We start from the raw sequence: 57,671 nt of genomic DNA, 5'->3' as shown, positions 1-57,671 counted from the left end.
GCCAGCTTATGAAGTAACAGAGCTATATAGGCGCAGATGGGATATAGAAGTGTTCTTTAAATTTATAAAGCAAAATCTTGGATATAAGCACTTTTTAAGCCATACTATGAATGGCATGAAGGTGTATATTTACATGATTATTATTACGGCTTTGTTATTTCTTGTTTATAAAATCAAAAATAATCTACATGGGTTCAAAATAGCATTACTGCAATTCACATTGGATCTAAATGACTCTTTTATACGTTCGATTGTTTTACTGTCGGGAGGTAATTTACATGCCGTTGATCATCTCATATCACGTTATTTTTGATACTTTCAACACTTATGGGATAAATGGCTGGAAAGAGAGTTAAAACACATTAATTTGGGAGATAAAAGGCTTAATAAAAGGCTTATAAAAACAAGTTATTGCATAGAGGGTAAGGCATCTGGTTCAATTAATCAAAGCTGTAGTGGGTGGAAAGAAGCTAAGGGTGCATATAGATTATTTAGCAATGAAAAGCTTGAAGATAAGGAAATTTATTCTTCCCATTATAAAGAAACTAAGGAAAGAATAAAAGGAAACCAGTTGGTCTTTTCAGTTCAAGATACAAGTTATTTGGATTTTGACTCTCATATAAAGACCTTACTATTACCCACAAATAAAAACATAGTATTGTATTTACTCAAATAATTTAATTTTATTAACCTGAAAGCTTATTAGATTAAAATTATTAAACTAAGAGTTATAATTTTAGCAACTAAAAGCTGTAAATTGCACCATATAAACAGTTATTTCAAGCAAAAGTTATGCCATTAAGAGCTATGCAACAAACATTTATATTTGTGGGTAAAAGTAAGTATAAAGACCAAGAGACTAGGCAGTATTTCTAAAGCTTATACAAAGCATAAAATGGGTTTACTGTTGCATAGTGCCTTAATAGTCAGCAGAGACGGATTACCTTTAGGTCTATCTTCCCAACAATGTTGGGCGCGTTCTATTAGGGAAGAAGAAACGGCACAAGAAAAAGCAAACAGAAAATACCGTACCTCCATAGAAGAAAAAGAAAGTTATAAGTGGATAACAGCTCTTAAAGAAACTATAAACAACCTTCCTCCAAATGTACAACTTGTTACCCTTGGTGATAGGGAAGCAGACATCTTCAAATTTTTATGGGTGGCTGAGACGTTAGGTAGTTTTTATGTAATCCGCAATCGAGCTAATAGAAGATTTATCTGTACTGAAGTCGGAAAAACAGATTTGCAAACACGCATCACTCAACTGCCAGTAAAAAAGAAAATTTCTCTAGAAGTTACTAAAGGTGGAAACCAGAGATCAAGGAAAGCTAATATTGAAGTTAAGTATATGAAAGGCTATATACCTATCAGATCTTCTTCCATTTATGGGTCAAAAGATACAATACATAAAATAAGTGATAAAATCCCTGTATATGTGGTAAGTGCAAAAGAAACAAATCCTCCTGATGGATTGGAAGCTATCGACTGGACTCTACTAACTAATGTACCGATTAATAATACTTTAGATGCCATAGAAAAGATAAATTGGTATAAGCTAAGGTGGAAAATTGAAGAGTATTTTAGGATTTTAAAATCAGGATGTAAGATAGAAAGCTCCCGCTTAGCTACAAAAGAAAGATTACAGAAGTTAATTGCTATAAAAAGTATAATCGCGTTTAAAATTTTATATTTGACAAAAGTGGCTTTATCAAATCCCATGGAAATTTGTACTAAAATTTTAAGCAACGAAGAGTGGAAGGTCCTTTACATGCGTGAGTATCGGGTAGCAACATTACCCGAAGAACCTCCAAACATAAAACAAGCTATTATTTGGTTAGGAAAATTGGGTGATTTATGAATAGAAAAAGTGATAATTTACCAGGGTCTATGACTCTATGGCGGGGCTATGAAAACCTTAAGGAGAGCATTGTTATGCTTCACATCATAACCTCTCAAAATTGTGGGTAAAAGTAAGCTCTAAATGGATGTTCTTTTTTCTCTTTTATGTAAGAATTTTGAAAGTCTTTACAGTTAAGGATTGCTTCTCTATGTTTTTTTATGTCATTAATTGCGCTGATTATCGACTTATCTATTTTCTTTAAATTTTCTTCCCGTTCTTCTCTTTTAATTATACTTTTGGATTCATTTTTTATCTGGTTCATTTTGTCATACAGGTTTCTGCATCCTTTGTAAGATGCCATTGGTTGTAACATTCCTTCTTTTACACCTTTATTGTAAAAATTCTTCAACTCATCACTTGATAGTATTGTTATAGCATCTTCCCTTTTACCTTGTGATTTAGGATACTTTTTATTCAATAAACTAACATGATTTAACAAGAAATCTCTAACTAGCCCTTCTTTTTTTACTTCGGATAATCTTTCTAGTGTTTCTATATATTTCAGAGTTTCCGCAAAGAGCTGTCCACCAGAGGGAGCAAATCCTTGAAGTGATTTACTCTGTGCTTTACAAAAATCGGTTTGTAAAAAATCTTCAGCTTGTTTTTTTATTACTGAAAGTTCATTAAAGGCTTTTTCTGGATTGATTTTTCTCAAAATACTAATAGCTTTTCTAATCGCTTTTTCTCTCTTTTTATTATCTTGCTTTTCATTTAATATGAGATGTTCAGTTTTGGTAAAAGCATTACCTTGATCACTCTTTGCAATGTTACAAACGATGTTTTTTACAACTTCTTCGGTTGCTGCATAATCTATTTCTTTTGCAAAACAGTCAACAAATGATTGCCAAACTTTTTTATTAACAAGTTTACTTGTCTTATTTTCAAAATCTTCTATATCTTTGAATCCTAAAATAGTATAGAGATTTTTTTCGATTATTGGTTCGGCATGTTGTTTTGCCACTTTACCTTTTATATTGAATGGAAATTTACTAATCTTAGTTGTACCCACAATGTTACCTCAATATTAACGCTATCTATAAAAGTATAAAGATTTAATATTTAATTTTTAATTAATACTAGCACAGCTAACTACGGGAGCATTATGCTAGCATCAATTAACACTTTAACTTCTAACTTGTCATCAGTAATATTGTTTATATAAAAACTATAATTTTTTATGCCTGAACTTGGGAATATATTGCTATTGCTAGCCTGCTTATTGTCTTTGACATATTTGTTTTTACCGCTTAGTTCTTGTCGGTTTATTACCACTGCCATATTTTTTTGTGTATCAGCGTCAATGGCTATTTTGATCTACTGCCACATTACAAATGATTTTTCACTTGAAAACGTATACTACCACTCACACACAACAAAACCTTTGATCTACAAGATTTGTGGTGTTTGGGGAAACAAAGAAGGGTCCATGTTGCTTTGGACCTTAGTGCTTGTCATGTATTTATTACTAATGGATATTTATATACCTTCTGTCATCCCAGTTTCCCCCTCTGTCATCCCAGTTTCCCCCTCTGTCATCCCAGTGCCCAGACACTGGGATCCAGACAATTTAATTGCAAATGAGTACATCAAATGGCAGTGTAATAAAAACTGGATTCCAGTGTCAAGCACTGGAATGACACCAGAACGAACTAATGGTAGTAAATTAAAAAAAATATCTCTTATCACTCATGGGCTGATTTGCTTTTGTTTTTTGCTGTTCACTTTAATTGAATCCAGCCCCTTCACTAAAATGCCAGGCATTGAAACAGATGGATTGGGTTTTAATCCGATATTGCAGGATATAGGCCTTGCTATTCATCCACCGATATTATATTTGGGGTACCTTGGATTTAGCGTTCCTTTTTCGCTCTCTATAGCTGGATTAATTTTAAATACTGAAGGAAATGTTTGGGCTAAAATTGTCAGGCCTTGGGTACTTATTTCTTGGTCGCTGCTCACTTTGGGCATCAGCTTGGGTAGCTGGTGGGCATATCGCGAACTTGGGTGGGGTGGATTTTGGTTTTGGGATCCAGTGGAAAACGTTTCTTTGATGCCGTGGCTAATTGCAGTAGCGCTGACACATTTGTTGCTCGTGGTACGGAATTTCAATGTTTTAAGGAACTTTGCTATTTTACTTACGCTTACAACTTTTATATTGAGTGTGACTGGAACATTTCTAGTCCGCTCAGGAATACTTACCTCAGTGCACACGTTTGCAGATGACCCAAGATATGGACTATATATATTAGCTCTACTTGGTGTAATTACAGTCAGTAGCTTAGTAATATTTTTAGTATTTACGAGAAAAAATCACACGCCTGCGATGTCATTCCAATGCTTGACACTGGAATCCAGAAAGAAACTTGCTACTCAAGTGACAGAGGGTAGAAGATTCTTTTCACGCTTTACGATGATACTGATGAACAATTTATTATTCATCACTGCCTTTTTCATCGTGTTCGTTGGCACTTTATACCCTACAGTGCTTGAGTATTTAACCGGTGAATTAATTTCAGTTGGAGCACCATATTACAATTCTTTATTTAACTCTATTGCACTAGCTATTCTAGTGCTCACCATGATCGGGCAATACTGCAGTTGGCAGGGAAATAGTCTATTGCCAATATTCCGTGAATATAGATTTTCATTCTGCAGTGCTGCAGCTATTTTGCCGTTTATCTTTCACATGGAGCTAATAATTGTGCTATCAATTACTATCTCCATAGCATTATTAATCTTTGTTTTAGAAGCATACAGTAAAAGAATTCGTTTATTTAAGGTAGCATTTGGTGAATCAATTTTATTAGCAAGAAGAGTTTCTAAGTCCTACTATGCAATGATGCTTGCTCATGCTGGAGTGGCAATTCTAGTGCTTGGTATAGCTTATTCAGTTGGTTGGCAGGAGAAAAAAGAAAATTACTTAAAAATAGGGGATAGCATAACAGTCAATAAATTTAAAGTTACTTTACGCAATATTGAGCTAATAAAAGAAAAAAATTTCCATGCAGTGAGGGGTACAATGGATATCAGGAATTTGCTGAATAATAAGATATTAGGTGAAGTAACTCCTGAATATAGATTTTACCTTGCGGAAGGTCAGAAAAATGTTGAAAGCAGTATCTACCACAATTTGCTTTCTGATATTTATGTTGTAATTGGAGAGATTGATAAGAGTAAGAGCAAAATCGCAGCCAAAGTGCACTATAAACCTGGAATGTCTATAATCTGGCTTGGATCCTTTCTTATCGCTTTTGGTTCGCTCCTTGCTGCTTTTCCTTTTAGTGGACGAGCAAGGATTGTCTAGCTGTCGTGGATTTTATTAACAACGCTCCTAGGTCCAGAGTGCAACGTATGAGAAATTACCGAGCTATAGATACTGATTTGCAAAGGTTAGAACCAAAGAAAGTTATATTTTTTTATTGACAGACCTATATATTACGATATTCACTAAGGGATTAGTGAGTAATGGTTATACAATATGAATGGTGGGGTATCAGGCAAGGAAAAAGTTATACGCACTCCTTTCGATTTTAAGGAGCCTTACAGCGATTGGCGTCAAATTTTTAAACGTCCTAATCAACAGTATAACCCTTCCAACTATGATTCGTCGAGCGAAATAAATGAACACGATATAGAAACTCAAAAGATTGAAGAAGGTGATGGCCATGATTCAGGTATTAGTTCCGATGATGAGGATGACCGGACAACTTATACAGCAGTACAATTAACTAATGATTCTCTTGATAGCCAAAGATATACAGGAATATGCATTCCAACACCAACTGATGGTTGGGTAGGTGAAAATAATCATCAGACTGGTTTATCAGGTGATTTGCCAGACGTGAGTAATAATCCACAAATTTTTGAAAGTACTGATTCAGTACAGCTAGATAATATTGTTTTTAGCAATCTAATTCAGCTTTCCTTGATTAGTCAAGAGCATAATTCTACCTGCAATGATCATGTAATTTGTGATTCAGGTCACAATTCTGACGATGAGGATCAGATTCCAGAGGACTTTCCTTCAAGGAAACGAGTACGATCGATTGAAATTGATCAGTTTGAACCGTTGTACAAGAAGAGGAAAATAGAAGCACAAAATAATCAAAAATATACAGAAAATGTATGTAATCCAACAAATGGTGGTTTGTTAGGTGAAAGTGATAATCCACAAACTTTTGAAAGCGATCCTTTACAGCATGGTAGTAATGGTTTAGGTTATAACTTCAATGGTTATAGTCAAGCAACTTATAGTAAATTAAGTGCTTCAGATCAAGAAGAGGGTCAAGGCTATTCTTTAGGTGGTTCTTGTGAAAATAAAGAAAATTTGACAAAGGGCGCTGGTGGTAGTAATCAGACTTTTGAAGGTGAACAGAAAAGCTCAGAATTTCCGAAAGTTGACAATTGGTCAGATAGTGATGGGAACTCAGAAGATAGTTCGGACTCAAAAAAGGGTTCGTACTATAGTTCAGGTAATCTTGATTCAATGGAGTTAACAGATGATTTGGATTCAGAAAATGATCGGGACCTAGAAGATGATAATCCTTTTCTAAAAGACTCACTTTTTATGAAACTAAAAATGTCGTTAACTCAAAGTAAACAGGATCTGATTGATAAATGCTGTGGGGAGGTGAGAGGTATAACAGAACAAAATGAACAAAAAGATATAAAAAATACTCCAGAAAGTATTAAGTGCATAGTAGCTAAATACTTAGAAAAAGAAGTAATGTTAAATTTAAAATGTAGTTGTTGTAACAAAACTGTAACAAATACAGTATTTGAAGAAATAAAAGATCTTACTAGTGGTAGTCATATAAGTAACAGAAGTAACACTTTTGTATTTGATAACTTTCCCTATCAAAGTAAAGATAAAAACTGTAACAAAGAAAGTAAAGGTCAAAACTGTAACAAAAAAAATGAAGTGTCCGAAGAGGACATTATCAAAAGCATTGTTAGTAATTTATTGTTAGAAGGTGGGAAAGTAAAACGCCATAATTTTTTCGATGGGAATGAGTTTGAGCAGATAGTTACTTGTAATGGATTTGATGATGGTCTTTCTGAGAAATGTAAGGAAATTGAAAGCAAGCTAAAAGGTTTAGCATATGAAAGTATTGTAAACAAAAGCAAGCAGACTCAAAATGTATTAGGAGTAGACAAGGATAATAGATATTTTTGTATAGAATACTTGCAAGATAGTATTGTTGAAGTTGCAGAAATCCTAAACAATGAAAAAGCCAAAGACTTAAATTTAAGAGTTGGCATACTCAAAATTGGAGAAAGTATAGTAAGAGTTGAAAATGTAGAAGAAATAGGGGGAAAAAGAAATTACATGGATGTCTCAAAAGGTGGTATTGAAATGTCTTCTACTACTGAGGTAGGAGAGATAAGTATTTATCTAAGTCCTAGTGAGAAAGGCAGCAATAAAATAAAAGTGGAGATTGATGGGGAAAACAGAGCAAGGCTTAATGAGTTAAAAAATAGGGGAAAAAGTTTAGGGGAAAACTGTCTTTTAGGAGGAAAAAGTGTTGAGGAAGCTATAGAGCATGAAAGTTTTGAAAGATATGGCAGTGTACCTAACACTGCTATGAAGGAACCTAGCTTAGGTTGCGTTGCTAACATAGCAAGGGGGGGATAAGCTTGCAGAGATAAAATGATGGGCCAAATTGGCAGTATTTCGCTTTTGTAATGTACTTCAAAATGGTAGTATGCAAGCTAGATAGAACTTAATTGACAGACAAGAATTAACTGATGGAAAAATTGACATAATCAAACAATCACAGAATAAACTAGTGAATTTTTTGAAAAGTATATAAAATTCAAGTTTAAGTAAATAGCATGGCACTTAGACTCATTCCAGACAACCTCGATATCAAGTTTAGTAAATATAGGGATTTGACTGCATTAATTAGCATTATTCTTATCATCTTTTCAATATTCACTGTTGTGCTGCGTGGAGTGAACTTAGGCATAGACTTTGCAGGCGGAATTTTGATAGAGATAAAATCTTCAGATGAGAATCACTCTATTCTCGATGCATTAAAAGAAAATGGTTTTACAGTGCAGAGTTCAAAAGCGGGTGATAATTTAGTCATGCGTTTTAAAGATGAAGGAGATGAAGATAAAATCAAAAAGATAAAAAGCATACTAGAAGAAAAGCTGGGGAGCTCAATAAGCTATCGTAAAATAGACTATGTTGGCCCACAAATAAGCTCAACACAAATATTTGAAGGAATGTTATCCATGTTGATCGCAATTGTTGGAATATTTTTTTACGTTTGGTTTAGATTTAATTGGCAATGTGGATTCAGTGGAATAACAGCACTGATTCATGACGTGATTTTAACTGTTGGTTTTATTAGCCTAACTGGCATTGAGTTTAATATTTCATCAGTTGCAGCTCTTCTCACTGTCATTGGTTATTCAATCAATAACTCAGTAATTATATACGATCGGATTCGAGAGTATTGCAAGAGTGGTAAAAGTGGGCGGATGAGTGAGATAGTAGATGCAAGTATCAACGCTACATTATTTCGCACTATATTAACCTCGGGTACAACCCTTCTTGCTGCTCTTCCTTTGGCATTAATCTGCACAGATGCAGTGAAAGACTTCAGCTTGATCATTTTTTTTGGTATTTTGATTGGCACTTGTTCTGCAATATTTATTTCTGCTCCTATATTAACCTACAGAGCTTTGATAAGTAGATTGTAGAAGTGTTTAGTCGCGGTATAATATCAACTTATTATCTCTTATAGTGAAATGAAAATACCTTAAAAAGCTCATTCCAAGTAGTGAATGAGACATAGAATGAGTGTTAACGCTTGCCTGTACATCATTAATCAAAAAATTTCCTATTTTAACTTGAGGTATTTGAACCACTCCAGCTTTTATTTGACCTTTCGCAGTTTCATATATTTTAAAATCTCGAACATTTTGTAAGTTAATACCAACATGTAATGCGTCTTTTTGTGATAGAACAATATCGGTTGCTCCAGTATCAAGCAAAAACGTTATATTGCGATCATTGACTTGAGCCTGAATATAAAAGTGTCCATCATATGACTTCGTAAATTCAATACTTCCACTATTCTGACCGCTATTTTGAATTCTTCCTTTATATGGTAAAAAAGTACTGAGAAATCTGTCGCTTAGTTTGTCCCTTTGTGAATCAATAAGCATTGCAGTAGTGGCTATTATTAGCAACCAAATAACTAGATTTTTCACCGCGTTCATATTGTTAAAATTTGAAGCTATTAAAATAAATTTTAAAGATCAGCGTTAAAAGTTATTATTAAAAATAAGTAAATTTCATTGTTTTAGTACAATATTTAGTATACACTTTAAGAAGATATGTTTGATTTAATTTCATGTCAGAAGCAAAAAGTTTAATTTTGGCAGCTATCCTTTCCATGTTAATCATGGTGTCTTGGCGTATTATTTATGATAATTTTTTTAGTACAAACCAAAACCAGCCATTGATTGAACATATCGAATCTTTTAACGACCTTGCTCCTATAATATACCAAAATCGTTCTGAAATTATTAATTCTACTCGAGAACAGAGGGTTAGTTTAACCAATAACATGATTAAAGGATCAATTTCTCTGAAAGGTGCAAGGTTTGATGACTTAATTTTAACTAATTACCACTTAGAACCGAGTTCTTCTTCTCCACAAGTGGTGTTACTGTCACCTGCAGAATCAAAAGATGTATATTTTGCAGAATTTGGGTGGCTCGATCCGAGTAACAAGATTAAAGTTCCAGATTCTAAAGCAGTCTGGCGAGCAGATAAACTTAATCAAAAAGAGGTCAATTTATCTTGGGACAATGAGAATGGCATTTTATTTAGAATGAAAATTAACCTCGACGATAATTACATGTTTAAAGTTGAGCAAGTTGTTGAAAATAATACAAAGGATAATGTAGTTTTGGTTCCTTATGGTAAAATTAACCGTAAACGTGACAATATCAACGAATCTTATTGGATATCCCATGAAGGAGTACTGGGTGCATTTGATAATAAACTAGAGGAGTGGACATATAAGGATATTTCCAAAAAACATTTAATAAAAGCAAGCACGAGTGAAAAAAATTGGTTTGGTTTTGCTGATAAATACTGGCTCACAGCCATCATACCTGAAAAATCTGATAAAATAAATGTAAGCATTAAACATACTAACGCTAATGATATTGATAAATTTCAAGTAGATTTTGTTAAGTCTTATAAGAGTATACTTCCTGGTGCAAGCACTTCTAATGTGAATTATTTTTTTGCTGGAGCAAAAAAGTTGAATTTACTGGATTCTTATAAGGATACTCTCAATATACCTTTGTTTGATAAAGCTGTAGATTTTGGTGTTCTTTACTTTATAACTAAACCAGTGTTTTTACTGCTTGAATACTTTAACTTCGTTTTAAAGAATTTTGGCTTAGCAATATTATTGCTGACTTTAGTAATCAAACTTTTGATGCTTCCCTTATCTAATAGATCATATGTTTCAATGTTCAAGGTGAAAAGCTTGCAGCCTGAGCTAACTCGTGTAAAAGAGTTGTATAAAAATGACAGCTTAAAGCAGCATAAAGAGACAATTGCATTGTTTAAGAGAAACAACGTAAATCCAATGTCGAGCATTTTTCCCATGCTAATACAAATACCGGTATTTTTTGCTCTATATAAAGTATTATTTGTTACTATAGAGATGAGGCATGCTCCTTTTTTTTTATGGATTAAGGATCTTTCAGCTCCTGACCCAACGAACATCTTTACATTATTTGGGTTGTTTAATTATAACTTTCCTATTTCTATAGGCATTTTACCTATAATTTTCGGTGCCACCATGATAATTCAGCAGAAGCTAAGTGAGAAAGATCAAACCAGTAAAGATGATATTCAAGTAAATGTTATGAAGTTTTTACCTTACATTTCTGTCTTTATTTTTTCTTCTTTTCCTGCCGGCCTGGTAATATATTGGATATTTAGTAATATTATAACTCTAATTCAACAGTCATTAATAAAGTTGTTTTTAACAAAAAAAGTGGTAGTAAATGTCGAGAATACTAATAGTTAATTCGATTTATTATACTGAAATAGCGAACCTTTTGCTTGAAGGTGCAATTGATAAATTAAAAGGCAGTAATGCCAGTTACGATGTAGTTGAGGTTCCTGGTACATTTGAGATACCAGCTACAATTCTTTTTGCAGTCAAGAGTGGGCATACTAATTATGATGGTTATTTAGCTCTTGGGTGCGTAATTCGCGGTGAAACCGATCATTATCAATATGTTTGTAAAGGAGTAATTGAAGGCTTAAATGAGGTTGTTATGCATTATGCAATACCCCTTGGTATGGGTGTAATTACCGCTGACAGCAAAGATAAAGCACTAGTTAGAGCTGATAAAAACAAAAAGAACGTTGGTGGCCATGCAGCCTCAACTGTTTTGCGTATGATAGATTTACACAATAAATTAAAATAATGGAGGAAAAACCAGTAGATAAAAAGTGGCGCATAAAAAGAAGCACGGCAAGATTTCTTGCTGTACAAATTGCCTATTCAAATATTTTCGTAGGTTACAACAAAAGCACTTTTAAACTGGAAAATTGTGAGCTTAAGGACTACATAAATAAGTTGAAAAATATATTTGAATGTGAAGAATTTGAACATCAGTTCTTAGAAAACTTGTTATATAAGGTTATAAAAAGCAGTGAAGAATATGATAAAATAATAGAGTCTTATTTACACCCAAGTTGGTCCCTTTCACGGTTAAATCTTATAAGCTTATCTATTTTGCGTGTTGCAATATGTGAGTTAGCTAATTGTGATACGCCAGTTCCAGTTGTCATTAATGAATATACTAACATTGCATCTGATTTACTTGATAAACCAAGCGAAATTGGTTTTATTAATGGGTTATTGGATAAGGCAAAAGATGCAGTTAAATTAAATAAAAATCCTTAGCAATTATAGCCAGCAAGCACAAGGTGTCATCCGAGTAGCTGCTGTATGAACATTGTCTACCAGATCCCAGTGCTTGACACTGGAATGGCTTTGTTGTATCGCTCTTCGGATAGTAGGTAACGTACAATAAATTCATGAAGCTATCTCAAACTTAGCCATGCCTATTTCAGTAAATTTGTTAAGCAAATAACACTTGAGTAGCAGTTCCTTCTCACGATTAATCTCAGATTTGCTCCTAAAACTAAACCCAAATATTCGCTTCAACCTTGAGAAAAATCCTTCAATATACGATCTTTTTCCGTAATTTACTTCTTCTTTCCATCTTTTTATACCATTCTCACCATGTAATTTCATTAACTGAATAGCGGCATTTCTATCAAGCATATAATCCAATTTTGGATGCTCTGCTGCGTTGTTTTTCGGAGGAATTTTCGTTTTTATACCATATTGATTACACAGCTTATAGAGCTTTTCTCTGTCATATGCCCTATCTGCATATAGTACTTTTATGACATACTGAAAATCGACTTCTTTTAGCAAATCACAAGCTCCATAGTGATCAGAGTAGACACCGTTACTGTATTTTACAGCTATGGCTTTTTTGCTGTTTGTATTCAACATTACATGCAATTTTCTTGTCTGTTCATAGCTGCGATACTTTCTATCTTCGCTATTTTCTTTGCTATGACCAGGAGTGTTGTTGTATATACTAATTCCTGTACTGTCTATAGTAATTTCGATATCTTCCATATTATTTTTATCAATTCTGCAATCATTGATCTTAATATTGAGTTTCTTAAACCTTCTTGATGATTGTGAATAGCTGATAACTTGCAAATTTTTCCCAATTTGCTCAAGGTATCCTGCTATAAACCCAACTGTTTGCCTCAGGCCTATTCTAAATAAACAAGTTATTATGTGCACCAAAATTACAACTTTATCGCTATAAATATTGTTGCCACCTGGTATTTTTGGACCATTCTCGTACCACTTTTCTATGGCTTCGTTGATATAATGAAAAATATTTCCTCTTTTTTCTAGAAATTTGTTATATTCGCTATGGTTACTGACCCTCATTTTTTGTGGCATATTTTTTCTTTCAAGGTTAAATGGCTATTTTATAATGAATTTTGTCAGTAGCCACCAGATTTTTTCAGTTGCTATGCAACAAAGCCCACTGGAATCCAGAAAAATTGATTGTGCACTATACAACATTTTCGATCAAAAGCTGGATCCCAGTGTCAAGCACTGGGATGACAAGAAAGGGAGCACTGGGATGACACCATCATAAAGTGAACCAGTGTCAGCTACTTGCATGACACCATTTGTTGTACACTCACTTTTTCTTGATTTTTTAGTTTATCTTGCCTACCTACTTTGCCACTCTGCTGAACGGACAATGGCGTCAACTTAAGGAAAAATATCAGCGATAGTGTATAAAATTTCTCTCTAAATTTTTTATCATTAAATTATCCAAAGAGTGCAATAAACAGCACTTTTGTTTCTGTTTTATTTCAACAAAGAAGTCTAAAATGTGTCCTTTTTAGGTGAAACATGCGTGCGCCAAGCAAAGTGCGTAAAGTCCAGTTGGTGAAAATCCAACCCAGGCAAAGCCTAGCCAGCAGGCTGGAACAAACCACTATGCTGCGTAAGGTAACGAGCGTAGTAAAGCTAGTGGAATGGACAACACAGGGTACAACGAAAGTGAAGGTATTGAGTCCCGAAATTCTCGATGTCATAGAGGTCGACACGTTGCATATAGTGGAAGACAGCAAGAAGGGTAACAATAGGGCAAGTTATCACTCACTCTATCGGGATCTGAGGCCGTATCACGTGTTGAGATGGAGTTTACGTAAACTTGGGAGATCCTTTGTATTCCTATTAAGGTACGTTGGAACAAGTCAACAAAGGCGAGTACTGACGGAAGATATAAAGGAAGTCGGACTGATTGATAGTACTCAGAGTGTGGGAAAGCCACATACAAGGGGAAGCGGTCAGCAATATAGTGACTGGTTTAGGAATTGCTATGCCAATACAACGGAGGTTGGAATAACGTGCAAAGAAAACTAAATCAGATAGCAGTAAGAGCCAGGCAAGATAAACGATTGAAATTTAATCGTTAATTCATCTGATAAACGCAGAGAATCTTGCTGAATGTTATAAAGAGCTAAAGCATAACAAAGCATGCGGTATAGACCTTACTTTTACCCACAAATGTAAAAAGTGAGTAAGCTAAATAATTTAGGATCAAAATGATAGAAACAAGTACAAGCGTGCAATATACAGATGGCTTAGGGGATAAATGGCATAAGTGTTGAAAGTATCAAAAATAACGTGATATGAGATGATCAACGGCATGTAAATTACCTCCCGACAGTAAAACAATCGAACGTATAAAAGAGTCATTTAGATCCAATGTGAATTGCAGTAATGCTATTTTGAACCCATGTAGATTATTTTTGATTTTATAAACAAGAAATAACAAAGCCGTAATAATAATCATGTAAATATACACCTTCATGCCATTCATAGTATGGCTTAAAAAGTGCTTATATCCAAGATTTTGCTTTATAAATTTAAAGAACACTTCTATATCCCATCTGCGCCTATATAGCTCTGTTACTTCATAAGCTGGCATTTCAAACAAGTTTGTCAAAAACCATATTTCATCTCCAATTTTATTTCTGATTTTTATTAGCCGTAGATCATGCTTTTCTGCCACTTTACCTCGTGCACGATAAAGATTAACTATTATATCTTCTAAAATCTCTGATCCATCCGATTTTTGTTCTCTTATAACTTTGTTCCTGCTTATAACATCATGTTTTCTTCCTACTTTAACTCTTGTGATAAATTTGTACTCCTTTTCATCAAATTCGGCAAAAGTTCCAACTTTTCTGATTCCTCTATCAAATAATAAAATATCCTCTTTTTCAACTTTAGCTTCATTAATTGCTCTCACTAATGCTATATCTTCACTACTTTCTTCTTGTCCTTTACAAAATCTTATACTTGTCGGCAATTGATCCTTTAATCCTACACTCACTTTAACTTGACTGTCGTTACTTTTACCGCCTATTTTTAGCCCATCTTTTATGAGATATCCCGATAAATTTATGATCGTCGAATCAAACTTATGTAAGTTATTTAATGTTTTTTGGGGTAATAGCTTTTTAATCTTGCTCATCAAATCAATATATACTCCCTTAAAATATTCTGGATTTATAACTTTTAACCTTTTTGACAAACCACTGTATGTTACTGTACTTTTATCGCTATTCTTATCCATTATACACCTGTTTATTACCATTTCTAGCGCTCTTAGGCTTGTTTTTTGCCCCATTAATATTAACTTCATTAGACCTTTAAATATAATCTTGCCCAACAATTTAGTATTACATTTATCTACTTCACTTAATTTTCCTAGCCTTTCTAAATCCTCATCTTTTATTAAATTTAGTACTCTTTCTATTTGATCCATTATTGCCTCCATTTTCTTGCAATAATAGTTCTTTATGTCTTTTTTGTGTTACTTTCAACACTTATGGGATAAATGGCTGGAAAGAGAGTTAAAACACATTAATTTGGGAGATAAAAGGCTTAATAAAAGGCTTATAAAAACAAGTTATTGCATAGAGGGTAAGGCATCTGGTTCAATTAATCAAAGCTGTAGTGGGTGGAAAGAAGCTAAGGGTGCATATAGATTATTTAGCAATGAAAAGCTTGAAGATAAGGAAATTTATTCTTCCCATTATAAAGAAACTAAGGAAAGAATAAAAGGAAACCAGTTGGTCTTTTCAGTTCAAGATACAAGTTATTTGGATTTTGACTCTCATATAAAGACCAAGAGACTAGGCAGTATTTCTAAAGCTTATACAAAGCATAAAATGGGTTTACTGTTGCATAGTGCCTTAATAGTCAGCAGAGACGGATTACCTTTAGGTCTATCTTCCCAACAATGTTGGGCGCGTTCTATTAGGGAAGAAGAAACGGCACAAGAAAAAGCAAACAGAAAATACCGTACCTCCATAGAAGAAAAAGAAAGTTATAAGTGGATAACAGCTCTTAAAGAAACTATAAACAACCTTCCTCCAAATGTACAACTTGTTACCCTTGGTGATAGGGAAGCAGACATCTTCAAATTTTTATGGGTGGCTGAGACGTTAGGTAGTTTTTATGTAATCCGCAATCGAGCTAATAGAAGATTTATCTGTACTGAAGTCGGAAAAACAGATTTGCAAACACGCATCACTCAACTGCCAGTAAAAAAGAAAATTTCTCTAGAAGTTACTAAAGGTGGAAACCAGAGATCAAGGAAAGCTAATATTGAAGTTAAGTATATGAAAGGCTATATACCTATCAGATCTTCTTCCATTTATGGGTCAAAAGATACAATACATAAAATAAGTGATAAAATCCCTGTATATGTGGTAAGTGCAAAAGAAACAAATCCTCCTGATGGATTGGAAGCTATCGACTGGACTCTACTAACTAATGTACCGATTAATAATACTTTAGATGCCATAGAAAAGATAAATTGGTATAAGCTAAGGTGGAAAATTGAAGAGTATTTTAGGATTTTAAAATCAGGATGTAAGATAGAAAGCTCCCGCTTAGCTACAAAAGAAAGATTACAGAAGTTAATTGCTATAAAAAGTATAATCGCGTTTAAAATTTTATATTTGACAAAAGTGGCTTTATCAAATCCCATGGAAATTTGTACTAAAATTTTAAGCAACGAAGAGTGGAAGGTCCTTTACATGCGTGAGTATCGGGTAGCAACATTACCCGAAGAACCTCCAAACATAAAACAAGCTATTATTTGGTTAGGAAAATTGGGTGATTTATGAATAGAAAAAGTGATAATTTACCAGGGTCTATGACTCTATGGCCTTACTATTACCCACAAATATAAATGTTTGTTGCATAGCTCTTAATGGCATAACTTTTGCTTGAAATAACTGTTTATATGGTGCAATTTACAGCTTTTAGTTGCTAAAATTATAACTCTTAGTTTAATAATTTTAATCTAATAAGCTTTCAGGTTAATAAAATTAAATTATTTGAGTAAATACAATACTATGTTTTTATTTGTGGGTAATAGTAAGCTCTATGGCGGGGCTATGAAAACCTTAAGGAGAGCATTGTTATGCTTCACATCATAACCTCTCAAAATTGTGGGTAAAAGTAAGCTTTTAATAGAGCCTCTGCTATTTGTGTATACCCGTTCTCAGCAGCATAATGCAAAGGAGTTCTTCCTTTTTTATCTCGCGCATTAACATCTGTCCTTCCTTCTTTTAGTAGGATTTCCACCATTTGTACATATCCACACTCAGCAGTATGATGCAAAGGAGTAAATCCACATCCATTTTGTACATTAGTAGCTCCTGCCCTTAACAGAAGCCTTACCATTTCTATCTTATTCCCAAGGTGAACAGCATAATCTAAGGGAGTGAATCCCTTTCGGTCCTGCATGCTAACGTCTGCTTTTTCTGCAAGTAAGATTTCCGCTACTTGTGTATGTCCGTGCTGAGCAGCACAATGCAAAGGAAAGCTGTCATTAATATCAAAACCATTTGCCACCAAATGCTCTGCTAATTTTGCACAATTAAATTTAGCTGCGAATTGTAGTAAATCACCACATGGAAATTTCTTTAGATCAAAATTATTTTTTTCCCACCGTTTAAGAAATTTTTCTATAGTTCCTAAATTTCTTTCATTGGACTTAGCCTCTATTTCAGCTTTTATTTTATCGGCTATATTATCCTTGTTCAGGTTTTGGCTACAATTGACTGCTATTAGTATTTGACCTAACCCCTGCATTTTTTTCTCCAAGATATAAAATTTTATTATGGCATATGAAGTGGATTATGTCAATGAAAACCTAAGAAACTGGTTCTTCTTTTTTTCTATAGCTTTAGGCTTACCTACAATTTGAAAAACAACAAATTCGTCATTCCGCTACTCGTTAGCGCCCTTACTATTACCCACAAATAAAAACATAGTATTGTATTTACTCAAATAATTTAATTTTATTAACCTGAAAGCTTATTAGATTAAAATTATTAAACTAAGAGTTATAATTTTAGCAACTAAAAGCTGTAAATTGCACCATATAAACAGTTATTTCAAGCAAAAGTTATGCCATTAAGAGCTATGCAACAAACATTTATATTTGTGGGTAATAGTAAGGTTAGCGCCGCGGCGCATAAGTGTTGAAAGTAACACAAAAAAGACATAAAGAACTATTATTGCAAGAAAATGGAGGCAATAATGGATCAAATAGAAAGAGTACTAAATTTAATAAAAGATGAGGATTTAGAAAGGCTAGGAAAATTAAGTGAAGTAGATAAATGTAATACTAAATTGTTGGGCAAGATTATATTTAAAGGTCTAATGAAGTTAATATTAATGGGGCAAAAAACAAGCCTAAGAGCGCTAGAAATGGTAATAAACAGGTGTATAATGGATAAGAATAGCGATAAAAGTACAGTAACATACAGTGGTTTGTCAAAAAGGTTAAAAGTTATAAATCCAGAATATTTTAAGGGAGTATATATTGATTTGATGAGCAAGATTAAAAAGCTATTACCCCAAAAAACATCAAATAACTTACATAAGTTTGATTCGACGATCATAAATTTATCGGGATATCTCATAAAAGATGGGCTAAAAATAGGCGGTAAAAGTAACGACAGTCAAGTTAAAGTGAGTGTAGGATTAAAGGATCAATTGCCGACAAGTATAAGATTTTGTAAAGGACAAGAAGAAAGTAGTGAAGATATAGCATTAGTGAGAGCAATTAATGAAGCTAAAGTTGAAAAAGAGGATATTTTATTATTTGATAGAGGAATCAGAAAAGTTGGAACTTTTGCCGAATTTGATGAAAAGGAGTACAAATTTATCACAAGAGTTAAAGTAGGAAGAAAACATGATGTTATAAGCAGGAACAAAGTTATAAGAGAACAAAAATCGGATGGATCAGAGATTTTAGAAGATATAATAGTTAATCTTTATCGTGCACGAGGTAAAGTGGCAGAAAAGCATGATCTACGGCTAATAAAAATCAGAAATAAAATTGGAGATGAAATATGGTTTTTGACAAACTTGTTTGAAATGCCAGCTTATGAAGTAACAGAGCTATATAGGCGCAGATGGGATATAGAAGTGTTCTTTAAATTTATAAAGCAAAATCTTGGATATAAGCACTTTTTAAGCCATACTATGAATGGCATGAAGGTGTATATTTACATGATTATTATTACGGCTTTGTTATTTCTTGTTTATAAAATCAAAAATAATCTACATGGGTTCAAAATAGCATTACTGCAATTCACATTGGATCTAAATGACTCTTTTATACGTTCGATTGTTTTACTGTCGGGAGGTAATTTACATGCCGTTGATCATCTCATATCACGTTATTTTTGATACTTTCAACACTTATGCGCCTCGGCGGTATGATGTAGGGAAACCTTTCTTGGGTTAGCTATAAAGTTAAAATTCGACCAGGGCAGCCGCAATAAGGTAGCAAACGCCATCATGTCTTTAGGAGAGTTTGCTAATGAAAGTTCTTAAGTTGACGCCATTGATCGTACATTTAAGAAGAGAGATGGCACATCAACAGGTGATCATGGTCGCAAGTATGAAGTAAAATTATTAATGCTGTATCTACTTCATGGGTTAAGTAGTAAAATTGACTTTTGGTTAGCATCAAACATAGAAGGTTTTGGAGCCTTTGATGATATTTTTTTTGAGTATAAAGATCAGAAGAACAAATCGAGAATTATCTTGGTTCAAGCTAAGCACTGCAATACACATCGCTCTTCGAAGAATATTACTTTTGAAGATTTGTTTATTGATGGAAATGATAGAAAGCAACAGAAAGAAGATTTCGGGTTAAACAAATATTTTGAATCTCATCCTGAGATTAAGCAAAACCCTGAGTGTAAGAACAGTGATATTACGCTTGTCATTCATACTAATGTCAATGTGAACCTAAAAAAAGGTACAGAGAAGCAAGGAAGCGTAGAAACATTAGAGAAGTATCTGGAAGAGTCAAAGTTAACAAATGATAACACTTTAAATATTTATGAAGGTCAAAAAGGAACGTGCTACAAAATAAAAAATCATACTGAACTGAAAAAATACTTCAGTTGTGGTAGTGACGATGAAATAGAAGATTTTTTACTTAGAATAAGGTTTGTAGTTGATCAACCTAATCATTCAAAATTAGATGATATTATTAAGAAAGAAATAGGGAATATATACAAAATATCAGGGGAAGAAGATATTGATACAGTTTTTGTCCGTGTATATGACAAGGTAGGGAAATGGTGGGCACAACAGGGTAGCAAAGTTTCTTATCTAACAAGAAAAGACGATTATTTTAGGGAAGTTATAGAACATCTTTATAGTCTCAAACCTAGAGAAGATCTATTTGAACGGTGGAACATTCCACCTAAAATAGCTAGTGGAAATTTCATTGAACGAGAATATCTCAATGAAGAAATAGTAAATCATCTAAAGACAAAAAATGAGCCAGTTATATTAACTGCTTTGTACGGGTTAGGTGGAGTAGGTAAAACACAGTCAGTGCTAGATTTTATTCAAAAACATGGGAAAGAATACAAGGCAATATGTTGGTTTAATGCAAAAGATGAAGATCAACTACTCAGTGAATATGTTAATTTAGGAAGAAAATTAAATATTATTCACGATGAAGACAACATTTCTATTGCACAGCGAGCTTATTATGTGAAAAACTGGCTAGAAGATTCTAAACGTGAAGGCTGGTTGTTGATTTATGATAATGTATCAAATTATGAAGTCATTTCTAAGCTCAGACCTACAAAAGGCGGCAAAATAATAGTTACGTCTCGTAATACTGAATGGCCACAAGGGAGTATAGGTGTAGACGTTTTTACTCCCCCAGAATCAGAATTATATGTTAAGAAAATTCTAGGCCAGGTTTCAGAAAGCGATAGGCCAAATATAGGTATATTGGCAGAAAAGTTAGGTAGATTACCTTTGGCATTAGCTCAGGCTTGCGCTTACATCAAAGAAAACAAAATGACTATCTCACGTTACTTAGAAATTTATGCAGAAAGGAAGCTTTATTTATTATCTCATAAAACACTACCTAAGGATTCTAACCATGAGCCTGTGTTTATTACTTGGGATATTACAATGGACGCAATTCGTAATGAGTCTAAACTAGCAAGCAAGTTGTTAGTAGCTTGTGCATATTTAGACAATGATATTCCTAAAGATTTGTTAAGAATATTTCCTGAGATTGTAGAGAACAATTCTGAAGAAAAACCTTTTGAAGAAGTATTAGGTATATTATTGAGATATTCGATGCTAGTGTCCAATGAGCAGAGTAGTAGTGTTTCTATTCACTGTTTAGTACAAGATGTAATTAGGCTAAAGTCAAAGGAAAGTGGAAAAATTAAAAAAGATATAAAAACCGTTTTTCAATTATTAAAAGAAAGCTTCCCTGACGACAGTGACAAATTAGAAGATTATGCTAAGAAACGACAGTTGTTACCACATTTAGAAACGTTCTTATCACATATAGATGATTGGCTAGGAAAAAATCCTTTAGAAAAGCAAACAATAGAGAAGGATTATCTTGTGGATTTGTTAATACGAATGAGTGATGGATATTATTACTTGGGTAATCCTAGAAGACAAAAGGAGTCGCTTGAACGGGTTTTACCTATCTTTAGAAAACATTATGGATCTGATCATTTTATAGTCGCCACGGCACTGACAAACCTCGGTATCGCTTGCGGGGATTTAGGTGATCACAAGAAAAAAAAGACGTTGCTTGAACGGGCTTTACCTATTTCTGAGAAACATTATGGCCCTGACCATTTCGAAGTTGCTGCCATACTGACAAACCTAAGTAGTTCCTACGGGACTTTAGGCAATCATGATAAACAAAAGGAGCTTCTTGAACGGACTTTAACAATTAAAGAGAAACATTATGGCCCTGACCATTTCGAAGTTGCTAGGACACTGGCAAACCTTGGTAACTCTTATAGGGCTTTAGGTACTCCTCAAAAAGCAAAAGAGTTGCTTGAACGGGCTTTACCCGTCCTTAAGAAACACTACAGTCCTGATCATCCTGAAGTTGCTATACCACTTGCAAATCTTGGTATTGCCTATGGTGCGTCAGGTAATCATGAAAAAAAAAGGAGTTGCTTGTGCGGGCTTTAATAATTCAAGAGAAACATTATGGCCCTGATCATTTTATAGTTGCTAAACTACTGACAAACTTAGGTGGCGTTTACATAGTTTTAGGCGATCCCAAGAAAGCAAAAACGCTGCTTGCACGAGCTTTAATAATTCAAGAGAAACATTATAGCTTTGGTCATTCTGGAGTTGTTAAAACACTGATAAATCTAGGTAATGCTTATGGAGATTTAGGTGATCACAAGAAAAAAAAGGAGTTGCTTGAACGGGCTTTACCTATTTCTGAGAAACATTATGGCCCCGATCATTTCACAATTGCTATAGCACTAACAAACCTCGGTATCGCTTATGGGGGTTTGGGTGATCATAAGAAACAAAAGGAATTGCTTGAACGGGCTTTAGCAATTAATGAAAAACGTTATGGCCCTGACCATTTCGAAGTTACTGCCATACTAACAAATCTCGGCACCGCTCATTATGCTTTAGGTGATCCTCAGAAAGCAAAAGAGTTGTTTGAACGGGCTTTAGTTATCTTTAAGAAACATTACGATTCTGACCATTTTGAAATTGTTAAACCACTGGCAAACCTGGGTATCGTTTATGGTACTTTAGGTGATCCTCAAAAGGCAAAAGAGTTGCTTGAACGAGCTTTAGTAATTCAAGAGAAATATTATAAACCTAATCATTTTGAGGTTGCTAGGACACTAGTGAATCTAGGTAATGCTTACAGGAATTTAAGTGATCCTCAGAAGGCAAAAGAGTTGCTTGAACGAGCCTTAGTAATTCAAGAGAAACATTATGGCCCCAATTATTTTGAAGTTGCTATTACACTAACAAACCTTGGTGTCTTTCATGGGGATTTAGATGACTACGAGAAACAGAAGGGGTTACTTGAACGGGCTTTAGCAATTAATGAACAACATTATGGCCCCGACCATTTCGAAGTTGCTAGGACACTAGTGAATCTAGGTAACGCTTACAGGGATTTGGGTAATCCTCAGAAAGCAAAAGAGTTGCTTGAACGAGCCTTAGTAATTCAAGAGAAACATTATGGCCCCGATTATTTTGAAGTCGCTATTACTCTGACAAACCTTGGTATCTCTCATGTGGATTTAGGTGACTATAAAAAACAAAAGGAGTTACTTGAACGGGCTTTAGCAATCAAAAAGAAACATTACAGGCCTGACCATTTTGAAGTTGCTAGAACACTGGCAAACCTCGGTAATTCTTATAGGGTTTTAGGTAATCCCCAGAAGGCAAAAGAGTTGCTTGAACAGGCTCTAGCAATTCGAAAGAAACATTACGGCCTCGACCATTTTGAAGTTGTTAAATTACTGGCAACCCTCGGTATCGTTTATGGCACTTTTGGCGATCATCAGAAAGCAAAAGAGTTGTTTGAACGAGCTTTACCTATTTTTGAGAAACATTATGGCTCTGGTCATGTTCAAGTTGCCAAACTACTGGCAAATCTTGGTATTGCCTATGGCGCTTTGGGCGATCACAAGAAACAAGAGGAATTGCTTGAACAGGCCTTGCCTATTTTTGAGAAACATTATGGCCCTGATCATCCGGAAGTTGCTAAACTGCTGGCAGAACTAGATGACATTTAGGTTTTTAGCAATACTGGATTAACAACAATTCATTTGAGCTACACTTCCAAAACTAATCTATTTGGATCTTCTATATAATTTTTTATTTTAACGAGGAAAGTTACTGCTCCTTTGCCGTCAACTATTCTGTGATCGTAAGAGAGAGCAATGTACATCATAGGTCTGATTTCTACTGCATTACCAACAGCAACTGGCCTGTTTTGTATTGAATGCATTCCAAGTATTCCAGATTGCGGAGGGTTTATTATCGGAGTGGAAAGAAGTGAACCGTATACTCCACCGTTTGAGATGGTAAATGTTGCACCTTCCATTTCTGATACTTGTAATTTACCTTCGCGAGCTTTTTTGCCAAGAGCAACTAAAGTCAACTCAATTTCTGCAAATGACATCTGATCAGCACTCCGAATAACAGGTACAACAAGGCCTTTGTCAGTGCCAACAGCAACACCTATGTCATAGTAATGTTTATATATGATTTCATCGCCTGAGATTTCAGCGTTAATTTCAGCAATTTCTTTCAATGCTTGCACCGCTGCCTTTATAAAAAACGACATAAAACCAAGTTTTATTCCATATTTTTTTTCAAAGGCGTCCTTATATTTTGCTCTTAGATCCATGACATTTTTCATGTCAATTTCATTGAACGTGGTCAGTATTGCAGCAGTATTTTGCGATGCTTTCAAACGAGCGGCAATTACTTGCCTTATTTTACTCATTTTTACTCGTTCCTCTCTTTGCTCTCCACTTACTACACTTTTTGGCAATTCATATTGTTTTATTGCAGGTTGTTCAGCTTTGTTCATATGGCCTATCACATCTGCTTTTGTTATTCTGCCTCCCATGCCAGTTCCTTTGACGCTTTCTGCACTGATTGCATTTTCTTCCATAATTTTACGAGCTGATGGAGCATCTTTTTTAGCAGCACTTTCGCTTTTATCTTCTTTTCTCGCTTCCTCTTTTACTTCTCCCATGGAAAGCTTCGCTAACAATTGATCAGGACTTATTACATCATCTTCTTTTATAAGAAATTCAGTTATTTGCCCTGAAGCTTCTGCAGTTAATTCGAGTGCTGTTTTGTCAGTTTCAATTTCAAAGATCAAGTCATCTACTTTTACTGCTTCTCCAATACCCTTCTTTATTTTTACTATACCTTCTGTAACTGATTCACCACCAAGAGTTTTTGGTGCTCTGATTTCTATAATTTTGCTCATAAAACAACTTCCGTATAAAACTTTCTATAGATTTATACATGAAAAGAGACATGTAATAAACTAATAAATTCATTGAGGCTCTTATCATTTAGAAGTGACAAACGGATAACATATTCCCAAATGTCATTCCAGCACGTGACGCTAGGCCATAAAAATTCCTTGACAAGCTTTGTCAGCCCCCCTATCATGGTACTGAAGCTATTTATTTATCTTCGCAATCCGTGCAGGTTAATGACAAAAAACTTAGGGTATTTGGCGTCTCATGTTTAATTTTTCGCACTACGTGCATCGCATGTCTTTAAAAATTTTTAGGTTTTTACCTATATAAGCCGAAACGCGCTTACAAAGCGTTTAAGACAGCAAAAAACGTCAAATTGACAAGGGAGAATTTGAATGCTAGCTACTACGGGGTTTCTTTGCCTTTTTTCCTGCTTAGTAAATTTCTTAAACACTTGCGATGTAGGTTAGTTGCAAGTTAAAAGCAGCTAAATCGCTCTTAATCAAGCGTTTTAGAATAAAAAAAACGCCGATATTTTAGTACATAGTAAATAGCCAACCACCACGGGGCTTCTTTTGCCTTTTTTTTCGCTTGGTAAATTTTTTAATATTTATAGCTAAACGACAACCGTCATCCCGCTGCTTGTTAGCGGGATCTAGAGATACCGCGAATGAATCGCGGGATGACGGTTAAATAATTCGTCATCCCGCTACGTGTTAGCGGGATCTAGAGATACCGTGACGGTATGACGGTTCGCGGTGGTATGACGATAAGGTTTATACCTTGTCATGCAAGTACTAGAATCCAGTAAGCTTATTTATGCATATAAAAGGTTATTATTTTGTAAAGTCAAAGTTGCTTTTGGTTTTAAGTTAAAGTACAATAAATGCAAAGGTTTATATAAACTGGATCCAAGTAGTTAGCTACTTGAATGACATCAGACAAACAATCGTACACACAATGGCGTCAACTTAAGGAAAAATATCAGCGATAGTGTATAAAATTTCTCTCTAAATTTTTTATCATTAAATTATCCAAAGAGTGCAATAAACAGCACTTTTGTTTCTGTTTTATTTCAACAAAGAAGTCTAAAATGTGTCCTTTTTAGGTGAAACATGCGTGCGCCAAGCAAAGTGCGTAAAGTCCAGTTGGTGAAAATCCAACCCAGGCAAAGCCTAGCCAGCAGGCTGGAACAAACCACTATGCTGCGTAAGGTAACGAGCGTAGTAAAGCTAGTGGAATGGACAACACAGGGTACAACGAAAGTGAAGGTATTGAGTCCCGAAATTCTCGATGTCATAGAGGTCGACACGTTGCATATAGTGGAAGACAGCAAGAAGGGTAACAATAGGGCAAGTTATCACTCACTCTATCGGGATCTGAGGCCGTATCACGTGTTGAGATGGAGTTTACGTAAACTTGGGAGATCCTTTGTATTCCTATTAAGGTACGTTGGAACAAGTCAACAAAGGCGAGTACTGACGGAAGATATAAAGGAAGTCGGACTGATTGATAGTACTCAGAGTGTGGGAAAGCCACATACAAGGGGAAGCGGTCAGCAATATAGTGACTGGTTTAGGAATTGCTATGCCAATACAACGGAGGTTGGAATAACGTGCAAAGAAAACTAAATCAGATAGCAGTAAGAGCCAGGCAAGATAAACGATTGAAATTTAATCGTTAATTCATCTGATAAACGCAGAGAATCTTGCTGAATGTTATAAAGAGCTAAAGCATAACAAAGCATGCGGTATAGACCAGGTGACAGTAGAAGCTTATGGAGAAAATCTTGAAGAGAAGCTCAACACTCTGGTGGATAGTATGAAAAGAAAGCGATATCAACCGCAACCAGTGAAAAGAGTATATATACCAAAAGCTGGAAGCAAAGAGAAACGCGGGCTTGGAGTACCGTCTACAGAAGATAAGTTAGTCCAGATAATGCTGAAGAAGATATTAGAAAATATTTATGAAGCTAACTTTCTGGATAACTCATATGGTTTTCGTCCTGGTAGAAGCTGTCATCAAGCGGTAAATGCACTAAATAAAGCAGTTATGTACAGACCAACTAACTATGTAGTAGAAGTTGATATCAAGAAATTCTTTGATAATGTCCAGCACAAATGGCTAATGAGATGCTTGAGAGAACGGATAACAGACCCAAACATACTGTGGTTAGTAAAACGATTTCTTAAGGCAGGAGTAGTCGAAGCAGGACATTATGAAGCAACTGAACTAGGCACACCTCAGGGGGGAATAGTAAGTCCTATACTAGCTAATATATAGTTGCATTATGTGCTGGATTTGTGGTTTGAAAAGAAATTCAAGCTAAGATCTAAAGGTTATATGGAGCTAGTTAGGTATGCAGACGATCACCTGATTTGCTGCGAAAGAGAAAAAGATGCTAGAGAACTCTTAGAGTCACTGAAACAAAGGCTAGGAAAATTTGGACTGGAAATATCTGAAGACAAAACAAGAATAGTAAAGTTTGGCAAAAAGGAGTGGCAACAAGGAATAAGGGAGAAACGAAAAACGGAAAGTTTCAACTTTCTAGGATTCACCCATTATGGTACAAGGAGTCGTAAAGGTAGAGTAATGGTAGGTCATAAAACCTCGAAAGAAAATCTATCTAGAAAACTTAAAGAAATCAAAGAATGGGTGAAAAAGATCCGAAATAAAGTTCACCTTAAAGATTGGTGGTCAATACTTAAAGCAAAACTAACAGGACACTATAACTACTTCGGAGTTAGCGGAAATTACCGGTGGTTGAATAAATTCTTCTGGCGGGTAATCAAGCTAGCGTATAAATGGATAAACCGACGTAGTCAGAAGAAGAGTATGAATTCAAAGCAATTTATACACTATCTACAAGTTAATCCATTACCAAAACCAAGAATATGCTACTCATTATATACAAAATAGGAAATGCTGTGAATACTACATTGTGGAGCCGTGTGCGGGAAAGCTGCAAGCACGGTTCTGGTGGGGGAGTCATAGCGATAAAACTTAATCAGGAGGATTTAAAACTATGACTTCTACCAAACAAAAAGGAAAAAATTTTATTCTACAAATTAAAAATATAATATACTCGAAAGCTTTTCAGAGAATCCATTGTGTTGAGTTTTACACGAACAAGAAAACTTCCTTTTTCGGCAGTATTTTCTATGATTTTAAAGTTAGTTAAAAAAAGTTTGGGAATAGAATGTGAACTTATGGAGCCATTGACATGTACCCTCAAAGCAAGCTTTTTCTAAAGCAAGATATAAGATTTGCCATACAGGCTTTCAAGAATTTAAGCATCCAAACAGCCTATCAGGATGAACCTGAGTTGGAGAGGCTATAGACTTATTGCAGCAGATGGTTCTGGTATGAGATTACCCAGCTCTGAGGAAATTGTATCCGAGTTTGGCCGCTTTAAACCAAATGGAACAACAGGCACAATGCCACCATTGGCAATTTGTTTGTTGATTTGTGTACTTCGCTGATTTGTAGTGCTCGTCTTGCGGCTTGGAATATAGGTGAACAAACGTTGGCGGAAGAGCAATTACCCGAAGTTATCACTCAAATGCGTTCATTAAATCAAAAGAAATTATTATTTATCTATGATCGTCTTCAGTAAAATTCATTCAGCAGCATTATGATTTGGAAGTAGATTTTATTTTTCGCTTGCAAAAAAGAAATTATAGCAAGCTATGGGAACGAATTGCATCTGGAGAATTAGATTTCGATTTTATATTAGAAAATGAAAAGCTAAAAAATAAAATGAAAGGACAGAAAGTAAGAGTAATAGTGCTGACATTAGCCAACGGAGAAACAGAGGTATTGATTACTTCACTTTTTGACCGAGTAAAATTTACTTTGGAAGATATCAGCAAAGCTTATGTATTAAGGTGGCATATAGAGGAGTGCTATAAACGACTCAAAATAGGTGCAGAGTTAGAGAATTTTTCTGGCGTAAATTTAGAGGCTGTATTACAAGAATTTTGGGCAAACTTAGTCATGTGTAATATATTGTCGCTTCATATGTGTGATGCACAAGGGCCTTGGAATCCAGATCAAATTGCTGAGTATCGTTTAAATTTTTCGGTTTTATTTGGTGTAATGAGGCAGAAACTCTATCAGGTACTTATTGCGCCAAAAAACTTTCAAGCCCTTTTTGATAGAGCAAGTATACGCGCTAAAGTTAAAATCCGACCGGGACGATTGTATAGCCGCGATAAGGTAGATAAGCCCAAACGCCATCATGTCTTTAGGAGAGTTTGCTAATGAAAGTTCTTAAGTTGACGCCATTGGAAGAACAGTTGCATTCCTGCACAATTTATTCTCATGACAAAAACGTCTTAACTTTTTCTCTACTTTTTCTGGGCAAGGTCACTAATTGACATGGTATCTTGTTAAAATATTTTTTGAAAAAATGGATTGAATTATAGGTAGATTTGGCTATTATTTGTAATACATGGGTATTGGATAAAATGTTTGAATTTAGTTCTGTGCTGCTAGCTCGAATTCAGTTTGCCTTCACAATAGGCTTTCACATTATATTTCCTGCTTTCACGATCGGGCTTGCAAGTTTTCTAGCCTTTTTGGAATGGTGTTGGCTTAAGACTGGTGATACACGTTTCCGTGATGTTTATAAATTCTGGATCAAGATTTTTGCCGTTGCTTTTGGCATGGGAGTGGTATCTGGAGTTGTAATGTCATATCAACTTGGTACCAATTGGTCAATTTTTTCTGACCGCATAGCCAATGTTCTCGGCCCTCTATTTTCCTTTGAGGTTTTAACAGCCTTTTTTCTGGAGGCATCTTTTTTGAGTATTATGCTATTTGGATGGAATAGAGTAAGTTCTCGTATGCACTTTGCTTCTACTTGTATTGTTGCAGTGGGAACGCTTATTTCAGCTTTTTGGATTATTGCAGCCAACAGTTGGATGCAAACACCCGCTGGATTCACGATTGGTGAGAATGGTCTACTATATCCAACCAATTGGTTAGAGATTATTTTTAATCCTTCTTTCCCTTATCGCTTTATTCATATGGTAACAGCAGCCTATCTTACAACAGCTTTTGTGGTTGGTGGTGTAGGAGCATTTTATCTTTGGAGAAAACGACATGCTCCTCAAGCAAGAATTATGCTTGGTATGGCAACCATTATGGTAGCTTTAGCTGCACCATTTCAGCTGTTCATGGGGGATAGGCATGGATTAAATACACTAAAGCATCAACCTGCTAAGATTGCTGCAATGGAAGGTATATGGGAAACCGAAAAAGGGGCTGGCTTACTTTTATTTGCTTATCCGGATCAGCAAAATGAAATTAATCACTACGAGATAAAAATTCCTAATCTTGCCAGCTTGATCTTAACACATGATTTTTTAGGAGAAGTAAAAGGATTAAAGGAATGGAAAAAAGAAGATAGACCACCTGTAGTATGGGTATTCTGGTCCTTCCGTATAATGGTTGGAGTTGGAATTTTAATGATCATAATTGGGTTAGTAAGTGTTATACAGTATCTTCGTAGCAAATTATTCCAAAGTTGTTTCTTACATGGATGGTGGATATCAATGATGCCGTCTGGGTTCATAGCGTTACTTGCAGGTTGGTTCACTACTGAAATTGGTCGTCAACCTTACACTGTATATGGAATTATGCGCACAATTGAATCATTTTCACCTGCGATTACCGGTCCTCAGGTTGCATGGTCTTTGATTGCATTTATCGTTATGTATACCCTTATATTTGGAGCAGGCAGTTACTATATCCTGAAACTTATATACAAAGAAATTCCTGTCATTAAAGAAGAAGAGCAATTTTATAAACACGGTATTGGAGCTTCAGTGATTGATGCTGGTACATCTGGAAAGGGCAACAATCATGTTTGATTTTTCTTCCTTAATTAATTTACCCCTAATCTGGGGACTACTAATTGCCATAGCTGTTTTACTGTATATTTTAATGGATGGGTTTGATTTAGGTATTGGTATTTTACTTCCTTTTGCACCGTCAGATAAATGCCGTGATCACATGATAAGTTCAATTGCACCATTTTGGGATGGAAACGAAACATGGTTGGTACTAGGTGGTGGAGGGTTGTTTGCTGCTTTTCCTCTTGCATATTCAATATTAATGCCTGCTTTTTATATTCCAATCATTATTATGCTGCTTGGCCTTATAGTGCGCGGAGTATCCTTTGAGTTTCGTTTTAAGGCAGAAGGAAAATACAGGCGATTATGGGATTATGCCTTTCATTTTGGGTCACTTGGTGCTGCATTTTGCCAAGGCATGATTTTAGGTGCATTTATACATGGTGTAGAAGTAAACGGACGCAACTTTTCTGGTGGCCAATTTGATTGGGCAAGTGCTTTTAGTGTAATGACAGGCATTGCTGTGATATTTGGATATGCACTTTTAGGTTCTACATGGCTCATAATGAAGACAGAAAATATAACACAAGAATGGGCACGCAAGGTTGCTTCTTATACGCTTGGTTTTGTAGGTATTTTCATGGGACTAGTGAGTGTAGTGACACCATTTTTAAATGAACGTATTAAAAACTTTTGGTTTAGCATGCCAAATTTTTATTATTTATTTTCTATTCCATTACTCACATCTTGGCTATTTTTCATGCTGTGGTTTGATCTTCAGAATACTAAACGGGAGTACCGTCCATTCTTTCTCAGTATTGCTATTTTTTTTATGGGATATTTAGGTTTAGGAATTAGTATCTACCCATGGATTATACCTTTTCAATATACCATTCTGGATGCAGCTGCTTCTGGGCCAAGTTTATCTTTAATGCTCATTGTTATAATACCGCTTTTACCAATCATTTTAACTTACACTGGTTATTGCTATTATGTCTTTCGTGGAAAATCAAATTATGAACACACATATTAAGGAGTTAGTGACCTTATGGTTAAAACGTTACCCTTAAATCAAGCAGTCGTTCTGGCAATGGCGTCAACTTAAGAGCCTTCATTAGCAAATCCTCCTATGGATTTTCTGACTTCTTGTCATATAAGTAGCTTGACGCTGACATTCAGTTTTCTTTATAATTTTCTTTGTGAAAGAACAAAAATGCTTATTTGTAACGATAGCTGGCTTACCAAATGCTGGGAAGTCTACATTAATTAACAGCATCATAGGCAAGAAAATTGCAATTGTCACCCCTAAAGTGCAAACAACAAGGACGCAAATAAGGGGTGTTGCAACATGCAACAACACACAAATTGTCTTTACTGACTCCCCAGGAATTTTCTCAGCAGAAACAAAACTTGAAAAAGCTTTAGTCAAATCTGCATGGTCGGCAGTTAAGGATAGTGACATCACTTTGTTGCTTGTTGATGTAAGCAATTATTTGAAAAATATAGAAAGAATTAAGACTATATTTATGCGGCTGCAGCGCACAAAAGGCAGATGCATTTTGGTTATCAATAAAACTGATTTGGTAAAAAGGCCTGAATTAAAGATGGCGCATGAGCATCTGAATTTGCTTTATAAATTTGAAAAGGTTTTTATGATATCAGCATTAAAGAATGATGGACTTTCTGATTTGATGAATTACTTGTCTGAAGTTGCATCGGTGAGCCCCTGGTTTTATGAAGAAGATCAAATAACCGATTCCTCGACAAATTTTTTATCAGCAGAAATTACGAGAGAAAAATTATTCTTGAACTTGCGTGAAGAATTGCCATACTCTACAGCTGTTATAACTGAACAATTTGAGGAAAAAAAAGATAAGAGTTTAGTCATCAAACAGATCATATTTGTGTTGAAAGATAGTCATAAAAAAATAGTGCTAGGAAAAGATGGCAGTAATATAAAAAAAATTAATATCGAAGCGCGTGCTGAACTAGAAAAATTATTTGAGTGCAAGGTACACCTCTTTTTATTTGTGAAAGTGCGACCTTGGATCGACCGTCCGGAGGAGTATATAGGCAATGCTTAATTCTTTATTGGTATTTGATATTGAAACTATACCAGATGTAAATTCCTGCAAAAATTTACTCAATATTAGTGATGATAGTAGTGTAGAAGAGAAGAGGGATGCATTAACAAAATATCATCTTGAAATAACAAACGGGCAAAACTCTTTTCTGCGTCAGCCTTTTCACCTTGTTGTAGTTATTAGTTTTTTACTTTGCAATATAAGCTACCAGAGTGGTTATGAGGTGTTCACACTGCAAGAAATAAGATCTGGAGGCACACTAAATTCCAGTGAAAAGGAGCTAGTGAAAGGATTTTTTAACTACATATCAGAGAAAAAGCCAAGATTAGTTTCGTTCAACGGACGCACTTTTGATATACCAGTGCTGAAGTATCGTGCTATGGTCCATGGCATTCAAGCAGAATATTTTCATAAAGCTGGCGATAAGTGGAATAGTTACAATCAGAGATATAGCAGTGATTGGCATTGTGATTTGCTCGAATCCCTCTCTGATTTTGGAGCTTCTGCGAGAGTAAAAATGAACGAAGTTTGTGCAGCATTTAATCTTCCTGGTAAGATTGGAGTTGATGGGTCACAAGTTATGGACTTATACGATAGCGGCAAGATACAAGAGATTCGAGATTATTGTGAAACAGATGTAATTAACACTTATTTGATTTACTTAAGGTTCATGCATCATCAGGGAAGGATTACTACTGAAAGCTACAACAAAAGTGTGGAAGAGCTACTTTTAGAGTGCGAAAAAAAAGAATACCTAAAGAAATTTAAAGAAGAATGGCAAATAACTTGTGGTGGAAAAATTTTACTTCCATAGAATAAATAGTCGAGTTATAATGCACTAACAAGCGAGCCTCTGTACTAAATTTTGGTTAATATACACGTTGAGCATATTAAGAAAGTTGCTTTTAAGGTATTGCATTTTACTTTTATTTTCGTTATAAGGTTGCTTTAAGTTGAATTTTCAACATTTTTATACTATTTACATTTAAGATATGATTTCGAAATTTTTTGGGGGCACTTCATGAAAAAGTCTATGTATACTAGAACTGCTCTAGTTTCTTTATTAACTTTATGTTCTTTCAGCAGTTTTGCAGCTGACTTTCCTGATGAGAGTATGAAGGAAATAAAAAAGCAAGAGAGCACAAAAACTTCTGGAAAAACAGAAGTTATGAAAACATCAAATAAAAAACTGAAAGAAAAGATGGACAGAATATGTAATGCTGATCCAAGAAAAAAAGCTGAAGAGCTTAAGAAAAAAGAGGAGCTAAGATTAGCAGCCGAGCAGAAGAAAAAAGAGGAGATCAGGCTAGCAAATGAGAAAAAAGCAAAGCTTATAGAGGATTCAAAAGCGAAAGCTCTAAACGCTAAGAATTCTAATATAGAAAAAGGTAAAGTTTCAAAAACTAAGCGTTCTAAAACTAAGAATGCTAAAGTTGAAGCTAAAGATGTAAAGAAGGATATAAAAGTTGTTAACAAAAATACAGAGGAAAAAGGTAAGGCAAGTCCTGTTGTTTCAGTTGGTGGAGTTGATATTATCGATACCAATCAAGGGCAAAGTAATTTAAGAATAACTTTTGGTGGTGTTGTTGATGCTCAAGGTTATGGCAAAGCTGGACCAAGTGGCGCAGATTATAAACGTTATAACGTTATGCCAAACAGATCTACAGAGTATTATAATGCCACTCCAGATATAACAAAAGGAGCAAATCCAATATTCTATGAAGGAATAGGAAATATTGGTGATTACAGCAACGATATGGGTATGATTGCTGATGCAATATTGCACCTCAGAGCAGAAAATAAGAATGAAGATTTAGGTCTTCTTTATGGTGCTGACGTGCAGTTTCATGTCCCAGTGACCGAAGGTAAGGGAGCTTCACAGGGTGTTTATGCTGCAAAAGGCAGAAGTGCGCATGTGTTTGTTAACTCAAAATATGGTGACGTGAAGCTTGGTTACCAATTTGGTCCTGAGGCTCTGATGAGGCTTGATGCAACAAGAATTGCGACTGTTGACGGAGCTGCAGATAGTGACTGGTTCAGAAAAGTGAACTTAGAAGGAAGCGCTGCTAGCTTTCCATTTTATGTAACACCACGTCTTTACACTGAAAGTTTTTCGAGTGAAAGTGAAAAATTCTCTTTCCGTATGGCAGGGAAATATAACAAAGGCGTTATGACTACACTGCCATTTAGAGTTGCTTACTACTCACCAAATTATATGGGCGCAAGATTTGGTATCAGCTACTCACCTCGTTATGATAGTGGTTTGTTTACTGTAAAAGAAACAGTTTCAGAAGATAAAGGCGGTAAGATAGAACATAAGGAAACGATAAAGCATGTCGGCCCAGACTATGAGCACATAGTAAGTGCTGGTGCATCATATGAATATGACTTTGATAAACATAACATAAAAGTTAAAACTTCTGCAGTTGGTGAATATGGCTTTCCAAAGCAACCAAGTAAAGATAAGCATCTTTATAAGGAATTTGTGGAGTATAATGACCTGATGGGTGTTAATTTTGGTGTAAGCGCTGATTATAAGATTAATGAAGATCAAGGCGTAAAGTTTGCTGCCTCTTTTGCATACTTGGGCAAATCTGGTCAACCAAAGGGTATTAAAAAATTAATTGGTGATACCTATACGGAAATTGATAGTAAAGATGCTACTGATGGCAAAAGAGTGGAAGGGCTGAAAGCTCAATTTGGTAAAGATAGTATAGATACCATGTATTGGACTGTAGGAGCTGGGTATCAACATGAGAATATCTACACAAGTTTGACGTATTTTGGCAGCAGAATGAATGACAAAGATATGCTTCATGATGGTGCACTTGGCGTTCAATATGATCTGTCTCCTGCATGCAGTAAGAACAAATTTGTTCCTTACGCAGCTCTCCATTATTTTATGACTAACGAAACAGGTAAGCTGAAAGATGAGTCTGATGCTGATGTACCTTCTAACCAAGGAATTCTCCTTCTTACTGGTGTGAAGTTTTCTTTCTAACCAGCCAGTACACACCACAGTTAACTGTGGTGTATTCTTGTCTGTTAGTGTTTATTTGTCGATCAAATAAACATATGGTGTCCTCTCTCCTGTCATCCCAGTGCGTGACACACAACTGTACGAACATTGTGATTTGAGGACACTCCACCAAGAAGGATGTCATCCCAGTGCCCAGACACTGGGATCCAGCTTTCCATGCAACTTCATCAAAAGCGTTTATTCAGCATAAGATCAGCCACTTTTTATGCTCACCAAATCAGTTTGCTTACTTACAAGCAAAATTTCCTGGATTCCAGTGGGCTTTGTTGCATCACACTTTATGAGATGGTGATTTATGGTAAATTCATGTAACTATCTCAAATTTAGCCATACCAATATCAGTGAATTTATTAAGCAAATAGCATTTGATTAGCAGTTCTTTTTCTCGATTTATCTCAGATTTATTCCTAAAACTAAATCCGAATATTTGCTTTAATCTTGAGAAAAACCCTTCAATATAAGATCTTTTCCCATAATTTACTTCTTTTTTCCATTCTTTCATGCCATCTTCACCGTATAATTTTATTAACCTAATAGCAGCATTCCTGTCAGACATATAATCTATTTCTGGATGTTCTGCCGCATTGTTTATTGGTGGAATTTTTGTCTTTATATCGTATTTGTTACACAACTTATAAAACTTGTGCCTATCACATGCTCTATCTGCATATAGTGCTTTTATGGCATGCTGAAAATCAACTTCTTTTAGCAAATCACAAGCTCCATAGTGATCAGAGTAGACACCGTTACTGTATTTTACAGCTATGGCTTTTTTGTTGTTTATATTCAACATTACGTGCAATTTTCTCGTTTGCTCATAGCCACGATATTTTCTGTCAGTGCTATTTTCCTTGCTGTGACCAGGAGTGTTGTTGTATATACTAATTCCTGTACTGTCTATAGCAATTTCGATATCTTCCATATTATTTTTATCAATTCTGCAATCATTTATCTTAATATTAAGTTTCTTAAACCTTCTTGATGCTTGTGAATAGCTGATAACTGCCAAATCTCTTCCTATTTGTTGCAAATACCCTTTTATAAACCCGACTGTTTGTCTTAAACCAATTCTAAAGAAACTGACGATTATATGCACCAAAATCACAACTTTATCACTATAAATATAGTTGCCGCCCTGCATTTTTGGACAATTCTCGTACCAATTTTCTATGGCGTCATTGATATAACAAAAAATGCTTCCTCTTTCTTGGAGAAATTTGTTATATTCATGGCAGTTACTGACTCTCATTTTTTGTGGCATATTTTTTCTTTCAAGGTTAAATGGCTATTTATAATGAATTTTGTCAGTAACTGCCAGTTCTTTTCACTTGAGCGATGCAACAAAGCCATTCCAGTGTCAAGCACTGGAATGACACCCTATGGTCACCGGAATGACGCTTTATGGCTACTTAGATGATGAGAAAAGAACACACTGCCCTTATTCTACTGGCCGTATAGCTACTTTCAAATTTAATCAATTAAGCAGGAGGCCCCTATGCAAACCACACTAAAAAATCATTTAGCTGGAGAATTACTTACCACTGCTACGTGCTGGAAATTAAAGCTCGCAGGTGGAGAAGTAATGGGATTCACTGACTATGATGAAGACTTAAATATTGATAATATACTCTATAAATCTTCAAGTGGATTTACAGCCAGTAGTATAATATTAAACAGCGATTTAAAGACTGATAATTTGGAAATTGAGGGAATATTAAATAGTGTTGATATCAAAGAAAAAGATGTTTTATCAGGAAAGTACGACTTTGCAAATATTGAGATATTTCTTGTGAATTATAAAGACTTGACCCAGGGAACAATGAATCTACATTCAGGAATTTTTGGTAAAGTGACATTAAGTAGTGGAAGATTTATTGCTGAAATTAGAGGGCTCTCAGCAAAGCTTGAGAGAAGCATAGCAGAATTATACTCTCCTGCATGCAGAGCACAATTTTGCGATGATAAATGTAAAGCCGATACTAAAAAATTTAGTAAAATAAGTACAATCACTAAAGTAATAGATGAAAGAAGATTTGAAGACACGAATTTAACTGAGAGTGATGAATATTATAAGCACGGAGTAGTAAAATTCTTTGGCTCAATAGCGTTTGAAGGTGTAGTAAAAGAATATAAAAATAAAGTAGTTACGTTGTTTACTTCGCCTCCATACCAAATTTTTGCTGGAGATAAATATTCAATACTCGCAGGTTGCGATAAAACATTTCCAACTTGCAGAAGCAAGTTTAACAATACTGTGAATTTTCGTGGTGAACCCTATATACCAGGTTTTTATATTGTTTAGCAGTACAATTTTCAATATTATGAATAAGCATGGAAAGGTGGCTGAGTGGTCTAAAGCACACGCTTGGAAAGCGTGCACATATGAAAATATGTCGGGGGTTCGAATCCCCCCTTTTCCGTATGTTACTTCTAGAATAGTATAAAACCCCCGGTCGCGCACACAACTGTACGAACATTGTAATATGGTACAATGTTACAACTATGCGGTGGTAATTTACGATAAATTCATGTAGCCATTTCAAATTTAGCCATACCAATGTCAGTAAATTGATTAAGCAAATAACACTTGAGTAGCAGTTCCTTCCCACGATTAATTTCAGATTTGTTCCGAAAATTAAACCCGAATGTTTGTTTCAGTCGCGAGAAAAAACTTTCTACATAAGATCTTTTTCCGTAGTTTGTTTGCCTTTTCCACCTCTTCATTCCATCTTCGCTGTATGACTTTATTAGTCTAATTGCAGCATTTCTCTCTGCCATACTTTGGATGCTCTGCTGCATTGTTTTTTTGGAGGAATTTTTGTCTTTATGCCGCATTCATCACACAATTTATAGAGTTTATGTCTGTCATATGCTCTGTCTGCATATAGTGCTTTTATGGCATGCTGAAAATTAACTCCTTTAACGCGAATTCTGGATTAAAGGAGAATAGAAAAGGCAAGAAAACAGGGTAAACTCAGCAGTTATAAAAAAATAGATGAGGTTACCCATGGAAGATATAACAAAACTGTTTTGTTTGGTCGATGATTTTTGCAGAGATATAGAGAAAAATTTTGCAGGTAAACTACTGCCAAATGGTAAAAAACCCACAAGAATAACGGAAATTGAGCACTCCGAAATCATGACAATAATCCTGCTATATCAACAATCTCCGTGTAAAAATTTCAAAACTTTCTACCTACATTACCTAACGTTGCTCTACAAATCAGAGTTTCCAAAGTTGCCTTCATATACCAGGTTTGTTGCTCTAAAGCCTAGGGTTTTGTGGCATTTAGCAATGTTGTTGCATTGGCTTTGTGGACAGTCAGAAAACACTGGAATTTCATATATAGACACAACTCCCATTGCAGTTTGTCATGCAAAAAGAATATCCAAAAACAAAGTTTTTGCTGGAATTGCAAAATTAAGCAAGAGTACTTACGGCTGGTTTTTTGGTTTCAAATTACATATGGTAATCAATGAAAATGGTGAAATTCATGCACTTACGCTAACAAAAGGCAATGTTGATGATAGGATACCTGTGCCAAATCTGACGGGAAAATTAACCGGCCTTTTGTTTGGTGACAAAGGTTATATTGCAAAAGAGCTTTTTCAGAAGCTGTTTGACCGAGGTTTGAAACTTGTTACCAAGGTGAAAAAAGGTATGAAAAATGCATTAATTTCGCTAAATGAGAAGATTTTACTGAGAAAAAGGTCTATCATTGAGACTGTTTTTGGTTACCTAAAAAATAGACTAGAAATTGAACACACTCGCCATAGATCCCCTGTTAATTTTTTGGTTCATATCTTTTCTACTCTCATTTCCTATTCCATCAAATCCAAAAAGCCTTCTATTTCCTATACTTTCTTCCTTCCTTAGTCCAGAATTCGCGTTTTAAGTAAATCGCAAGCTCCATAGTGATCAGACCGTTACTGTATTCTGCAGCTATGGCTTTTTTGCTGTTTATATTCAACATTACATGCAATTTTCTTGTCTGTTCATAGCCACGATATTTTCTGTCAGCGCTATTTTCCTTGCTGTGTGTTGTTATAAATGCTGATGCTTGTGCTATCTATGGCAATTTCGATATCTTCCATATTATTTTTATCAATTCTGCAATCATTGATCTTAATATTAAGTTTTTTTTGAAGCTTGCGAATAGCTGATAACTGCCAAATCTCTTCCTATTTGTTGCAAATATCCTTTTATAAACCCGACTGTTTGTCTTAAGCCAATTCTAAAAAGATTAACGATTATATGCACTAAAATCACAACTTTATCACTATAAATATAGTTGCCGCCCTGCATTTTTGGACTATTTTCATACCAATTTTCGATAGCTTTATCGATGTAACGAAAAATATTTCCTCTTTTTTCTAGAAATTTGTTATATTCATGGCAGTTACTAACTCTCATTTTTTGTGGCATATTTTTCCTTAAGCGGTTAAATGGCTATTTTATAATGAATTTTGTCAGTAGCCACCAGATTTTTTCAGTTGCGATTCAACAGAGCCATCCCAGTGTCAAGCACTGGGATGACAGGAAAAGAGGCTATTTGGATGACATCTTTCTTCTTGGTATAAATTACTTTTATATCTCAATGTTCGTACAGCTATGCACGTTGCCGCATAGTGGATGAGGTGTACTACCTCTAAGAGTATACATTATCTCACATAATAATATAATATTTCGTTCATAAATCAACGTTTTTAACATGCAGCAAGAACATTTCCGTTGTAATTAAGGTTCTTAAGATGTATATTAATGAATCTTGTTTTCAATAAATAATGAAAGTAATAATTGTCATGATAATGTTATTGTGTAGCAGTTACACAATGGCAAGCGAGAGAATAAGTCTAGTGGATAAAAAACTATCTCAAGGATATGTAGCTCCAGTGCTTACAGAAAATAGCGTTATTTTATCAGACAAGCACGGCGCTTTATATTCCTTTGATATTGATAACTCAAAGGCTATGAATTGGAAATTACACCTCTCACACAGAAAAAAAATTAGTAACATGAGCCTATTGCGTCACAGAGGAAACGTTTTCTTTATAGTGGATAACGTTCTACACACAATAGATGCAAAAACCGGCGAGATTCAGTGGGAAAAAGAATTGAGAGCTCCAGTAAGAGGGAAAGCAGCAGTAATAAACAATAAATTGGTAGTATTGACTATTGATAATTATCTGTACGTGTTTGATATAAAAGATGGCAGCTTCGTTTGGACTTATCAAAACGGCATCAATGAGGTTCGAGGTTTGTATTCCATATCGCCAGCAATTTCTAATGATAAAATAATAGCGCCATTTTCAAATGGTGAGTTAATAGCTTTTAATGAAGACGGTAAAAAATTGTGGAGCCAAAAATTGGCTACAAACCTTTTGGATACACAGCTCACAGATGTAACTACTACACCGAGAGTGCTTGGCGATACTTTAATAGCTACAAATAATTCTTATATTTATGGTATTGACGTAAAATCAGGGAATATTTTATGGTCAAAGTCACTGCAAGTAAAAAGTGTATCAGACATTGAATCATATTACAGTCCTCTTATTCCTCCAAAGGAGCAAAAAGAAGGCGGAAGAATTTTTATAGTTACTAAAGACGATAAAATAATTGGCCTGGATATAAAAAATGGAGAAACAGTCTGGGCATCTGATTTAATAGAAAATACGCAATTGTTTGCTCCAATTATGCATGCCCATACACTGCTTACTATTACCCACAAATATAAATGTTTGTTGCATAGCTCTTAATGGCATAACTTTTGCTTGAAATAACTGTTTATATGGTGCAATTTACAGCTTTTAGTTGCTAAAATTATAACTCTTAGTTTAATAATTTTAATCTAATAAGCTTTCAGGTTAATAAAATTAAATTATTTGAGTAAATACAATACTATGTTTTTATTTGTGGGTAATAGTAAGCATACACTGTGGGTGACAAGCAATAAAGGTTCAATGTTTGCTTTTCCGGGATCTGAAAGTGCAGGAAAGGTAGTCAAAGTACCTGGTAATGTGTTTCACACTCCAGTGTTTACTCGCAATAAGATATATGTAACAACTGAGGGAAAAGGTGTTTATTCTTTAGAAAATAGGTTTGTTTTTTATGACTGATTATGATTTAATTGTTATAGGTGGTGGCCCAGGAGGCTATAAGTGTGCTATCGCTGCTGCAAAACTTGGATTGAAAGTTGCCTGCATAGATAAAAATAGCATTTTTGGTGGTACGTGCCTGCGGGTTGGGTGCATACCCTCCAAAGCATTGCTCCATTCTTCCTATCAGTATGCTCACACGAAAAATGATCTGTCGAAGCTTGGCATAAAAATTAAGGACGCAAGTTTCGATTTAAAAGAAATGCTAGGCTATAAGGACGCCAGAGTTCAGGAACTTGGAAAAGGTATAGAATATCTGTTTAACCTTCACAAAATCACTAAAATCAATGGGCTTGGGAAAATTACTTCTTTTGACCAAGGTAATCTTGAAGTTTCAGTTGAAGATAAGGTGCTGAAGACAAAAAATATAGTAATTGCAACCGGTTCTGACGTTATTTCTTTGCCAGGAATTAATATCGATGAGAAAGACATTATTTCTTCCACCGGTGCACTATCTTTAACTGAAGTACCAAAAAAACTTGTCGTAATCGGAGCCGGGGCAATAGGGCTTGAAATGTCTTCTGTATGGAGGAGGCTAGGGTCTGAAGTCACTGTAGTAGAATTTTTTGACAGAATCGCTGCAGCAATGGATGGAGAATTAAGTAAGTCTCTATTTTCTAGTCTACAAAAACAAGGAATAAAATTTTTACTTAGCACTAAAGTTGAGGAGATAAAACAAAGTAGTAATTCTTTGAGTGTGAAAGTTTGCTCTGTAAAAGATAATCAAACAAACACTATAGAGGCGGATAAGGTATTGGTGGCAGCAGGACGCAAACCATGTACTGAGAATCTTGGTATTGATGAAAAAATAGAAAAAGATAATCGCGGTTTCGTTCAAGTTAACAACAGATATGAAACTAATGTGAAAGGAATATTTGCTATTGGTGATGTGATCGGTGGAGCAATGCTTGCTCATAAGGCAGAAGAAGAAGGAGTGGCAGTTGCAGAGATAATCGCTGGGCAAGTACCTCACGTTGATTATGAAATTATACCATCTGTCATTTACACTCACCCTGCGGTTTCTTCAATCGGTAAAACTGAAGAGGAGTTGAAAAGTGTTGGCCGTAAGTACAAAGTTGGTAAATGTCAATTTGCTGCAAACGGCAGAGCAAAAATCACTGATGATGCTGAAGGATTCGTGAAAGTGCTGACTTGTAGCAGAGCAGATACAATACTAGGTGTGCATATCATAGGAGCATACGCTGATACGCTAATCAACGAAGCAGCGGTTGCAATGGCATATGGCGCAGCAGCAGAGGATATATACAGAATTTGTCACTCTCATCCTGATATAAATGAAGCCTTTCGAGATGCGTGCATCGATGCTTTCTTTAAAAAATAATTGTGGACCTCGGTTCAATCATTGAAAAATGGTATGAGTGGCTGAGGTGCAACAGATCTTATTCACCAAACACTTTGGAATCATACATGAGGGACTTGAAGGATCTTATAAGTTTCCTAAATACTCACATTGGTGGAGAAGTAAATGTTGGTACTCTGAAAAATTTAAGCATACCTGAGTTAAGAAGTTGGCTTACCTCTCGTTACGCAAGAGGTGTAAACGCAAGATCCAACACTCGAGCACTCTCAGTAATCAGAAATTTCTTCAAGTACATAAAAAACAACCACAATATAGACAATGAAGCTGTATTTTCCTTATCAAGGCCAATTCAGAGAAGAACTTTGCCCAAAGCATTATCAATACCTAATATAAAAACTTTATTGAAAGAAATGAAACTATCCGATCTGGGCGAATCTTGGGTGGTAAAAAGAGAAATTGCAATTATCGTCCTGCTATATGGTACAGGCTTAAGAATCAGTGAAGCGTTGAACCTTAGGGTTAGTGATATTAACAATGAAAGTTTAATAGTAACAGGTAAGGGAGATAAACAAAGGCAGGTATTCATTCTTCCGGTAGTAAAAAAGTGTATACAAGAATATGTAAAAGCCTGTCCTTATCTTGGCACTAATAATGAAACACAATATCTTTTTTTGGGAGTAAGAGGAAAAAAATTGGGAAGAACTTATGTGGCTAATCGTTTGCAGAAAATAAGGAGAATATTAAATCTGCCAGAAATCTTATCTCCACATGCATTTCGTCATAGTTTTGCTACTCATTTGCTTCAGGAAGATATTGACATAAGATCAATACAACAACTGCTTGGCCATTCAAGCCTGGAAACTACTCAAGTTTACACTCACCTCAACTATCAAGATGTTTTTAATATGTATAAAAATTTTCAGCAGAGTTTGGAGAAGAAATCAAAACCTTAACTTCGTTCTAAATCACCAAGCTGAGTGCTTTTAACGTTGCTAAGTGTTGTGTTTGCTTTGTATGAAAAGTAGCATCCAATTGTAAAAAAGGCAAATGCAGTTACAGCAAGTGGAATACATATTTCCAAATTAGGTATTGTTAAACATGCACCAACAGTAAACGCTCCAGACAACACAAAAGCAGCAGAAGCGTAGTTGCTTTGTTTTCTACCAGAAGAAATTGCTTGCGAGGGTTTTTCGTTTTTATTACTCAGACTTTTAGTACGGAGCAGTCTATTTTCTGATGAAAGCCTATCTCTTTCTTCCCTTGCTTGTTTCAAATCTCTTTTTAATTGTGAAATTTCAACAGTGTCACTTGCTCTTCCATACACAATTCTATTAAGTCGAGTTACTTCACTATTTAGATCATTGATTTTTGTTTTTTGAGCCGATTTTTCCTGCCTTAAATCTTTTTCTAATTGTGAAATTTTGCTAGTTTTATTCGTTAGCTCTTGCTCTGTTTCTGCAAGTTGAGCTTTTATTTTTTCAAGCTCAATTACAACTTCTTGAAAAGCTCGCTCAAAACCTGCTGATATATTATTCGTATTTGCCACAGGTTGTTCCACACTTGCAGGAAATTTTTCATTTAGATAATTTTTAATGGACTCAGTTGGCTCACTAGCATTTCTCAATGCAGCAGTAACAATTGCACGATTTATGAAGCAATTATCCTTTACCAATTCTTTTACATCATCTAGATCTTTTCTATTAATAGTACCGGTTAATCGCTCTTTAATGGCTTGTTCAATTATTTGCTTCACCCATGGATTTTTCTCTATATCTTGTATTGGCTTTATTTGACTAAAATCTAGGTCTTTATGTTTTAAAAGTTTAGTCAATACTTCTTCGTTATCTAATGTTATTCCTTGTAAACATGATTGAATAATTAAGCTAAGCGGCGTTTCTATTTCTTCATTTCGGCTTCTTTTCCAGCAATTAGGGTTAAACTCTTGATTTAATGGTCTTTTCGCTTGGTAAATGTTTCCGCTAGAAAGAGCATCTAATAATTCTTTTCCTTTCTGTGCTCTTTCTAATTCTAGTTTTATTGTGTCCTCAAATCCTCTTGCAATACAATTCACAGAGCTTTTATATTTATAATTTCTGACATTAGTGCTTGCATTTGGGTGCGTGAGCAATATTTTTACCATATCTCTAGCTCCAACTTGGCAAGCAATATGTAGGGCTGTATTTTTTTGTATTAAGGGTGTCCTTACCTCCTCCTTTACACCGTCATAGCTTTCTGTCAAAACCTTGAAACCAATATTTTCTTCATGATATCCTACAAAATGATCAGTAGTAAACCATATAGGTTCATTATCATCTTTCGTTACTATTTCATTACTATCAATGTACTTGAATTTACTAGCGTTTATTGATCCCCGTCCATTTCTTAGTGTAAAGCGCTTGGAACCCGAAAAACCATCACGTACTATTTCTTTTCCAAGGTATTGAAAAACTACATGACCTTGGCTGTCTTTCTTTTGCCTTTCCTCATAAACATATTCCCTACTTCGAGCGTTAATATCGATACTGCTATTTTGTATAAGCAATTTAGCCATTTTTTCTAACATGGGTTGTCTACCATAAGTGACATCACAAGCTCTAGCAATAGACATCAAAGGTGTCATGCCTTCTTCATCAAACGCATTAACATCCGCATCTCCTTCCAAAGCTTGTTTAAAAGCTTCTAGGTTTTCTTCACCAATAGCTTTAAATAACTTTTGTGTCGGTGCATCTAGAGTTCTCTGATATCTGTAACCATTAGTATTTGTCCTATTCTCTCCATAAAGCATATTAAACCCATCTAATAATTTACTAACATAATTATGTAAAAGAAAAGGAAAATTGCAAGCAATTTATCTAAAATCCTAGAATTAACTACGACTCCAAAAACTTTTCTGCATCAAGCGCAGCCATGCATCCTGTTCCTGCTGCAACTACTGCCTGACGATATACCTTATCTTGAACATCACCTGCAGCAAACACTCCTGCCCTACTAGTTAAAGTTGTTCCAGGTTTTGTAATGATGTAACCCTGCTCATCCATTTCAACAAAGCCTTTAAAAATACCCGTATTTGGTGCGTGTCCAATTGCAATGAACACTCCATCCACTTCTAACTCTTGAGCTTCCGTTGATTTAACTATAATACCAGTAACTTTTTTTGGATTTTCTTCTCCAAGAATCTGCTCCACGGTATGGTTCCACATTACTTTTATTTTATCATTTTTAAAGAGCCTATCTTGCATTACTTTTTCCGCTCTCAATTTATCACGCCTGTGTATTAATATCACTTCTTTGGCAAATCGAGTTAAAAATATTGCTTCTTCAACAGCAGTGTTTCCACCACCGACCACAGCTACAACTTTATTCCTAAAAAATGCACCATCACAAGTTGCACAAGCTGAAACTCCGTAACCTTGAAATTCCTTTTCACTCTCCAAACCAAGCCATTTTGCTTGCGCACCGGATGCAATTATAATTGCATCCGAGTAGTAGTCATTGATATTACCAGAAGATCTAAATCTATACTCATTAAAGTCCTCAAGTTGTTCAACGCTTTTTATCTCATCATCTATTATTTTTGCTCCAACCTTCTCTGCATGCAACCTCATCTGCTCCATTAGTTCTGGACCCTGTATTGAAACAAAACCAGGATAATTTTCAACATCTGTAGTAATTGTAAGCTGACCACCAGGCTGCATTCCCGTTACTACAACTGGCTCTAAGTTTGCACGTGCTGCATATATAGCAGCAGCATAACCCGCTGCCCCGGATCCAATAATAAGAACTTTTGTACTAAATCTATAATTCTTCACTGTATGAGTTTAGATAATCAGCTACTCCTTCATCGCTTGCCTGCATTGCTGGCTTACCTTTCTTCCACCCTGCTGGACATACTTCACCATGCTCCTCATTATGTTTAATTGCATCAACGATTCTAACAAATTCATCGATATTACGCCCTAAAGGCAAATCATTTATCGATTGATGACGTACAATAAATTTATCATCAATAACGAAAGTTGCTCTCAGCGCAATTGAGTCATCATATAAGACCCCATAGTCTCTTGATATAGACTTTTTGATATCAGACACTAAAGTGTAGCTAATCTCTCCAATACCACCATCATTAACTGGAGTGTTTCGCCATTTATAATGTGAAAATTTTGAATCTACACTTATTCCTATCACTTCAACACCACGCTTTGCAAACTCATTTATTCTATTATTGAGCGATATCAATTCAGTTGGGCAAACAAAAGTAAAATCAAGTGGATAGAAAAAAAGGACAGCATACTTATTTTTTATGCGCTTACTCAGACAGAAATCATCAACAATTTCTCCGTCAGAGAGAACAGATGAAGCAGTAAAATCGATAGCAGATTTTGTTACAAGATTCATAATTAACCTATTCTTTTAAAATAACTTCAATTTTACATCTTGATAAACTTATATGCAAGTTTTCTTTGGTTTTAGTCCTATAAAAACTTCCTAAAATAGCTCTTCTTTTTTACCGATAAGATACAATCCAGGTTGGAATACTGAGTTGGTGAGTATAAAATTCTACGTCATGCCACCGCGAACCGTCATACCGCTACGGTATCTCAGCCGCTCACAAGTAGCGGGATGACGAGCTTATCGTCATGCCACCGCGAACCGTCATACCGCCACGAACCGTCATACCGCGATTCATTCGCGGTATCTCTAGATCCCGCTAACAAGTAGCGGGATGACGGTTGTCGTTTAGCTATAAATGTTAAAAAATTTACCAAACGAAAAAAAAGGCAAAAGAAGCCCCGTGGTTGGCTAATTACTTACATTATACTTTCAAGTATGGCGTTTTTTTATTCTAAACGTTTAATAACCGCGATTCAGTTGCTTTTAAGCCGCAACTAATCTAAATTGTAAACATTAAGAAATTTACCAAACAGAAAAAAAGGCAAAAGAAACCCTAGGGTAGCTAGTTATTCACTATCCATTTTTTAAGTTGGCGTTTTTTTATGTTTTAAATGCTTTATAAGCGCATTTTAGCTTATATTAGGTAAAAACCTAGAAGTTTTATAAAGACATAAGGTGCACATAGTGCAAAAAATTAAACATGAGACGCCAGATACGTGAGTTTTTTGTCATTTAATCTGTACAGAGAAGATAAATAAATAGCTTCAGTTTCATGATAAGGGAGTTGGCGGAGTTTGTCAAGGAAGTTTTTCGTTTCTATAGCTACTTGAATAACGGCTACAATGTTCATACAGCTATGTACATAGCTGAAACCCAAAAAAAGAACCAAGTAGCCTTGGCTACTTGGATGACAAAAGGTAATACAAGAAATCTATTGGCTCTCGTATATCTTAGTGAAACTTAACAAGTTTATCTATAGTTTTAGTGATGATTCTTGGAGTATCCGGAGAAACTGCTGAGCTCAGCCTATTTAACCGCTCTATAGCGAACTCGCTATTCTCATTTGCTATGAAATCACATAAAATATTTTCTATATCCTTAGTAACACTTTCATGCTTTCTAAGAGGATGATTATGTGGATACCTACTGATGGTTTTGATACTGGAATACTCAACAAAAGCTTGATCCTTAAAAGCAAGTTGTCTCAATTTCTCTTTGAATTTTCCTTCTTCCTCTTTTGCTAAAAGGCGAGACTTTATCAGTGACTTTATAATCAAATTTATAGCTTGATGTATTTCAGAATGCACTATAACTTTAATGGTATTTTCTTCTACTATACAATCATAAATATTTTTTTCGCTCTGTAACGACTCTATTAATTTCTTGCTACTTTGTGAATTCAATTCCAAATTCTCCTCACTCATAGGAGTTATTATGAAGGTGTTCTTACTCACTCTGATGTTAAATTGTGGAGAGCCTTCAGAAAAGGAAAATGCTACATCCTTAAATTCAAGTGCATGATTGTATGCAGCAAAAAGGGTGTGTGCTATAACACTGCTGGGCACCTTCATTCCATGTTTACTCAGGTGGTTCAATACATTTTCAACCTCATGATATGTAAAGTCTGTATCTTTTAGCAATTCAACAACTTCTATGCCGTTGTGTTGTTTATACTCTATTCTCACTTCTTCTGTAAAAAGTGTTTTAGCTGCTATATGTTTATCAAGCACTGTGAAAATCTTGATGAAATTCTCTAAATCTTGTTTGTTAACTAATTCGATACTAATTAAGTTTCTGCTAATAATTGAAATATTTTTTGTCATTTTTTCCCACTAAAAAAACTCACTGAATGAATTGTATTTTTAATTCATTAAGAATTGTTTAAAGTGAGCATACTAGTTTTCATTTACGTATTACACGACAAAACAAGATAAAAAGTTACATAAAATCATCATGTGGTATAACACACTCTCCACATTCATCATTGCTGTTTGTGTAGGTTGTGACATCAGTGTGATTGTCATTATTATTTAGCATATCATCCAACTTTCCTTCTTTTTCAAGATCCATCAATTTGTCACACCCCCCAATGTGCTTATCGTTGATAAAAATCTGTGGAACTGTTCTAACGTTATACTTTGATTTTATGTCGTTAAATAGATCTGAGTTTTTGAGCACATCAATTTCTTCATACTTCACACCTTTTTTATCTAGTAAATCCTTTGCCCTTATGCAGTATGGACAGCCCTTCTTTACATATATCACAACATTTTTCACAATTTATCTCCGTAGCTTACTAAAATATAGTTATTATATATAAGAAACATGTAAAAACATCAAATTGTATGAAAATTATTTATAATTGTGAGCAAGGAATAGAAAATAATATAGCACTAACCTTCGGAAATTTCGATGGCATTCATTTAGGACACGAGTTTGCAATTTCTACTCTAAAGAAGGTAGCACAAGAAAGAGGATTACCCTCTGCAGTTTTAACTTTTGAGCCTCACCCATCAACTGTTTTATTTGGTAGAAACAATTTTAGGTTAATAGACCAAGAACAAAAAAAGGAACTAATCAGCAGCTATGGTATAGATTACTTATATATTATTAATTTTAATAGAGGTTTTTCTGAGGTTAGCTGCGATGACTTTATCAGTGAGATTTTAATAGATAAATATGGCGCTAAACACATAATTGTCGGAGAAAATTGCACTTTTGGTCATAAACGATTGGGTAATATATTAACTCTAGAGAAATATTCTGAAATATATGGATACTCTTTGACTAAATTAGAGCCATTAACAATTGACGGCAAAATTTGCTCTTCTTCTTCAATAAGGGAGTATGTACAAAGGGGCGAAATAGAAATTGCTAATAAATTGCTCGGCAGGCCTTATCAAGTTTCTGGTGTTGTGACAAAAGGTGCATGTAGAGGTAGAGAAATAGGATTTCCAACCATAAATATTCCTATAGAAGATTGCATGATAAAACCTAAGTTTGGCACATATTACGCTAGAGTGACTTTTCCTGATAGTAATCCAAATTGGTTATATGGAGTAGTCAATGTTGGTATGAGACCTACATTTAAGGATCTGAAAAAGCCTATAATAGAAATGCACATATTCGGTTTTGATGAAGACGTATATAGTCATAAAGTCAATATACAACTTTTAAAATTCATAAGGTCAGAAAAAAAATTCCATAGTATTGAGGAGTTAACAAAACAGATAAATTATGATATACTTAAAGTTTATAGGTTAAAGGCAAATTTATGAAAAAGTTATGCTTAGTTGTTATATTAATTATAGTATTGATTGACCAAACGAGCAAATTGTACATAAACTCATTGATTGATGAAGGAGAATCAATTGAGATCGCTAGTTTTATAAAACTAGTTGAAGTTTGGAATTCAGGTATTAGTTTTGGAATGTGTAGCGCTTTACCACATGGCGGTTTCTTTTTTTCAGCATTTTCAATACTAATAATTGGTATACTTGCATATTTGATATACAAGTCTGACGATCAGTCAACTTACCTTGGTTTTTCTCTGATGATTGGTGGAGCAATCGGAAACGTAGTTGATAGGATCTATTGGGGAGCTGTATATGATTTCATATATTTTCATATTGATGATTGGTATTGGCCAGCCTTTAATTTAGCAGATTTATCTATAGTTTGTGGAATGTTTACATTGTTATATAAGTGGTATATATACGATATGCTTATTTCTAAACAAAATGAGGAATAAAATAATTGTTTTTATATTAGGTCGAAATAATGCTTCATAAGTTTTTTAGTTTTCTTATACTACCTGTACTTTTTTTTACTTACCCAATTTCTTCGAATGCTTTAAACATAGAGCACAACATAAAATATACTAAACTCAGTAACGGACTAGATGTTTATGTTGTTTCTAATCATCGGATTCCAGCCGTTTTACATGCAGTAATATACAAAGTTGGGGGAATGGATGATCCAATCGGCAAAGCAGGATTGGCTCACTACTTTGAACATTTAATGTTTGAAACTACAGGAAAGTTCACAGATATAGAAGCCACTATGAGTAGCATTGGGGCTCAATTTAACGCGTTTACCACTAAAGAATATACCTGTTATTATGAGTTGGTCCCCAAAAAAGATTTACCACTTGCAATGGAAGTTGAAGCAGATAGAATGGGCAGCTTTAATGTTACTCAAGACAAAATAGATAGAGAAAAAAACATTGTGTTGGAAGAAAGAAAAATGAGATTTGATAATCATCCTAACAACTTGTTATGGGAAGAAATGAATAGTGCATTTTACCGTACTGGCTATGGTAGGTCTGTTATCGGCTGGGAGAGCGATATCAAAACTTACAATTTGGATGACATAACGAGGTTTCATGATAACTATTATCACTCCGGCAATGCAATATTACTGATTGTGGGTGATGTGGAACTTGATGAAGTAGTGAAATTAGCAGAAGAAAAATATGGCGAAATTAAAGCTAAGCCTGTAATGAGAAATTACCCAAATCAGGATCCAGTGCATAATGCAGGTCTATCGGTGACCTTAGAGAGCACTGAAGTAAAAGAACCAGTTTTATATTTTCGTTATCGTGTACCCTTATTTGAGCATATAAATGAAGCTTCCGCTGCTCATTTAGCGGTTGAAATTTTAGGTAGCGGCAAATCCAGCAAACTGTATAATGATCTGGTTTTAGATGAAGATGTGGCAGTATCAGTGTTTGCTTATTATAATAGCCTAGCTTTTAGTGATGGCTACATTGATATTCAGGTCATTCCAAAAAGCGGAGTTAATTTAGATATTGTTGAAAGAGAGTTAGATAATGCTATTAATAACTTCATGTCTAAAGGAATAACGGATGAGGAGTTGCAAAGCTCGAAATATAGATACAAAGCAGCACAGTTTGATAATCTATCTGACTTAACTCATATAGCGATGTTCTATGTGCCACACCTTGCACTTGGTATTCCACTTGATGAAATAGATATTTCATATAGCAAAATAGATGATGTTAATTTAGAGGATGTAAATAACAAAATTCGTACTATCTTTTCTTCCAATAAGTTAATTGGTCGTTTATTACCAAAAGGAGATAACAATGAGAATAAGTAAAATTATATTTCTATTTTTTTTCTGTCTAGGCTTTAATTTACAAGCAAGTGGTAACCTAAATATAGAGGAGGTCACTACCCGTAAAGGATTTAAGTTTTTATTTGTAGAAAATCATGATTTGCCAAAAGTTTCACTAAATATATCGTTCAAGGATGCAGGTTATGTGTATGAGAATAAGGAAAAACAGGGGCTTGCTTGGTTTACTTCTCTTGTAATCCAAGAAGGGGCAGGAAAAAATGATGCCAAAGATTTTGCGAAAAAGCTTGAAGATAAAGGGATTAGTTTAAATTTTATTGCTGATTTAGAAGCATTTAGGGTTTCATTAAATACTTTGTCTGACAATCTAGAGGAAGCAATTTCATTACTGAGCGATACTATAATGCGTCCTAAAGTTGACCCTGAAGGGTTGAATAGAGTTTTCGAGAAAGCCAAAGTTGATTTTAATAATCTTGAAAAAAATCCTTATTTTGTTGCTGGAAAAGAATTAGATACGTTATTGTTTAAAAAACATCCTTACTCAAAAAGTGTGTACGGTACTCTTGATACTATAATGAGCATTACTAGAGACGATGTTTTAACATACATAAAGCGTAATTTTGCTAAAGATAACATAGTTATCAGTGTTGCTGGTTGTGCAAAAAAAGAAGAAATTATTACGCTATTAGATAAATATTTATCTAAATTGCCGTCAAAAAGATCAAAAGTTAGAAAAATACCTGTAAAAAATAATTTTGGTTCTGCAGAAAGTAAGAATATTTTTATGGATATACCACAGAGTGTGATACTTTTTGCTCAAAAAGGTATAGCTTATGAAGATCCTAATTATTATAACGCTGGTGTCTTAATTGATGCACTTGGTGGCATGAGGCTGAATTCAATATTAATGACAGAACTGAGGCAAAACTTGGGTATTACTTATGGTGTTTATGCAAGTATTATTTCCAATAAACATGGAAATATTATATCTGGATTTATAAGTACTGATAGTTCTACTGCTGGCAAAGCTATATCAGCAGTAAAAGATACATTTAGCAGAATAAAAAAGCAAGGAATTGACGAACAATTGTTCAAGGATGCAAAAATTGGCTTGGTAAATAATCTTGTCCTTTTCCTGTCCAATAACACAAATACAGCAACGCTGCTAGATAATATGCAGATAAATGATCGTGATGTTAACCGTATAAATAATTATGCGAATATCATTAATGATGTTAAATTAGAGGAAGTAAACGAACTGGCAAGTTCTTTACTGGAACCTGAAAATTTATTTTTTGTTGAAGTTGGAAAAAACGCTCAAGGTCAATAATTATTACAGTCATATATCTTCTGCTATTGACCTTACTGCTTCTACATAACACTTATGCTCCTCAGCTAGAATGCGTTCTGAAAGGCTTTGAACATCATCATTTGGTAGCACTGGCACGGCAACTTGAGCAATTACGGCTCCAGCATCAACTTCAGGAGTGACATAATGTACAGTACAACCTGTAATTTTTACACCTGCTTTTAGAGCTTGCTCTTGAGCGTTTAGACCTTTAAAAGACGGAAGTAAAGAGGGATGAATATTTATAACCTTGTTATGCCATTTACTCAGAAAATCAGCTTTGAGAATTCTCATAAACCCTGCAAGGCAAATTAAATCAACCTTATGTTGAACAAGTATTTCGTGAATTTTACCAGCATCAAGCGGTTTATCCTTAACAACAAACGCTGGAACTCCTGCTTGCGCTGCTGCTTTCAAACCAGTAGCTTCACTATTATTTGTGGTAACACATGCAACTTCTGCGGGAAAATTCTGATCTTGACATGCTTCTATCAAGGCCTGCATATTCGACCCCCTACCTGAAATTAGTATTCCGAGCTTTATCTTTTTCATTGTAGCACAGTTAATTTAAAATTTAGTTAATACTAACAAAATAGCTCAAAAGGAAAACGTATTTTATAGCAAAGAAGGCAGACTAAACTCTTTATATAAGTGGACCTCTAATTTTGAACCTCACTGGACAACACAAAATAACGAATAGCCCCATGTACCCAGCTAAAACTAGCTTTAATGCTTAGATATTGTGCTATTTTTGTATAATATACCACTATAAGTATATATTTTTGTAATCGCGTTATTATTTATTTAACAAAGTATTAGTATAATTTATTACACTGGATTAAATGGAGAAAGTTCAATGAGTAAATTACCGAACAATGCAAAAATAGGTAAATCTCAGGTTACTCAGTGGGAGGTAATAAAAAATTGTGAATATGCTGATAATTGCTTGTCAAAAATAGTAACTTTGTACGTTATTAGAATAACTCAGCTATCAGATTTTTATACGAGTGACGAACCTGAAATTAACACTGTTTTAGCAAGAATAAGCGTGACAAGTGAAAATGTATTTTTAAACAAGGCTACTACTATTGAAGTTATGGAAGGTATTTTTCCGTATAAATTTAACAGCAAGAAGAGAAATAACATATTAAGGTTAGAAGATTTGTATAATTATTTATGTTCTATTGTTAACAATAGCCTTCCAAAAGAAATGCTTGAAAGTCTTGTAAGGGAATATAAGGATGCTGTTAACTTATTTAAAGCAATTACTTAACTGAACGTAGTATTTTTAAGATTTTATTTTCTATTTCAGAAATGCCGCTTTCAAGATCTTTATCTATCAAATACATGGTAGAGAAATATGTTTTCTGCTTACTTTCAACATTGATAGTTAAAGTTCCGGGAGTGATTGTGACTGAATTGGCAAATAACGCAATGCTTTCATCATTATGCCCTTTGCATTTTCTTAGGATAATGATTGGCTCAAGCTTAGATTTGAGTTGTAGCACCTTTTTTGTTACATAAACACTTGATAAAATGATTTGGTACATTAACCATGGTATATAACTTACTAACTTATAAAACGACAGTCTACTCGTACTATTTAAAATCTGGCTAAGAGCTCTTTCAGCGTTTATCAACCTTCTAAAGATAAACGATGTGAATATAGAGGAAAACACTCCACAAAAAATAAAAAACGGCTCAAAATAACCAGACAATACAGTCCATAGAACAAATAAAATTATAAATGACAGAGAAAAAAACTTGATTTCCTTCCTAAAGTTGAGGTTTTTCATAGTCTGTAATATAACTTAAATGACTCTTTAAGGAAAGATAATAACGAATATTTAGGTTCTTGACTTCTATGTTAAAAGATATAACAACTAAGTTATGTATTTTAAGTGAGGAAGTTATGAAATATGACAAATTTATGGAAATATTAAAAAAAATAAATGACCTTTCAGATTTGAGCAAGGACAATATAGTTGAAAAAATAAAAGCTAAGATACAAGAAGAAGATCCAGATTTATGTCAAGAGTGGGAAAAGAGTAAACCTGACAACGATAGTGGATCTGGCATAAATTACATATTTACTATATCTTGTGGTCAAAATTCTAAGAAAGTCAAATTGTTACATCTTGCTTCTTATTGGAACTATGCAAATGTAGCAAAAGCTCTGATTGAAAACGGGGCAGATATTAATGCAGAACATGATAATAAAATTACTCCTTTACATATTGCTGCTCACTATGGCCACAAAGATGTAGTAACCATTCTAACTGGAAAAGGAGCAATTGTTGATGCAAAAAATGGTGATGGATGGACTTCTTTACATTTTGCTGTTGAAAAGAACCACGAAAATGTAGTAAACACTCTAATTGGAAAAGGAGCAAATGTTAATGCAAAAAATGATAAAGGATGGGCTCCTTTACATCTTGCTATTACAAATGGCCACAAAGAGATAGTACAAGTTCTATCAAAAGCAGAAGGAATCAACGTTGATGCAAAAAATAGTGATGGGTGGACTCCTTTACATCTTGCTGCTGCAAATGGCCGCGAAGATATAGTAGAAACTCTAATTGAAAAAGGAGCAGATGTTAATGCGAAAGATCATTTTGCTGCTGCAAATGGCCGCGAAGATATAGTAGAAACTCTAATTGAAAAAGGAGCAGATGTTAATGCGAAAGATCATTATAAATGGACTCCTTTAACATTTGCTTCTCAAAAAGGCCATGAAGTGGTAAAAGGAGCTCTATTAAAGGCACAAGAGAACATCAAAGCTTTGCATTCAGCTGTTAAACATAATAATGAGGAGGAGGAGGTGAAAAACCTATTAAATAAAGGAGTAAACGTTAATGCAAAAGATGATGATGGATGTACTCCTTTACATCTTGCTGCTGAAAATAACCACATAGAGGTAGTAAAAATTCTAGTTGAGAAAGCAGATGTTAATGCAGAAGGTATTGTGGACGAGACTCCTTTACATCTTGCAGCCAGAGAGGGCCATAAAGATGTAGTAGACATTCTAATCAAAAAAGGAGCAAAGGTTAATGCAGAAAATGATGATAGATGTACTCCTTTACATCTTGCTGCTGAAAATAACCACATAGAGGTAGTAAAAATTCTAGTTGAGAAAGCAGATGTTAATATAAAGGATGCTGATAGATGGACTCCTTTGCATGTTGCTGCTGAAAATGGCCACGAAGATGTAGTAAAAACTCTAATCGCAAAAGGAGCAGAGGTTAATGCAAACAATGGTGATAGACGTACTCCTTTACATCTTGCTGCTGAAAATGGCAAAATAAAAGTGGTGGAAGTTCTGCTACACACTGAAGCAGACCCTTCATTAAAAGATGTTGATGGAAAAACGCCAAGAGACCTTACTAAATATCAAGGTATAATTCAGCTTTTAGAGGAAGCGGAAAAAAAGCAAACGTTAAAAAATGAGAATAAAAAAACGCCAAAGGATCTTACTGAAAATAAAGATGTAATGCAGC

45 protein-coding genes, 1 tRNA gene and 4 pseudogenes (2 of these 50 running past the window's edge) are annotated in these 57,671 nt (G+C 34.8%); 34 read left to right on the top strand and 16 right to left on the bottom strand.

Annotation, left to right across the window (positions count from 1 at the left end; genetic code table 11):
- The 3 genes from NL281_RS01390 to NL281_RS01380 form a co-directional block, all read left to right on the top strand.
- A protein-coding gene (locus NL281_RS01390) for an IS4 family transposase (protein ID WP_253303197.1) crosses the window boundary here: on the top strand, positions 1–313 show its 3' portion. It extends 857 nt beyond the left edge of the window; the window shows 313 of its 1,170 coding nt (coding positions 858–1,170); its start codon lies off the left edge, out of view; its stop codon occupies positions 311–313.
- A gap of 27 nt (positions 314–340) precedes the next feature.
- The gene (locus NL281_RS01385; RefSeq protein ID WP_370274045.1) at positions 341–676 is read left to right on the top strand and encodes an IS4/Tn5 family transposase DNA-binding protein; all 336 of its coding nucleotides are present in this window, start codon (positions 341–343) and stop codon (positions 674–676) included.
- 150 nt (positions 677–826) lie between these two features.
- On the top strand, positions 827–1,858 hold the full coding sequence (locus NL281_RS01380; protein WP_253303376.1) for an IS4 family transposase: 1,032 nt from the start codon (positions 827–829) through the stop codon (positions 1,856–1,858).
- A gap of 94 nt (positions 1,859–1,952) precedes the next feature.
- On the opposite strand, the gene NL281_RS01375 is transcribed toward NL281_RS01380, so the two are convergent.
- Positions 1,953–2,909 carry a hypothetical protein gene (locus NL281_RS01375; RefSeq protein WP_253303456.1) on the bottom strand — a complete coding sequence of 319 codons (957 nt, stop codon included), beginning with the start codon at positions 2,907–2,909 and terminating at the stop codon, positions 1,953–1,955.
- A 168-nt stretch (positions 2,910–3,077) separates the two neighbouring features.
- Between NL281_RS01375 and NL281_RS01370 the strand changes: the two genes are divergently transcribed.
- The 3 genes from NL281_RS01370 (at position 3,078) to secF (ending at position 8,611) form a co-directional block, all read left to right on the top strand.
- Positions 3,078–5,204 carry a heme lyase CcmF/NrfE family subunit gene (locus NL281_RS01370; protein ID WP_253303455.1) on the top strand — a complete coding sequence of 709 codons (2,127 nt, stop codon included), beginning with the start codon at positions 3,078–3,080 and terminating at the stop codon, positions 5,202–5,204.
- A gap of 174 nt (positions 5,205–5,378) precedes the next feature.
- The gene (locus NL281_RS01365) at positions 5,379–7,535 is read left to right on the top strand and encodes a hypothetical protein (RefSeq protein ID WP_253303454.1); all 2,157 of its coding nucleotides are present in this window, start codon (positions 5,379–5,381) and stop codon (positions 7,533–7,535) included.
- 200 nt (positions 7,536–7,735) lie between these two features.
- Complete coding sequence (gene secF, locus NL281_RS01360; RefSeq protein WP_253303453.1) at positions 7,736–8,611, top strand: protein translocase subunit SecF; 876 nt, start codon at positions 7,736–7,738, stop codon at positions 8,609–8,611.
- 6 nt (positions 8,612–8,617) lie between these two features.
- Here secF and NL281_RS01355 read toward each other — a convergent pair whose 3' ends face one another.
- Entirely contained in the window at positions 8,618–9,133 is a 516-nt protein-coding gene (locus tag NL281_RS01355) for a TIGR02281 family clan AA aspartic protease (RefSeq protein WP_253303452.1), read from the bottom strand.
- A 134-nt stretch (positions 9,134–9,267) separates the two neighbouring features.
- Between NL281_RS01355 and yidC the strand changes: the two genes are divergently transcribed.
- From yidC to nusB, 3 genes are read left to right on the top strand one after another with little or no spacing between them, the layout of a single operon-like run.
- A complete protein-coding gene (gene yidC, locus NL281_RS01350) occupies positions 9,268–10,968 on the top strand; it encodes a membrane protein insertase YidC (protein ID WP_253303451.1) in 1,701 nt (566 codons plus the stop codon).
- Entirely contained in the window at positions 10,946–11,374 is a 429-nt protein-coding gene (locus NL281_RS01345) for a 6,7-dimethyl-8-ribityllumazine synthase (protein WP_006279647.1), read from the top strand. Before yidC ends, NL281_RS01345 begins: the two co-directional genes overlap by 23 nt.
- Complete coding sequence (nusB, locus tag NL281_RS01340; protein ID WP_253303450.1) at positions 11,374–11,856, top strand: transcription antitermination factor NusB; 483 nt, start codon at positions 11,374–11,376, stop codon at positions 11,854–11,856. The genes NL281_RS01345 and nusB overlap by 1 nt, the downstream gene beginning before the upstream one ends.
- Positions 11,857–11,988: 132 nt before the next feature.
- Here the strand turns inward: nusB and NL281_RS01335 are convergent, their stop codons facing one another.
- Positions 11,989–12,945, bottom strand: coding sequence for an IS5 family transposase (locus NL281_RS01335; protein ID WP_253303449.1), 957 nt, complete (start codon positions 12,943–12,945; stop codon positions 11,989–11,991).
- Positions 12,946–12,986: 41 nt separating this feature from the next.
- Between NL281_RS01335 and NL281_RS01330 the strand changes: the two genes are divergently transcribed.
- Positions 12,987–13,136: a WPE palindromic element domain-containing protein gene (locus NL281_RS01330; protein ID WP_253303448.1), complete on the top strand. Its 150-nt coding sequence runs from the start codon at positions 12,987–12,989 to the stop codon at positions 13,134–13,136.
- A 1,043-nt stretch (positions 13,137–14,179) separates the two neighbouring features.
- Here NL281_RS01330 and NL281_RS01325 read toward each other — a convergent pair.
- Positions 14,180–15,349, bottom strand: coding sequence for an IS4 family transposase (locus tag NL281_RS01325; protein WP_253302993.1), 1,170 nt, complete (start codon positions 15,347–15,349; stop codon positions 14,180–14,182).
- 22 nt (positions 15,350–15,371) lie between these two features.
- On the opposite strand from NL281_RS01325, the gene NL281_RS01320 reads away from it, so the two are divergent.
- Entirely contained in the window at positions 15,372–16,706 is a 1,335-nt protein-coding gene (locus NL281_RS01320) for an IS4 family transposase (RefSeq protein WP_253303447.1), read from the top strand.
- Positions 16,707–17,025: 319 nt separating this feature from the next.
- Here NL281_RS01320 and NL281_RS01315 read toward each other — a convergent pair whose 3' ends face one another.
- On the bottom strand, positions 17,026–17,691 hold the full coding sequence (locus tag NL281_RS01315; RefSeq protein ID WP_253303446.1) for an ankyrin repeat domain-containing protein: 666 nt from the start codon (positions 17,689–17,691) through the stop codon (positions 17,026–17,028).
- Between the two features lie 426 nt (positions 17,692–18,117).
- Here NL281_RS01315 and NL281_RS01310 point away from each other — a divergent pair, with 426 nt between their 5' ends.
- The 3 genes from NL281_RS01310 to NL281_RS01300 all read left to right on the top strand — a co-directional run bounded on the left by NL281_RS01310 (position 18,118) and on the right by NL281_RS01300 (position 23,666).
- Positions 18,118–19,287, top strand: a complete 1,170-nt coding sequence (locus NL281_RS01310) for an IS4 family transposase (RefSeq protein ID WP_253303197.1) — start codon at positions 18,118–18,120, stop codon at positions 19,285–19,287.
- 231 nt (positions 19,288–19,518) lie between these two features.
- On the top strand, positions 19,519–22,080 hold the full coding sequence (locus NL281_RS01305; RefSeq protein ID WP_253303445.1) for a tetratricopeptide repeat protein: 2,562 nt from the start codon (positions 19,519–19,521) through the stop codon (positions 22,078–22,080).
- On the top strand, positions 22,068–23,666 hold the full coding sequence (locus NL281_RS01300) for a tetratricopeptide repeat protein (RefSeq protein ID WP_253303444.1): 1,599 nt from the start codon (positions 22,068–22,070) through the stop codon (positions 23,664–23,666). Before NL281_RS01305 ends, NL281_RS01300 begins: the two co-directional genes overlap by 13 nt.
- Before the next feature lie 38 nt (positions 23,667–23,704).
- On the opposite strand, the gene odhB is transcribed toward NL281_RS01300, so the two are convergent.
- A complete protein-coding gene (gene odhB, locus NL281_RS01295; protein ID WP_253303443.1) occupies positions 23,705–24,877 on the bottom strand; it encodes a 2-oxoglutarate dehydrogenase complex dihydrolipoyllysine-residue succinyltransferase in 1,173 nt (390 codons plus the stop codon).
- Between the two features lie 1,819 nt (positions 24,878–26,696).
- Here odhB and ltrA point away from each other — a divergent pair.
- From ltrA to NL281_RS01255, 7 genes and pseudogenes are all read left to right on the top strand, one after another.
- Positions 26,697–27,794 (top strand): annotated as a pseudogene (gene ltrA, locus NL281_RS09075) (group II intron reverse transcriptase/maturase).
- A 106-nt stretch (positions 27,795–27,900) separates the two neighbouring features.
- Positions 27,901–29,138: pseudogene (locus tag NL281_RS01280) on the top strand (IS4 family transposase).
- 206 nt (positions 29,139–29,344) lie between these two features.
- A complete protein-coding gene (locus NL281_RS01275; protein ID WP_253303700.1) occupies positions 29,345–30,751 on the top strand; it encodes a cytochrome ubiquinol oxidase subunit I in 1,407 nt (468 codons plus the stop codon).
- Positions 30,744–31,766, top strand: coding sequence for a cytochrome d ubiquinol oxidase subunit II (cydB, locus tag NL281_RS01270; RefSeq protein ID WP_010962802.1), 1,023 nt, complete (start codon positions 30,744–30,746; stop codon positions 31,764–31,766). Before NL281_RS01275 ends, cydB begins: the two co-directional genes overlap by 8 nt.
- A 166-nt stretch (positions 31,767–31,932) precedes the next feature.
- Complete coding sequence (gene era / locus NL281_RS01265) at positions 31,933–32,817, top strand: GTPase Era (protein ID WP_010082484.1); 885 nt, start codon at positions 31,933–31,935, stop codon at positions 32,815–32,817.
- Positions 32,810–33,631 (top strand): 3'-5' exonuclease, encoded by an 822-nt coding sequence (locus NL281_RS01260; protein ID WP_006279435.1) that lies wholly within the window; start codon positions 32,810–32,812, stop codon positions 33,629–33,631. Before era ends, NL281_RS01260 begins: the two co-directional genes overlap by 8 nt.
- A gap of 207 nt (positions 33,632–33,838) precedes the next feature.
- On the top strand, positions 33,839–35,818 hold the full coding sequence (locus NL281_RS01255; RefSeq protein ID WP_012673252.1) for a WD0745 family porin: 1,980 nt from the start codon (positions 33,839–33,841) through the stop codon (positions 35,816–35,818).
- Positions 35,819–36,161: 343 nt separating this feature from the next.
- Here NL281_RS01255 and NL281_RS01250 read toward each other — a convergent pair whose 3' ends face one another.
- The gene (locus NL281_RS01250; protein WP_253303014.1) at positions 36,162–37,118 is read right to left on the bottom strand and encodes an IS5 family transposase; all 957 of its coding nucleotides are present in this window, start codon (positions 37,116–37,118) and stop codon (positions 36,162–36,164) included.
- A 234-nt stretch (positions 37,119–37,352) separates the two neighbouring features.
- Here NL281_RS01250 and NL281_RS01245 point away from each other — a divergent pair, with 234 nt between their 5' ends.
- Both NL281_RS01245 and NL281_RS01240 read left to right on the top strand, forming a co-directional pair.
- Entirely contained in the window at positions 37,353–38,159 is an 807-nt protein-coding gene (locus NL281_RS01245; RefSeq protein WP_182320644.1) for a DUF2163 domain-containing protein, read from the top strand.
- A gap of 31 nt (positions 38,160–38,190) precedes the next feature.
- Positions 38,191–38,277, top strand: a tRNA-Ser gene (locus NL281_RS01240).
- Positions 38,278–38,383: 106 nt separating this feature from the next.
- Here the strand turns inward: NL281_RS01240 and NL281_RS01235 are convergent.
- Positions 38,384–38,754 (bottom strand): annotated as a pseudogene (locus NL281_RS01235) (transposase); the annotation flags it as partial.
- A 110-nt stretch (positions 38,755–38,864) separates the two neighbouring features.
- On the opposite strand from NL281_RS01235, the gene NL281_RS01230 reads away from it, so the two are divergent.
- A complete protein-coding gene (locus NL281_RS01230; protein ID WP_253303228.1) occupies positions 38,865–39,734 on the top strand; it encodes an IS982 family transposase in 870 nt (289 codons plus the stop codon).
- A gap of 14 nt (positions 39,735–39,748) precedes the next feature.
- On the opposite strand, the pseudogene NL281_RS09070 reads toward NL281_RS01230, so the two are convergent.
- Positions 39,749–40,283: pseudogene (locus NL281_RS09070) on the bottom strand (transposase); the annotation flags it as partial.
- 359 nt (positions 40,284–40,642) lie between these two features.
- On the opposite strand from NL281_RS09070, the gene NL281_RS01220 reads away from it, so the two are divergent.
- The 4 genes from NL281_RS01220 to NL281_RS01205 all read left to right on the top strand — a co-directional run bounded on the left by NL281_RS01220 (position 40,643) and on the right by NL281_RS01205 (position 44,290).
- The gene (locus NL281_RS01220) at positions 40,643–41,617 is read left to right on the top strand and encodes an outer membrane protein assembly factor BamB family protein (RefSeq protein ID WP_253303442.1); all 975 of its coding nucleotides are present in this window, start codon (positions 40,643–40,645) and stop codon (positions 41,615–41,617) included.
- Positions 41,618–41,773: 156 nt separating this feature from the next.
- Positions 41,774–41,977: a hypothetical protein gene (locus NL281_RS01215; protein ID WP_370274002.1), complete on the top strand. Its 204-nt coding sequence runs from the start codon at positions 41,774–41,776 to the stop codon at positions 41,975–41,977.
- Positions 41,970–43,358 carry a dihydrolipoyl dehydrogenase gene (gene lpdA, locus NL281_RS01210; protein WP_253303441.1) on the top strand — a complete coding sequence of 463 codons (1,389 nt, stop codon included), beginning with the start codon at positions 41,970–41,972 and terminating at the stop codon, positions 43,356–43,358. Before NL281_RS01215 ends, lpdA begins: the two co-directional genes overlap by 8 nt.
- Positions 43,359–43,360: 2 nt before the next feature.
- Entirely contained in the window at positions 43,361–44,290 is a 930-nt protein-coding gene (locus NL281_RS01205; protein ID WP_253303440.1) for a tyrosine recombinase XerC, read from the top strand.
- Here NL281_RS01205 and NL281_RS01200 read toward each other — a convergent pair.
- The 5 genes from NL281_RS01200 to grxC form a co-directional block, all read right to left on the bottom strand.
- Positions 44,287–46,122: a TomO hydrophobic C-terminal domain-containing protein gene (locus NL281_RS01200; protein WP_253303439.1), complete on the bottom strand. Its 1,836-nt coding sequence runs from the start codon at positions 46,120–46,122 to the stop codon at positions 44,287–44,289. The genes NL281_RS01205 and NL281_RS01200 overlap by 4 nt on opposite strands.
- A gap of 85 nt (positions 46,123–46,207) precedes the next feature.
- Positions 46,208–47,146 carry a thioredoxin-disulfide reductase gene (trxB, locus tag NL281_RS01195; RefSeq protein WP_253303438.1) on the bottom strand — a complete coding sequence of 313 codons (939 nt, stop codon included), beginning with the start codon at positions 47,144–47,146 and terminating at the stop codon, positions 46,208–46,210.
- The gene (locus NL281_RS01190) at positions 47,133–47,732 is read right to left on the bottom strand and encodes a peroxiredoxin (RefSeq protein ID WP_012673206.1); all 600 of its coding nucleotides are present in this window, start codon (positions 47,730–47,732) and stop codon (positions 47,133–47,135) included. The genes trxB and NL281_RS01190 overlap by 14 nt, the downstream gene beginning before the upstream one ends.
- A gap of 947 nt (positions 47,733–48,679) precedes the next feature.
- On the bottom strand, positions 48,680–49,552 hold the full coding sequence (locus NL281_RS01185) for a hypothetical protein (RefSeq protein WP_007550039.1): 873 nt from the start codon (positions 49,550–49,552) through the stop codon (positions 48,680–48,682).
- A 115-nt stretch (positions 49,553–49,667) separates the two neighbouring features.
- A complete protein-coding gene (grxC, locus tag NL281_RS01180; RefSeq protein ID WP_007550037.1) occupies positions 49,668–50,006 on the bottom strand; it encodes a glutaredoxin 3 in 339 nt (112 codons plus the stop codon).
- A 68-nt stretch (positions 50,007–50,074) separates the two neighbouring features.
- Between grxC and ribF the strand changes: the two genes are divergently transcribed.
- The 4 genes from ribF to NL281_RS01160 are packed head-to-tail and all read left to right on the top strand — an operon-like array spanning position 50,075 to position 54,156.
- Positions 50,075–51,007: a riboflavin biosynthesis protein RibF gene (ribF, locus tag NL281_RS01175; RefSeq protein WP_253303437.1), complete on the top strand. Its 933-nt coding sequence runs from the start codon at positions 50,075–50,077 to the stop codon at positions 51,005–51,007.
- Positions 51,004–51,480, top strand: a complete 477-nt coding sequence (gene lspA / locus NL281_RS01170; RefSeq protein ID WP_006279329.1) for a signal peptidase II — start codon at positions 51,004–51,006, stop codon at positions 51,478–51,480. The genes ribF and lspA overlap by 4 nt, the downstream gene beginning before the upstream one ends.
- 29 nt (positions 51,481–51,509) lie before the next feature.
- Positions 51,510–52,850, top strand: coding sequence for a M16 family metallopeptidase (locus NL281_RS01165; protein ID WP_007548859.1), 1,341 nt, complete (start codon positions 51,510–51,512; stop codon positions 52,848–52,850).
- Complete coding sequence (locus NL281_RS01160) at positions 52,837–54,156, top strand: M16 family metallopeptidase (RefSeq protein ID WP_151807601.1); 1,320 nt, start codon at positions 52,837–52,839, stop codon at positions 54,154–54,156. Before NL281_RS01165 ends, NL281_RS01160 begins: the two co-directional genes overlap by 14 nt.
- 9 nt (positions 54,157–54,165) lie before the next feature.
- Here NL281_RS01160 and purN read toward each other — a convergent pair whose 3' ends face one another.
- Positions 54,166–54,726, bottom strand: coding sequence for a phosphoribosylglycinamide formyltransferase (gene purN / locus NL281_RS01155; RefSeq protein ID WP_253303436.1), 561 nt, complete (start codon positions 54,724–54,726; stop codon positions 54,166–54,168).
- 304 nt (positions 54,727–55,030) lie between these two features.
- Here purN and NL281_RS01150 point away from each other — a divergent pair, with 304 nt between their 5' ends.
- Positions 55,031–55,447, top strand: coding sequence for a hypothetical protein (locus NL281_RS01150; protein ID WP_006279382.1), 417 nt, complete (start codon positions 55,031–55,033; stop codon positions 55,445–55,447).
- Here the strand turns inward: NL281_RS01150 and NL281_RS01145 are convergent.
- Positions 55,440–55,970, bottom strand: a complete 531-nt coding sequence (locus tag NL281_RS01145) for a Na+/H+ antiporter subunit E (RefSeq protein ID WP_010962821.1) — start codon at positions 55,968–55,970, stop codon at positions 55,440–55,442. The two genes, NL281_RS01150 and NL281_RS01145, sit on opposite strands and share 8 nt — an antisense overlap.
- 68 nt (positions 55,971–56,038) lie before the next feature.
- Here NL281_RS01145 and NL281_RS01140 point away from each other — a divergent pair, with 68 nt between their 5' ends.
- Positions 56,039–57,671 carry the 5' portion of an ankyrin repeat domain-containing protein gene (locus NL281_RS01140; protein ID WP_253303435.1) on the top strand. 8 nt of this gene lie beyond the right edge of the window, so 1,633 of the gene's 1,641 nt are visible here — the first part of the coding sequence; the start codon lies at positions 56,039–56,041; its stop codon lies off the right edge, out of view.

Origin of the sequence: Wolbachia endosymbiont of Phyllotreta cruciferae, from assembly GCF_918697765.1 — a bacterium.
Classification (GTDB): Bacteria; Pseudomonadota; Alphaproteobacteria; order Rickettsiales; family Anaplasmataceae; genus Wolbachia; species Wolbachia pipientis.
The sequence above is the reverse complement of the archived record's forward strand: the minus strand, read 5'-3'. Positions and strand labels throughout refer to the sequence as shown.

Bases quoted from the DNA above. Each gene is read 5' to 3' on its own strand.
- NL281_RS01370 (WP_253303455.1), top strand. From the start codon at position 3,078: ATGCCTGAACTTGGGAATATATTGCTATTGCTAGCCTGCTTATTGTCT.
- NL281_RS01365 (WP_253303454.1), top strand. From the start codon at position 5,379: ATGAATGGTGGGGTATCAGGCAAGGAAAAAGTTATACGCACTCCTTTC.
- secF (WP_253303453.1), top strand. From the start codon at position 7,736: ATGGCACTTAGACTCATTCCAGACAACCTCGATATCAAGTTTAGTAAA.
- NL281_RS01355 (WP_253303452.1), bottom strand. From the start codon at position 9,133: ATGAACGCGGTGAAAAATCTAGTTATTTGGTTGCTAATAATAGCCACT.
- yidC (WP_253303451.1), top strand. From the start codon at position 9,268: ATGTCAGAAGCAAAAAGTTTAATTTTGGCAGCTATCCTTTCCATGTTA.
- NL281_RS01345 (WP_006279647.1), top strand. From the start codon at position 10,946: ATGTCGAGAATACTAATAGTTAATTCGATTTATTATACTGAAATAGCG.
- nusB (WP_253303450.1), top strand. From the start codon at position 11,374: ATGGAGGAAAAACCAGTAGATAAAAAGTGGCGCATAAAAAGAAGCACG.
- NL281_RS01335 (WP_253303449.1), bottom strand. From the start codon at position 12,945: ATGCCACAAAAAATGAGGGTCAGTAACCATAGCGAATATAACAAATTT.
- NL281_RS01325 (WP_253302993.1), bottom strand. From the start codon at position 15,349: ATGGAGGCAATAATGGATCAAATAGAAAGAGTACTAAATTTAATAAAA.
- NL281_RS01320 (WP_253303447.1), top strand. From the start codon at position 15,372: ATGTCTTTTTTGTGTTACTTTCAACACTTATGGGATAAATGGCTGGAA.
- NL281_RS01310 (WP_253303197.1), top strand. From the start codon at position 18,118: ATGGAGGCAATAATGGATCAAATAGAAAGAGTACTAAATTTAATAAAA.
- NL281_RS01305 (WP_253303445.1), top strand. From the start codon at position 19,519: ATGCTGTATCTACTTCATGGGTTAAGTAGTAAAATTGACTTTTGGTTA.
- odhB (WP_253303443.1), bottom strand. From the start codon at position 24,877: ATGAGCAAAATTATAGAAATCAGAGCACCAAAAACTCTTGGTGGTGAA.
- NL281_RS01275 (WP_253303700.1), top strand. From the start codon at position 29,345: ATGTTTGAATTTAGTTCTGTGCTGCTAGCTCGAATTCAGTTTGCCTTC.
- cydB (WP_010962802.1), top strand. From the start codon at position 30,744: ATGTTTGATTTTTCTTCCTTAATTAATTTACCCCTAATCTGGGGACTA.
- NL281_RS01260 (WP_006279435.1), top strand. From the start codon at position 32,810: ATGCTTAATTCTTTATTGGTATTTGATATTGAAACTATACCAGATGTA.
- NL281_RS01255 (WP_012673252.1), top strand. From the start codon at position 33,839: ATGAAAAAGTCTATGTATACTAGAACTGCTCTAGTTTCTTTATTAACT.
- NL281_RS01250 (WP_253303014.1), bottom strand. From the start codon at position 37,118: ATGCCACAAAAAATGAGAGTCAGTAACTGCCATGAATATAACAAATTT.
- NL281_RS01245 (WP_182320644.1), top strand. From the start codon at position 37,353: ATGCAAACCACACTAAAAAATCATTTAGCTGGAGAATTACTTACCACT.
- NL281_RS01230 (WP_253303228.1), top strand. From the start codon at position 38,865: ATGGAAGATATAACAAAACTGTTTTGTTTGGTCGATGATTTTTGCAGA.
- NL281_RS01220 (WP_253303442.1), top strand. From the start codon at position 40,643: ATGAAAGTAATAATTGTCATGATAATGTTATTGTGTAGCAGTTACACA.
- lpdA (WP_253303441.1), top strand. From the start codon at position 41,970: ATGACTGATTATGATTTAATTGTTATAGGTGGTGGCCCAGGAGGCTAT.
- NL281_RS01200 (WP_253303439.1), bottom strand. From the start codon at position 46,122: ATGCTTTATGGAGAGAATAGGACAAATACTAATGGTTACAGATATCAG.
- NL281_RS01190 (WP_012673206.1), bottom strand. From the start codon at position 47,732: ATGAATCTTGTAACAAAATCTGCTATCGATTTTACTGCTTCATCTGTT.
- NL281_RS01185 (WP_007550039.1), bottom strand. From the start codon at position 49,552: ATGACAAAAAATATTTCAATTATTAGCAGAAACTTAATTAGTATCGAA.
- ribF (WP_253303437.1), top strand. From the start codon at position 50,075: ATGAAAATTATTTATAATTGTGAGCAAGGAATAGAAAATAATATAGCA.
- lspA (WP_006279329.1), top strand. From the start codon at position 51,004: ATGAAAAAGTTATGCTTAGTTGTTATATTAATTATAGTATTGATTGAC.
- NL281_RS01165 (WP_007548859.1), top strand. From the start codon at position 51,510: ATGCTTCATAAGTTTTTTAGTTTTCTTATACTACCTGTACTTTTTTTT.
- NL281_RS01160 (WP_151807601.1), top strand. From the start codon at position 52,837: ATGAGAATAAGTAAAATTATATTTCTATTTTTTTTCTGTCTAGGCTTT.
- purN (WP_253303436.1), bottom strand. From the start codon at position 54,726: ATGAAAAAGATAAAGCTCGGAATACTAATTTCAGGTAGGGGGTCGAAT.
- NL281_RS01150 (WP_006279382.1), top strand. From the start codon at position 55,031: ATGAGTAAATTACCGAACAATGCAAAAATAGGTAAATCTCAGGTTACT.
- NL281_RS01145 (WP_010962821.1), bottom strand. From the start codon at position 55,970: ATGAAAAACCTCAACTTTAGGAAGGAAATCAAGTTTTTTTCTCTGTCA.